Annotated in this window: 52 protein-coding genes (1 of these 52 only partly in view); 25 read left to right on the forward strand and 27 right to left on the reverse strand. The window is 46.5% G+C overall.

What is annotated here, in order from left to right:
* Positions 1-129 carry the 3' end of an OspG family effector kinase gene (locus M2387_RS25920; RefSeq protein WP_409040063.1) on the forward strand. It extends 393 nt beyond the left edge of the window, so only the last 129 of its 522 coding nucleotides appear in the window; the start codon falls outside the window, past its left edge; the stop codon is at positions 127-129.
* A gap of 62 nt (positions 130-191) precedes the next feature.
* On the opposite strand, the gene queA is transcribed toward M2387_RS25920, so the two are convergent.
* Entirely contained in the window at positions 192-1,265 is a 1,074-nt protein-coding gene (gene queA, locus M2387_RS14500) for a tRNA preQ1(34) S-adenosylmethionine ribosyltransferase-isomerase QueA (RefSeq protein ID WP_259050374.1), read from the reverse strand.
* A gap of 161 nt (positions 1,266-1,426) precedes the next feature.
* On the opposite strand from queA, the gene M2387_RS14505 reads away from it, so the two are divergent.
* The 3 genes from M2387_RS14505 to M2387_RS14515 all read left to right on the forward strand — a co-directional run bounded on the left by M2387_RS14505 (position 1,427) and on the right by M2387_RS14515 (position 4,142).
* Complete coding sequence (locus M2387_RS14505; RefSeq protein WP_259050375.1) at positions 1,427-2,008, forward strand: ACP phosphodiesterase; 582 nt, start codon at positions 1,427-1,429, stop codon at positions 2,006-2,008.
* Between the two features lie 196 nt (positions 2,009-2,204).
* Positions 2,205-2,807, forward strand: a complete 603-nt coding sequence (locus tag M2387_RS14510) for a peroxiredoxin C (protein WP_259050376.1) — start codon at positions 2,205-2,207, stop codon at positions 2,805-2,807.
* A gap of 121 nt (positions 2,808-2,928) precedes the next feature.
* Positions 2,929-4,142, forward strand: a protein-coding gene (locus M2387_RS14515) for an IS3 family transposase (protein WP_409040001.1) whose coding sequence is annotated in 2 segments (ribosomal slippage) — positions 2,929-3,310 and positions 3,310-4,142 — 1,215 coding nt in all. Because the reading frame shifts where the segments join, the coding sequence is not laid out codon by codon here.
* Between the two features lie 36 nt (positions 4,143-4,178).
* Here the strand turns inward: M2387_RS14515 and proY are convergent.
* From proY to phoB, 4 genes are all read right to left on the reverse strand, one after another.
* On the reverse strand, positions 4,179-5,540 hold the full coding sequence (proY, locus tag M2387_RS14520; protein WP_259050377.1) for a proline-specific permease ProY: 1,362 nt from the start codon (positions 5,538-5,540) through the stop codon (positions 4,179-4,181).
* 69 nt (positions 5,541-5,609) lie between these two features.
* Positions 5,610-6,929: a branched-chain amino acid transporter carrier protein BrnQ gene (gene brnQ / locus M2387_RS14525; RefSeq protein WP_259050378.1), complete on the reverse strand. Its 1,320-nt coding sequence runs from the start codon at positions 6,927-6,929 to the stop codon at positions 5,610-5,612.
* Between the two features lie 501 nt (positions 6,930-7,430).
* Positions 7,431-8,735 (reverse strand): phosphate regulon sensor histidine kinase PhoR, encoded by a 1,305-nt coding sequence (phoR, locus tag M2387_RS14530; RefSeq protein ID WP_259050379.1) that lies wholly within the window; start codon positions 8,733-8,735, stop codon positions 7,431-7,433.
* A gap of 22 nt (positions 8,736-8,757) precedes the next feature.
* Positions 8,758-9,447, reverse strand: coding sequence for a phosphate response regulator transcription factor PhoB (gene phoB, locus M2387_RS14535; RefSeq protein WP_259050380.1), 690 nt, complete (start codon positions 9,445-9,447; stop codon positions 8,758-8,760).
* Between the two features lie 224 nt (positions 9,448-9,671).
* On the opposite strand from phoB, the gene sbcD reads away from it, so the two are divergent.
* Positions 9,672-10,889, forward strand: a complete 1,218-nt coding sequence (gene sbcD, locus M2387_RS14540; protein WP_259050381.1) for an exonuclease subunit SbcD — start codon at positions 9,672-9,674, stop codon at positions 10,887-10,889.
* Positions 10,886-14,041, forward strand: coding sequence for an exonuclease subunit SbcC (sbcC, locus tag M2387_RS14545; RefSeq protein WP_259050382.1), 3,156 nt, complete (start codon positions 10,886-10,888; stop codon positions 14,039-14,041). The genes sbcD and sbcC overlap by 4 nt, the downstream gene beginning before the upstream one ends.
* 48 nt (positions 14,042-14,089) lie before the next feature.
* On the opposite strand, the gene mak is transcribed toward sbcC, so the two are convergent.
* On the reverse strand, positions 14,090-15,001 hold the full coding sequence (mak, locus tag M2387_RS14550) for a fructokinase (RefSeq protein WP_259050383.1): 912 nt from the start codon (positions 14,999-15,001) through the stop codon (positions 14,090-14,092).
* A gap of 94 nt (positions 15,002-15,095) precedes the next feature.
* Between mak and rdgC the strand changes: the two genes are divergently transcribed.
* The gene (gene rdgC, locus M2387_RS14555; RefSeq protein WP_259050384.1) at positions 15,096-16,007 is read left to right on the forward strand and encodes a recombination-associated protein RdgC; all 912 of its coding nucleotides are present in this window, start codon (positions 15,096-15,098) and stop codon (positions 16,005-16,007) included.
* 57 nt (positions 16,008-16,064) lie between these two features.
* Here the strand turns inward: rdgC and ppnP are convergent, their stop codons facing one another.
* The 4 genes from ppnP to M2387_RS14575 form a co-directional block, all read right to left on the reverse strand.
* Entirely contained in the window at positions 16,065-16,349 is a 285-nt protein-coding gene (gene ppnP / locus M2387_RS14560) for a pyrimidine/purine nucleoside phosphorylase (protein WP_259050385.1), read from the reverse strand.
* Positions 16,350-16,479: 130 nt separating this feature from the next.
* Positions 16,480-17,157, reverse strand: coding sequence for an AroM family protein (locus tag M2387_RS14565; RefSeq protein ID WP_259050386.1), 678 nt, complete (start codon positions 17,155-17,157; stop codon positions 16,480-16,482).
* Between the two features lie 357 nt (positions 17,158-17,514).
* On the reverse strand, positions 17,515-18,048 hold the full coding sequence (aroL, locus tag M2387_RS14570) for a shikimate kinase AroL (protein WP_259050387.1): 534 nt from the start codon (positions 18,046-18,048) through the stop codon (positions 17,515-17,517).
* 315 nt (positions 18,049-18,363) lie between these two features.
* The gene (locus tag M2387_RS14575; protein ID WP_259050388.1) at positions 18,364-18,822 is read right to left on the reverse strand and encodes a YaiI/YqxD family protein; all 459 of its coding nucleotides are present in this window, start codon (positions 18,820-18,822) and stop codon (positions 18,364-18,366) included.
* 185 nt (positions 18,823-19,007) lie between these two features.
* Between M2387_RS14575 and proC the strand changes: the two genes are divergently transcribed.
* Entirely contained in the window at positions 19,008-19,817 is an 810-nt protein-coding gene (gene proC / locus M2387_RS14580) for a pyrroline-5-carboxylate reductase (RefSeq protein ID WP_259050595.1), read from the forward strand.
* 292 nt (positions 19,818-20,109) lie between these two features.
* Here the strand turns inward: proC and M2387_RS25925 are convergent, their stop codons facing one another.
* Complete coding sequence (locus M2387_RS25925) at positions 20,110-20,568, reverse strand: sigma-S stabilization anti-adapter protein IraP (protein WP_259050389.1); 459 nt, start codon at positions 20,566-20,568, stop codon at positions 20,110-20,112.
* A 411-nt stretch (positions 20,569-20,979) separates the two neighbouring features.
* On the opposite strand from M2387_RS25925, the gene ddlA reads away from it, so the two are divergent.
* A complete protein-coding gene (gene ddlA / locus M2387_RS14590; protein WP_259050390.1) occupies positions 20,980-22,077 on the forward strand; it encodes a D-alanine--D-alanine ligase in 1,098 nt (365 codons plus the stop codon).
* A gap of 11 nt (positions 22,078-22,088) precedes the next feature.
* On the opposite strand, the gene M2387_RS14595 is transcribed toward ddlA, so the two are convergent.
* The 3 genes from M2387_RS14595 to lpxP form a co-directional block, all read right to left on the reverse strand.
* Positions 22,089-22,304: a DUF2754 domain-containing protein gene (locus M2387_RS14595; protein WP_259050391.1), complete on the reverse strand. Its 216-nt coding sequence runs from the start codon at positions 22,302-22,304 to the stop codon at positions 22,089-22,091.
* A 209-nt stretch (positions 22,305-22,513) separates the two neighbouring features.
* Complete coding sequence (gene sbmA, locus M2387_RS14600; RefSeq protein ID WP_259050392.1) at positions 22,514-23,725, reverse strand: peptide antibiotic transporter SbmA; 1,212 nt, start codon at positions 23,723-23,725, stop codon at positions 22,514-22,516.
* Between the two features lie 489 nt (positions 23,726-24,214).
* Positions 24,215-25,144 carry a kdo(2)-lipid IV(A) palmitoleoyltransferase gene (gene lpxP / locus M2387_RS14605; RefSeq protein ID WP_259050393.1) on the reverse strand — a complete coding sequence of 310 codons (930 nt, stop codon included), beginning with the start codon at positions 25,142-25,144 and terminating at the stop codon, positions 24,215-24,217.
* Between the two features lie 450 nt (positions 25,145-25,594).
* Between lpxP and ampH the strand changes: the two genes are divergently transcribed.
* The gene (gene ampH / locus M2387_RS14610) at positions 25,595-26,725 is read left to right on the forward strand and encodes a D-alanyl-D-alanine-carboxypeptidase/endopeptidase AmpH (protein WP_409040065.1); all 1,131 of its coding nucleotides are present in this window, start codon (positions 25,595-25,597) and stop codon (positions 26,723-26,725) included.
* A gap of 19 nt (positions 26,726-26,744) precedes the next feature.
* Here the strand turns inward: ampH and M2387_RS14615 are convergent, their stop codons facing one another.
* The 3 genes from M2387_RS14615 to pheP all read right to left on the reverse strand — a co-directional run bounded on the left by M2387_RS14615 (position 26,745) and on the right by pheP (position 30,347).
* Entirely contained in the window at positions 26,745-27,773 is a 1,029-nt protein-coding gene (locus M2387_RS14615) for a sensor domain-containing diguanylate cyclase (RefSeq protein WP_259050395.1), read from the reverse strand.
* A 179-nt stretch (positions 27,774-27,952) separates the two neighbouring features.
* Positions 27,953-28,861, reverse strand: coding sequence for an EamA family transporter (locus M2387_RS14620; protein WP_259050396.1), 909 nt, complete (start codon positions 28,859-28,861; stop codon positions 27,953-27,955).
* A 112-nt stretch (positions 28,862-28,973) separates the two neighbouring features.
* The gene (gene pheP / locus M2387_RS14625) at positions 28,974-30,347 is read right to left on the reverse strand and encodes a phenylalanine transporter (RefSeq protein WP_259050397.1); all 1,374 of its coding nucleotides are present in this window, start codon (positions 30,345-30,347) and stop codon (positions 28,974-28,976) included.
* A gap of 162 nt (positions 30,348-30,509) precedes the next feature.
* On the opposite strand from pheP, the gene M2387_RS14630 reads away from it, so the two are divergent.
* Complete coding sequence (locus tag M2387_RS14630) at positions 30,510-32,126, forward strand: sensor histidine kinase (protein ID WP_259050398.1); 1,617 nt, start codon at positions 30,510-30,512, stop codon at positions 32,124-32,126.
* Entirely contained in the window at positions 32,123-32,842 is a 720-nt protein-coding gene (gene dcuR / locus M2387_RS14635) for a two-component system response regulator DcuR (protein ID WP_259050399.1), read from the forward strand. The genes M2387_RS14630 and dcuR overlap by 4 nt, the downstream gene beginning before the upstream one ends.
* 68 nt (positions 32,843-32,910) lie before the next feature.
* On the opposite strand, the gene zinT is transcribed toward dcuR, so the two are convergent.
* Together zinT and M2387_RS14645 are read right to left on the reverse strand one after the other, a co-directional pair.
* Entirely contained in the window at positions 32,911-33,546 is a 636-nt protein-coding gene (gene zinT / locus M2387_RS14640) for a metal-binding protein ZinT (protein WP_259050400.1), read from the reverse strand.
* 112 nt (positions 33,547-33,658) lie between these two features.
* On the reverse strand, positions 33,659-34,111 hold the full coding sequence (locus M2387_RS14645; protein ID WP_259050401.1) for a GNAT family N-acetyltransferase: 453 nt from the start codon (positions 34,109-34,111) through the stop codon (positions 33,659-33,661).
* 345 nt (positions 34,112-34,456) lie between these two features.
* Here M2387_RS14645 and M2387_RS14650 point away from each other — a divergent pair, with 345 nt between their 5' ends.
* Entirely contained in the window at positions 34,457-34,771 is a 315-nt protein-coding gene (locus M2387_RS14650) for a hypothetical protein (protein ID WP_259050402.1), read from the forward strand.
* Between the two features lie 195 nt (positions 34,772-34,966).
* On the opposite strand, the gene M2387_RS14655 is transcribed toward M2387_RS14650, so the two are convergent.
* The 6 genes from M2387_RS14655 to M2387_RS14680 all read right to left on the reverse strand — a co-directional run bounded on the left by M2387_RS14655 (position 34,967) and on the right by M2387_RS14680 (position 41,551).
* Positions 34,967-35,941, reverse strand: coding sequence for an Rpn family recombination-promoting nuclease/putative transposase (locus M2387_RS14655; RefSeq protein WP_259050403.1), 975 nt, complete (start codon positions 35,939-35,941; stop codon positions 34,967-34,969).
* 200 nt (positions 35,942-36,141) lie between these two features.
* The gene (locus M2387_RS14660) at positions 36,142-36,702 is read right to left on the reverse strand and encodes a histidine phosphatase family protein (RefSeq protein WP_259050404.1); all 561 of its coding nucleotides are present in this window, start codon (positions 36,700-36,702) and stop codon (positions 36,142-36,144) included.
* Complete coding sequence (locus M2387_RS14665) at positions 36,693-37,751, reverse strand: MBL fold metallo-hydrolase (RefSeq protein ID WP_259050405.1); 1,059 nt, start codon at positions 37,749-37,751, stop codon at positions 36,693-36,695. The genes M2387_RS14660 and M2387_RS14665 overlap by 10 nt, the downstream gene beginning before the upstream one ends.
* The gene (locus M2387_RS14670; RefSeq protein WP_259050406.1) at positions 37,748-38,776 is read right to left on the reverse strand and encodes an ABC transporter ATP-binding protein; all 1,029 of its coding nucleotides are present in this window, start codon (positions 38,774-38,776) and stop codon (positions 37,748-37,750) included. Before M2387_RS14670 ends, M2387_RS14665 begins: the two co-directional genes overlap by 4 nt.
* Positions 38,764-40,476 carry an ABC transporter permease gene (locus M2387_RS14675; protein ID WP_259050407.1) on the reverse strand — a complete coding sequence of 571 codons (1,713 nt, stop codon included), beginning with the start codon at positions 40,474-40,476 and terminating at the stop codon, positions 38,764-38,766. The genes M2387_RS14670 and M2387_RS14675 overlap by 13 nt, the downstream gene beginning before the upstream one ends.
* Before the next feature lie 97 nt (positions 40,477-40,573).
* Positions 40,574-41,551 (reverse strand): ABC transporter substrate-binding protein, encoded by a 978-nt coding sequence (locus M2387_RS14680; RefSeq protein WP_259050408.1) that lies wholly within the window; start codon positions 41,549-41,551, stop codon positions 40,574-40,576.
* Between the two features lie 537 nt (positions 41,552-42,088).
* On the opposite strand from M2387_RS14680, the gene M2387_RS14685 reads away from it, so the two are divergent.
* The 3 genes from M2387_RS14685 to M2387_RS14695 all read left to right on the forward strand — a co-directional run bounded on the left by M2387_RS14685 (position 42,089) and on the right by M2387_RS14695 (position 47,605).
* The gene (locus M2387_RS14685) at positions 42,089-43,558 is read left to right on the forward strand and encodes a basic amino acid/polyamine antiporter (protein ID WP_259050409.1); all 1,470 of its coding nucleotides are present in this window, start codon (positions 42,089-42,091) and stop codon (positions 43,556-43,558) included.
* A gap of 88 nt (positions 43,559-43,646) precedes the next feature.
* Positions 43,647-46,022 (forward strand): Orn/Lys/Arg family decarboxylase, encoded by a 2,376-nt coding sequence (locus M2387_RS14690; RefSeq protein ID WP_259050410.1) that lies wholly within the window; start codon positions 43,647-43,649, stop codon positions 46,020-46,022.
* 77 nt (positions 46,023-46,099) lie between these two features.
* Positions 46,100-47,605, forward strand: coding sequence for a basic amino acid/polyamine antiporter (locus M2387_RS14695; protein ID WP_259050411.1), 1,506 nt, complete (start codon positions 46,100-46,102; stop codon positions 47,603-47,605).
* 88 nt (positions 47,606-47,693) lie between these two features.
* On the opposite strand, the gene M2387_RS14700 is transcribed toward M2387_RS14695, so the two are convergent.
* Entirely contained in the window at positions 47,694-48,596 is a 903-nt protein-coding gene (locus tag M2387_RS14700; protein ID WP_409040014.1) for a LysR substrate-binding domain-containing protein, read from the reverse strand.
* Positions 48,597-48,690: 94 nt separating this feature from the next.
* Between M2387_RS14700 and M2387_RS14705 the strand changes: the two genes are divergently transcribed.
* The 4 genes from M2387_RS14705 to M2387_RS14720 all read left to right on the forward strand — a co-directional run bounded on the left by M2387_RS14705 (position 48,691) and on the right by M2387_RS14720 (position 50,512).
* The gene (locus M2387_RS14705; RefSeq protein WP_259050413.1) at positions 48,691-48,999 is read left to right on the forward strand and encodes a carboxymuconolactone decarboxylase family protein; all 309 of its coding nucleotides are present in this window, start codon (positions 48,691-48,693) and stop codon (positions 48,997-48,999) included.
* The gene (locus M2387_RS14710) at positions 48,999-49,388 is read left to right on the forward strand and encodes a tautomerase family protein (RefSeq protein WP_259050414.1); all 390 of its coding nucleotides are present in this window, start codon (positions 48,999-49,001) and stop codon (positions 49,386-49,388) included. The genes M2387_RS14705 and M2387_RS14710 overlap by 1 nt, the downstream gene beginning before the upstream one ends.
* On the forward strand, positions 49,385-49,915 hold the full coding sequence (locus M2387_RS14715; RefSeq protein ID WP_259050415.1) for a DUF4865 family protein: 531 nt from the start codon (positions 49,385-49,387) through the stop codon (positions 49,913-49,915). Before M2387_RS14710 ends, M2387_RS14715 begins: the two co-directional genes overlap by 4 nt.
* Before the next feature lie 72 nt (positions 49,916-49,987).
* Positions 49,988-50,512: a rhodanese family protein gene (locus M2387_RS14720; protein ID WP_259050416.1), complete on the forward strand. Its 525-nt coding sequence runs from the start codon at positions 49,988-49,990 to the stop codon at positions 50,510-50,512.
* An 8-nt stretch (positions 50,513-50,520) separates the two neighbouring features.
* Here the strand turns inward: M2387_RS14720 and pdxR are convergent, their stop codons facing one another.
* Complete coding sequence (pdxR, locus tag M2387_RS14725; protein ID WP_259050417.1) at positions 50,521-51,906, reverse strand: MocR-like pyridoxine biosynthesis transcription factor PdxR; 1,386 nt, start codon at positions 51,904-51,906, stop codon at positions 50,521-50,523.
* 90 nt (positions 51,907-51,996) lie between these two features.
* Between pdxR and M2387_RS14730 the strand changes: the two genes are divergently transcribed.
* From M2387_RS14730 to M2387_RS14750, 5 genes are all read left to right on the forward strand, one after another.
* Entirely contained in the window at positions 51,997-52,428 is a 432-nt protein-coding gene (locus M2387_RS14730) for a carboxymuconolactone decarboxylase family protein (RefSeq protein WP_259050418.1), read from the forward strand.
* Positions 52,429-52,860: 432 nt separating this feature from the next.
* Positions 52,861-54,063, forward strand: coding sequence for a glycine betaine/L-proline ABC transporter ATP-binding protein ProV (proV, locus tag M2387_RS14735; protein ID WP_259050419.1), 1,203 nt, complete (start codon positions 52,861-52,863; stop codon positions 54,061-54,063).
* Positions 54,056-55,147 carry a glycine betaine/L-proline ABC transporter permease ProW gene (proW, locus tag M2387_RS14740; RefSeq protein WP_259050420.1) on the forward strand — a complete coding sequence of 364 codons (1,092 nt, stop codon included), beginning with the start codon at positions 54,056-54,058 and terminating at the stop codon, positions 55,145-55,147. The genes proV and proW overlap by 8 nt, the downstream gene beginning before the upstream one ends.
* Positions 55,148-55,206: 59 nt before the next feature.
* Positions 55,207-56,205, forward strand: coding sequence for a glycine betaine/L-proline ABC transporter substrate-binding protein ProX (proX, locus tag M2387_RS14745; RefSeq protein WP_259050421.1), 999 nt, complete (start codon positions 55,207-55,209; stop codon positions 56,203-56,205).
* A 228-nt stretch (positions 56,206-56,433) separates the two neighbouring features.
* Complete coding sequence (locus tag M2387_RS14750; RefSeq protein ID WP_259050422.1) at positions 56,434-57,612, forward strand: MFS transporter; 1,179 nt, start codon at positions 56,434-56,436, stop codon at positions 57,610-57,612.
* The last annotated feature ends 59 nt before the right edge of the window (positions 57,613-57,671 follow it).

Below are 57,671 nucleotides of genomic sequence, written 5' to 3' on the forward strand. Positions count from 1 at the left end.
TTCTTTATCATAGATTTTGATTCTGCTAATTTTTTATCTAACGGAAAAAAAGTTAGCGAATCACAAACGGAAAGTATGAAAAAAAAACTACAAATTGTCTTCAATGAAGTGTTAAGAGAGATCAAATAACTGAGCAAAAATAACAAACCTGTCGTCACCAGAAAAATCTGCTGACGACAGTAATATATTACTTATTCCTGCCCCGGACGCTCATTAATCGCCTGCGGATTATATGTAATATACATAGCATCCCCATAACTAAAGAAGCGATATTCAGCCTTAACAGCTTCATGGTAAGCATGCATGGTATTCTGATAACCAGCAAAAGCAGACACTAACATGATAAGCGTTGATTCTGGCAGGTGAAAATTAGTGACCAGAGCATCAATAACCTGGTACTTATAGCCTGGATAGATGAAAATTCGGGTATCACCAAAGAATGGGGCAATAAGCTCATCTTTCGCCGCCTGTGCTGCGCTCTCCAGCGAACGAACCGAAGTAGTACCTACCGCTATCACCTTATTACCGCGTGCTTTACAGGCCAGAACCGCATCGACAACCGGCTGTGGCACTTCTGCATACTCAGCATGCATGATATGGTCTTCAATGCTGTCAACGCGCACTGGCTGGAAAGTTCCGGCTCCCACATGTAGGGTGACAAACGCCATTTCGACGCCTTTTAAGCGCAGTTTTTCCAGCAACGGCTCATCAAAATGTAGACCTGCGGTAGGTGCTGCGACGGCACCTGGTTTTTCGCTATATACCGTCTGATACAGTTCACGATCGGACTCCTCATCCGGCCTGTCAATATAAGGCGGTAATGGCATATGGCCGATATTGTTTAAGATATCCAGCACCGTCCGGTCATCATTAAACTCGACTTCAAACAGCGCATCGTGACGGGCAACCATGGTAGCATGCACGTTTTCATCATCGCCCAGCAGGAGTTCTGCACCCGGTTTTGGTGCTTTTGAGGCGCGAATATGTGCAAGGATGCGCTTATCATCCAGCATACGCTCAACCAACACTTCAATTTTTCCGCCACTAGCCTTACGTCCGAACAGACGTGCCGGAATAACACGGGTATTATTAAATACCAGAAGGTCACCAGCATTAAGTTTATCAAGTAGATCGGTGAAAGTACCATGCGCGAGCGCACCTGTAGGCCCGTCAAGCGAGAGTAAACGACAGCCGCTACGCTCAGCTTGCGGATAGTGGGCAATCAGGGATTCAGGTAATTCAAAAGAGAAGTCAGCAACGCGCATGATAGTAGAAAACTCAGACTTAAAAACAAGCGGACTAGTCTAGTGCCAGGGGGACTTCCTTGCAACTCGCTTACCGACTATTTATGTACGAAATGCTTCAAACTGCTCCTGAACATAGAGCGAAAAGACCGTTTAAAAAAGATTGATGAGACAATAAAACGATGAATTTTCTTGCCCACCTGCACCTTGCCCATTTAGCCCAGAGTTCACTGTCAGGTAATATTCTGGCAGATTTTATTCGTGGTAACCCTGCCGACAGCTTTGCACCTGAAATTGTCGCGGGTATTTATATGCATCGCCGGATAGATGCCCTGACTGATGGATTACCTGAGGTCGCTATCGCCCGGCAATGGTTTCGGCCAGAAACTCGCCGCGTCTCCCCTATTTCACTTGATATAATGTGGGATCATTTTCTGTCACTTCACTGGCAGCGCATCAACCCCACACAGCCACTGACCGAGTTTGTCGATTATGCTCGTGGTCAGATAGAGCCTCAGTTACCAAATATGCCCGCCGCATTTGTCGACTTGAATCAGCATTTATGGAATGAACGCTGGCTGGAGCGCTACCGTGATATGCACTTTATTGCCAGTGTTCTGGGAGCAATGGCCAAAAGAAGGCCTAAACTCGCTCAACTTCGCGAGTCATGGCACGATCTTGAAACACATTATCATGCGCTGGAAGACTTATTCTGGTCATTTTACCCACGTATGATGGCCCTGGCTCAACAGAGGAGTCTGTAATCGGCTAAGCTTATCAATATCGGCTTGCCCTTTTATCAAAAAGGTCTATCTTAGTTGAAGCTATCGAATAATAGTTCATTTGATAGGTAAAACCTATCTTATTAATCGGTGCTTTAGCCTTGAGCTATATCGAACCGAGCTTTATACTCCTTCGGTTACGTTAACATTCACTTTAACTACATTTACAGGAGTTTATATGGTCCTGGTTACTCGTCCAGCCCCTGACTTTACCGCTGCAGCAGTTCTTGGAAACGGCGAAATCGTTGAAAACTTCAACTTCAAAAAACACACCAATGGTAAAGCTACCGTTGTTTTCTTCTGGCCAATGGACTTCACTTTCGTTTGCCCGTCAGAGCTGATTGCTTTCGACAAGCGTTATGCAGAATTCCAGAAACGTGGTGTAGAAGTCGTTGGTGTCTCTTTTGACTCTGAGTTTGTTCACAACGCATGGCGTAAGACTCCAGTCGAGAACGGCGGTATTGGCGAAGTTAAATATGCAATGGTTGCCGACGTAAAACGTGAAATCCAAAAAGCATACGGCATTGAACACCCGGAAGCAGGCGTTGCTCTGCGTGGTTCATTCCTGATCGACAAAGCAGGTATTGTACGTCACCAGGTTGTTAACGATCTGCCACTGGGCCGTAATGTTGACGAAATGCTGCGTATGGTTGACGCCCTGCAATTCCACGAAGAGCACGGTGAAGTTTGCCCGGCTCAATGGGAAAAAGGACAAGAAGGTATGGATGCATCTCCGGACGGCGTTGCAAAATACCTGAGTCAAAACGCAGGCAAACTGTAATAACGCCTGAGTTTGCTTAAGATAACGAAAAGGGGAAAACCACTGGTTTTCCCCTTTTTTGTTCGTTTGACCCGTCCTAAATAGCGTTGACACATTTAACCCGGCTTCTGAGGAAAATGTGATGAACCAATATGTTAAACGCACGCAACGCGATTACTCTCTATCCTTTAAATTGGCCGTTGTCGAACAGGTCGAAAAGGGTGAAATGACCTATCAACAAGCCCAGAATCGTTACGGTATTCAAGGTAATTCCACTGTGATGAGGTGGTTACGCAAACATGGTCAACCCGACTGGATTAGCTCCTCTTCGGCAAGAAAATCTGGAGTCAATATGCCCCAAATGCCTCTTACTCCTGAACAACGTATTAAAGAACTTGAACAGCAACTCGCTGAATCTGAAGTGAAAGCCCAATTTTTTGAAGCCGTTGTGAAGGTTATGAATACTGAGTTCGGAGCCACACTGACAAAAAAGCAGTTGGCCTCCTTATCGCACAAACATAAACGAAAGGGCTCACAGTAACGCGTGCATGTCAGTTCATGAAAATGAGTCGTCAGGCGTGGTATCAGTCTTTGCAGCGTCAGCGTATAAGAGAAACGCAGGCTAAAAATATTATTGAACGGGTGACCGTCATCAGGTTGCAGCAGCCCCGGCTGGGTACACGCAAATTACATCACGTATTACAACAAAGCGCAGAGCCGACATTACAGGTAGGCCGCGATCGCTTGTTCCAGATACTGCGTTGCTCGCGCTTACTGGTCTTACCTAAACGGGCGTATCACAAAACAACGAACAGTCATCATCGCTTTCACCGTCATCCTAATTTATTAAAACCAGGCCAAAATCAGGTTATTGCCCGTCAGCCAGAACAAGTATGGGTAGCAGATATCACCTGGCTGCCACTGAGAAATGGAACGGCTTATCTCAGTCTGGTCACAGATGCCTGGTCAAGAAAAATAGTGGGATATCATGTACATGAGAGCTTACATACGACTCATGTAGCCAATGCCTTCAGGATGGCCCTTGCGGGTAGAGAAAGAGTATCTCAGCTGGTACATCATTCAGACCGGGGGATTCAGTACTGTGCAACAGAATATCAGGAACTGCATAAACGTCATGGTGTTATCTGCTCGATGACAGATGGATATGACTGTTATCAGAATGCACTGGCAGAGCGAATAAACGGGATATTAAAAATGGAATATCTTCTGGTTAAGCCAGAAAATATAGAGCAGGCAAGAAAGATGGTTAAAGAATCAGTAGAAATCTACAATACACGGCGGCCACATCTGTCGTTAGAATACAAAACGCCCGATGAAGTGCATCGGGCGTTTTAAAGCAAACTAGTGTCAACCTATACCAGGACTAGCCAGTTACGACGCGCGAGTGCGGCGAAGAATCATAAACCAGGTCAACAATAATAAAGCTATCCAACCACAGCCAACATAAAGCGAAATACGCGTCTCTGGATAGTAACCAATCAGACCAATAATAAAGATTAAAAAGACCAGTCCTACGGAGGTCGTTGCCACCCCACCCGGCATACGAAACTTCAGACCATTCACCTCTTCAGCTGATAGCTGGCGGCGAAATGCTATCTGTGACAGCAGAATCATAATCCAGACCCAAACCGTGGCGAAAGTTGCCAGGGAAGCAACGACTAAAAATACATTTTTTGGAATAATATAGTTCAGATAAGCCGCGACCAATAAGGCTCCAGTCATTATCACGACCGTGACCCAGGGGATTCCTTTACGCGACAGTTTAGCGAAAGCTTTCGGCGCATTCCCCTGCTCAGCCATACCAAACAACATACGACCAACGCCAAACACATCGCTGTTAATTGCGGAAATCGATGCGGTGATAACCACAAAATTCAAAATACCTGCAGCAACGGTAATGCCCATATGCTGGAATGTCATCACAAAGGGGCTGCCTTCGGTTCCCACCATATTCCAGGGATAGATAGACATAATGACAAACAGTGTCCCGACATAGAACACCAGAATACGTAGCGGAACGGAATTAATCGCACGCGGAATCGACTTCTCCGGATCTTTAGCTTCGCCTGCGGTAATGCCGATAATTTCAATACCGCCGTAGGCAAACATCACCATGTGTAGCGCCAGTACCGTGCCTATCCAGCCATTACTAAAGAAGCCCCCGTAGGTCCACAGGTTACTGATGCCCGTTGGCTGGCCACCATTACCGATCCCCCAGACAATAATTCCGATACCCGCGATAATCATAATGATGATAGTCGCCACTTTAACAAACGAAAACCAGAACTCCAGCTCACCGAAGACCTTGACGCTCATCAGGTTAATAGCACAGATAATCAGGACGACACTCAGAACCCAGATCCAATTTGGCACCGTCGGAAACCAAATACTCATATAGATACCAAATGCTGTCACATCAGCGATGGCCACTAATAGCATTTCAAAACAGTAAGTCCAGCCGGTAATGAACCCTGCCAGAGGTCCAAGATAATCATGTGCATAGCGAGAGAATGAACCGGTCACCGGATGATGTAGCGACATCTCACCCAGTGCACGCATAATGATATAGGCCGCAACACCACCAATAATATAGGCGATTAATACGCTGGGACCTGCAATCTTAATCGCATCAGCAGAGCCATAAAACAGCCCGGTTCCAATTGCAGAACCCAGCGCCATAAAACGAATATGCCGGGTGCTCAAACCACGTTTGAGCTTATTGGTCGTTTCCATCAATTCTGTACCACTCAGACAATAAAAAACCACGGGAGACGACACCGTGGTTTATAAAAAAAGAATAACTTAGTGACTTACTGAAGTAACCGGTTCTCCAGCAGCCTTATCCCAGATAACCGTAACAGCAACCATTGCCATAGTCGGTAATAGCCAGGCCAGCCCTTGATCGGATAGCCATAGACGTTCAGTCCAGGCCGGCAATATTGAGCTAATTGCCGATGCTTTGATCCCATCTATGATACCAAATAATAGGCTTACCAGCATCGCCGGAGCAATGATTCGGGAAGAGTTATGCCACCAGGGACGGGTAAAACTTAACAGGACTAATACGATACAAGGTGGATAGATAGTTGTCAGTACCGGAATCGAGAACTGAATCAGATGGTCAAGACCCAGGTTTGATACCACCATCGAAAACAGGCCAAGAATAAAGACCAGCGTGCGATAAGAGAACGGCAGATACTGACTAAAGAACTCCGCGCAGGCACAAGTCAGGCCTACCGCCGTAACCAGGCAGGCAAGGAAAATCAGTACCGCCAGGAATATGCTACCGCCACCACCAAAGGTATGAGCCACGTAGGCATGCAGAATCGCTGCACCGTTGGCATTTTGAGAGACCAGGTTGGCACTATCTGAACCCAGGTGGAACAGCGCAAGGTAAATAATGGTCAAGCCCACGCCGGCGATAACGCCCGCACCAATAGTATAACGCGTCAGTAAGCTGGAAGACGTCACGCCACGGGATCGAGCGGCATTGACGATAACAATACCGAATACCAGTGAGGCCAGAGTATCCATCGTCAGATAACCATTGACGAAACCATTAGAAAACGCCGCATTCTGATAAGCCTCTGTGGCGGTACTGATGCCACCCGCTGGCCAGAACACAGCTCCGGCCGCCAGAATTAATAGCGCAATGATTTTTAACGGGGCCAGTACATGTCCGACAGAGTCCAGCAGTTTGCCAGGCTCAAGAGAAATAAAGATAACTAAGGCAAAATAAACCAGGCTGTAAATAAGCAGCGCTAAATCACTCGATCCGGTCAGTGGTGCAATGCCGATTTCAAACGAAACCGTGGTAGTACGCGGTGTCGCGAATAGCGGACCAACAGCAAGATAACAGACTGTAGCCAGGACAATACCTGCACCGCGGCCTATTGGTGAGCTGAGACTATCAATCCCGCCACCCACACGTGCAATTGCCACAATCGTTAAGACGGGTAAACCGACCGCAGTGACCAGAAAGCCCAGAGCTGCAGTCCAGACAAACTCACCTGCTTGTAGCCCCACCATAGGAGGAAAAATAATATTGCCCGCGCCGACAAACAACGCAAAGGTCATAAATCCCAGTGCAATGATGTCGCGAGATGATAAACGATGAGTCATAAGATAAAGCAGCCTGTGGATGTGTTGTGTTGAAAGTATTCTTTTTGTTAGTCAAATATTGTCATTGCTAACATTTCTAAAACACCGCCATTAACCAAAAAAGTAGCGATAAATGCTTATTATTTTGAGTGAATAAGAATAGTACGTCGATTTATCACTCAATAACAGCTTGCCTGGTAATGGCAGGGGGGCAATTAAAACGCTTATAGCGTTTGAAGACAAGAAGAGATCGGGAAAGCAGATGAATATAACGTATTAATAGTGTTAACCAGCGAATAAATTCATATATGCGAATATTGCCCGGCTTATCATTCGGATAAAAAATCACCAGACATGTATTTTCAAACAACATCAGTTGCTCAAAAAATGTCAGAGGGGAGAAATTAGTGTACGTGTAATATTTTCTTTACAGAAAATGAGATAAATATTTTCCTTTATCAGAGAATCAAAAACATTTTTTAAGTATCCCCCGAATAACCTGAGCCATCAGGGGGATGACAGCTATGTCACAGCCGGTTTTTCGGCAACAATTAAACGCTCAGGCAAGATAAACGAGAAGGTCGTGCCTTTGCCAACGGTACTTTCGATATCAAGCTTAGTGTCGTGATGGCTCAAAGCATGTTTAACAATTGCCAGACCTAAACCACTGCCTCCTGTCTGCCTTGAACGTGCTTTATCAACGCGATAAAAACGCTCGGTCAGCCGCGGCAAATGTTCTGCGCTGATCCCCGCTCCATTATCTTTAACGCTAAAAATAACGCCCTGAGGTAATCGATGCCAGCCAACGGTAATATGCGTGCCTGCCGGAGTATGATTGACCGCATTGTAGACCAGATTGGAAATGGCGCTGCGAAGCTGTTCTTCATTACCATGCACTTTGAGGTTAGGTTCCACTTCAAACGTCAGAGTATGTTTTCCATTACTGAGCGTCTGCGCCTCACGCTCGACGACTCGCAGCATTAAGGGGACGTCAATTTTTTCATTCATTGCAATAGCGGGAGCCGCTTCAATGCGCGATAACGTCAGCAACTGCCGCACCAGACCTTCCATCCTGGAGGTTTGCTCTCGCATGGTACTCAGGGCCTTATCCCGTAACGGACCTTCGAGACTTTGATCCTGCATCATCTCCAGATAGCCTTGAAGCACCGTCAATGGGGTACGTAACTCATGACTTACGTTAGCAAAAAAGTGACGTCTTGCGCCTTCCAGCTGGTGCATTTGAGTGACATCACGCGCCACCATCAACCACTGTCCCTCGGCATAGGGCACAACTCGAAATTCCAGATGACGACCATTATTGAGAACCAATGTCAGAGGCTTGGTAAAATTTTTATCACCCAGATAGCGGGTGAATTCAGGATAACGCAGTAGGTTAAGAATGTTCTGGCCATTATCATCGGGCCAGCGCAGACCTAACAACTGCTGAGCAAGACCATTACACCAAAAAATAGCCCCCTCTTCCGTCGTCATAACCAGGGCGTCGGGCAGTGACTCTGCTCCGCTACGAAAGCGTTTAATCAGACTGCCTAACTCGTTACGGCGCTTTCTATTACGAAGCTGCATTTGATTCAGCCCGTATAACAGAGGTTCCCAGCTGCCTTGTCCGGGGGGGGGAGTCATACTACGGTCTACCCATAACCACCAGGAAAGACGGAGCAGATTACGAAAATGCCAGCCCAGAAGAATGGTGACCGCGGCCAGTAAAAACCAGGGTAGATGACCATAAACTAATCCGAGAATGACTGCTGGCAGACAACAGAGCAGTAGCTCAAGTGCCAGCCGTTTCCATGATAATCGTTCCAGCACGTATCACGCTCCGGTAAACATCTTAAAATCGGGTTGAAAAACGATATCCCGTGCCGCGCACTGTCTGTACCATTTTATCATGGCCACTCAGTTCCAGTGCTTTACGCAGACGACGGATATGAACATCTACCGTTCTGTCTTCAACATAGACGTTAGTGCCCCATACGTTATTAAGCAATTGTTCACGGCTGTAGACACGTTCTGGATGTGTCATAAAGAAGTGTAATAATTTAAATTCCGTCGGCCCCATATCAAGCGGGTCAGTACCTGTCATCACGCGATGTGAAGAAGGATCGAGACTTAGTCCACGCATCTCAATGACATCTTCTACTGCCATCGGTGAAATACGACGAATCACCGCTTTGATACGTGCCACCAGCTCTTTAGGAGAAAAGGGTTTGGTAATGTAATCGTCTGCACCGACTTCCAGACCCCGCACCCTGTCTTCTTCTTCTCCACGAGCCGTGAGCATCATGACCGGGATCTCGCGAGTAATAGCATCGCGCTTCAGATACTTAATCAGCTGAATTCCAGAGCCACCAGGTAGCATCCAGTCCAGTAAAATTAAATCCGGATAGGGTTCAATCAGCAAGTTCACTGCACTGTCATAATCTTCCGCTTCCACAGGCAGGAAACCATTCTGTTCAAGTACAAAACACACCATTTCACGAATCGGTGCTTCATCTTCTACTACTAAAATGCGTCTTGCCATGATTTACCCTGTTGAAAAAAGGCCATATCTTATTAATTGCGTGCCAGTATGCGTCAGTTTTATGACATTTTTATGAACGCAATTTGCATCAGTTACAACCGTTATTTATTCGCTATCAGCTGACTAAAGTCAGTGATTCGAGTGAACGAATGCAGACAACGCACATGCAACTTGAAGTATGACGGGTATAATCAGCCATCGCGACTTTGCCACAGAGACAGGTTATGCGCATTATCCATACATCAGACTGGCATCTCGGTCAGAATTTCTATACTAAAACGCGCGGCCCTGAGCATCGTGCTTTTCTGAACTGGCTCCTTGAAGCCGTAATCGAACATCAGGTCGATGCCGTTATTGTTGCAGGTGATATTTTTGACACGGGTTCACCGCCGAGTTATGCCCGTGAAATCTATAACCATTTTATCGTACAACTACAATCTACCGGATGTCAGCTGATTATTCTGGCCGGTAACCATGATGCGGTTTCAACGCTGAATGAATCCCGTGAATTACTGGCCTGCCTGAATACACAAGTTATCGCCCGTGCTGCGCAGGAAACAGACCAGCAAGCCTGGTTGATTAATAAAAAAAACGGTCAACCCGGAGCAATACTTTGCCCTATTCCGTTCCTGCGACCGCGAGATATTCAGCGTAGTCAGTCAGGGCTGGATGGTTATGAGAAACAACAATCACTGATGACAGCCATTAGCGAACATTATCAGCAATGCTATCAGGCTGCAGTACAGCTGCGTGGAACCCAGAGTCTGCCGATTATTGCCACCGGACATCTGACTACCGTTGGAGCAACAACCTCTGATGCAGTAAGGGATATTTATATCGGCTCGCTGGATGCTTTCCCGGCTGATGCTTTCCCCCCTGCTGATTATATTGCACTCGGACATATTCATCGGCCGCAAAAAGTCGCAGGCTGCGAACATATTCGTTACAGCGGCTCGCCTGTTGCACTCAGTTTTGATGAAACTAACCGAGCCAAAAGCGTCTTCCTGGTCACTTTTTCGGACGGTAAACTAGCCAGTGTCGAGCCACTTGAAGTCCCCGTGACACAAAAGTTAGTGACATTAAAAGGCTCATTAACTGAAATTAACCAGCAATTAGAACAATTTCGGGATATCTCACCTGATAACAAAATCTGGCTGGATATTGAAGTGAGTACAGACGAATATCTGAATGATATGCAAAGACAAATTCAAGATTTAGCGGCCAGTCTTCCGGTTGAAATATTACTGATCCGCAGAAGTCGTGCCCAGCGTGAACGTTTCATGGCAAATCCACATAAGGAAACATTAAGTGAGTTAAGTCCGGAAGATGTCTTTGAACGGCGATTAGACCAGGAATCACTTGATGAAGAAAATGCTACACGCCTGAGGACACTGTTTACCCAAACACTTTCCTCGTTACATGAGGAGCAAGAATTACCGTGAAAATTCTTAGCCTACGCTTCAAGAATCTTAACTCTTTGAAAGGCGAGTGGAAAATCGATTTTACTCAGGAGCCTTTTGCCAGTAACGGTCTGTTCGCTATCACCGGCCCAACGGGAGCCGGCAAAACAACGCTCCTGGACGCTATCTGTCTTGCGCTTTACCACCAGACACCACGCCTGAATACCCTGACTCAGTCACAGAACGATTTAATGACGCGAGATACTGCCGAATGCCTGGCTGAGGTTGAATTTGAAGTAAAAGACGTTGCCTGGCGTGCCTTCTGGAGCCAGAACCGTGCACGTAACGCTATCAATGGTAATCTGCAAGCTCCGAGAGTGGAGCTTGCACGCGTCAGTGACGGGAAAATCATTGCTGACAAAGTGAAAGATAAACTGGAAGCTACCGCCTCATTAACCGGGCTGGATTACGGCCGTTTTACTCGTTCAATGATGTTATCTCAGGGGCAGTTTGCTGCTTTTTTAAATGCCAGTGCGAATGATAGAGCTTCATTACTGGAAGAACTGACCGGAACAGAGATTTACGGCTTCCTGTCGAGTGCTGTTTTTGAAAACTATAAGCAGATGAAAAACCAGCTCGATATTCTGCTCGCACAAGCCGATGGAATTGCCCTGTTGAGCGAAGCTCAGCAACAGCAACTGGCTGAACAATTACAAGATCTGGCGACGAGTGAAAAGGCCTGGCTTGAAGAGTTACGGCAACGTCAGTTCTACCACCAGTGGTTAACTCAGCGCGCGCGGCTAACACTTCAGAGCCAGCAACAGCAACAGGTCGTCAATAATATCCAGCAGACATCACTGGATTTCGCTCCTCAACAAAACAGACTGACCCGTGCATTACTGGCTGAAACATTGCGCCCTGATGCCTTACGGCTTGAAGATCGTCTGAAAACTCATCAGCAGAAAGTGCAATACAGTGCAGAGGTAAACACTCGCTTACAGAATATCGCCCTCTATCGCCAGCAAACCCGCTTACTGGCCGCCAGACGAACCAGTGAATGGCAAAATACCCTGGCAGAAAAACAAAACTGGCTTAAAGCGCATGACCAGTATCGCCTGTGGGGCAGTGAACTCGCTGGCTGGCGAGGTGCTTTTGAACGTCTAAGACGTGACGAGCAACAGCTCGCCGAGTGGCAGCAAAGTATTGAAGTCAGCCAGAGAAAATTACAGGCTCTGCCAGTTAGCACTCTGTCATTAACGGCCGAAGAGGTAAGTATTTACTTACCAAAACAGATAGCCGCCCGGCCTTTGCATCAAAAACTGGCCTTGCTTCATCAGCAGTTTCACACCCTGAGTAAACGTAAGACAGAACAGAATGCAGAGCAGAAGCTGCTTGATAAACAGATAACGGAACGGGAAGTTCAGCTTGAGGCAACCCGCCAGCGCTATAAAGACAGACGTCAGCAAGAAATTGCTCAGGCCAAAATCGTCGATTTAGAAAAACGTATTCAGAGTCTTGAAGCTGAACGTGACCGTCTGGAGTCCGGGCAGCCTTGCCCACTTTGTGGGTCAACTGAACATCCAGCCGTCACCGAATATCAACAGCTCCAGCCTGCTGAAAGTCAGCAGAAACTGGCTGCTCTGACCTTCGAGGTGGAAGCACTTGCTAACCAGGGTGCGGCGATCAAAGGTCAGCTAGAAACACAACGCCAGCAACGTGAAAAAATAGGTCTGGCACAGGTACAGATCCTGGAAGAAGAAGGTGAGCTTACTGCACAGTGGCAACAGTGCTGTGCGCGCTTAGAAATCACCTTGTCATTGGAGGAGGATCTCAACCAGTGGCTCGGTCAGCAAGAGCAGTTTGAGCACAGTCTGCGACAGCTGAATGAACGTCAGGTACTGGAAGTGCAGCATCAGCAGCTCAATATGCAATATCAGCAGCTGAAAACAGCGATTGGTGCTCAGCATAACGCCTTGATGTTAAGCCTTGAGCAAGCCGGACTCACTGTTCCTGAAAGAGGCGAGGAAGCACAATGGCTTGATGCCCGCTTGAAAGAGTCGCGCCACTGGCAAGAAGAGCAAGCCCTGATCCCCCAGCTACAGCTGCAACTTGCCGCGCTGGAACCTATTCTTTCGACTCTGCCTGATGATGGTAGTACACCGCCATCGCTCGACGAAAGTGAGCAGCCTGCTGCGCTGCAAAACTGGCAGCATCTCTACAGCGAAAGCACACGTCTGGACGGTGAGCGTCATTCCTTGCAACAACAGTTGCAACAGAGTGAAGCTGAACTGTCTTCAGCTCAGGTTCAGTTTAATACCGCTCTGACGCAGAGCCCATTCATTGACGCAGATGACTTCTATAACGCGTTACTTGATGAAACCCAGCGTCAGATATTAATCGAACGTAAAGAAGAACTTGAACGTCAGCAACAGCAACAAACGGCTCTGTTACTGCAGGCAAAACAGACTCTAACAGAGCATCAGTCGACTCGTCCGCTAACGCTGAGCGATGAAATCGATACAGCGATACTGGAAATACAGATAGAGCAACAAACACAGCAATTGCGAGAAAATACCACCCAGCAGGGACAAATTCAGCAACAGCTTCAGCATGATGCGGCTAACCAGCAACGCCAGGCAACCTTAATTCAGTCGATAAAAGAGAAGGAAAAACAGCTACAAGATTGGAGCGTTCTCAATGCACTTATCGGTTCAAAAGAGGGAGATAAGTTTCGTAAATTTGCTCAGGGACTGACGCTGGATAACCTGGTCTGGCTTGCCAATAACCAGCTGAATCGTCTGCACGGGCGTTATCTGCTTCAGCGTAAAGACAGCGAGGCGCTGGAGCTACAGGTGGTGGATACCTGGCAGGCAGATGCCTTGCGTGATACCAGAACTCTTTCGGGCGGAGAAAGCTTTCTGGTGAGTTTAGCTCTGGCCCTGGCACTGTCTGATCTCGTCAGTCATAAGACCCGTATTGACTCGCTATTCCTGGACGAAGGGTTTGGTACTCTGGATGCCGAGACGCTGGATATTGCACTTGATGCCCTGGATGCACTGAATGCCAGCGGGAAAACTATCGGAGTGATAAGCCATGTCGAAGCAATGAAAGACCGCATCCCGGTACAAGTGAAAGTAAAAAAAATAAACGGATTGGGTATCAGCAAACTGGACAAAGCGTTTGCCGTCGACTGACGGCAAACTTATACCCGGGCAGCTTGAAATATGACGGGTATATGGCCGCTACTTTTCCAGCGGCCACAACCACGCAGCGCCACGAACCCCGCTGGAATCCCCGTGTAGTGCTTTCAGAATGGGGGTTTCACACTCGCCGCCAAACACCCAGGGCTTGATAAGTTGAGGAAGTGTTTGATAGAGACGGTCGACATTACTCATTCCGCCTCCCAGCACAATCACATCAGGATCAAGTATATTAACAATATGGGCCAGAGACTTGGCAAGGCGAGTTTCATAACGCCTGAGGGCCTGCTCAGCCAGAGCATCATGCTGTACGGCACGGGCTATAATGTCCTGACCACTCAGACTTTCACCGCTCAGGCGCTGGTAGTCAGCGTTAAAGCCGCTACCAGAAACAAAGGTTTCAATACATCCCTGTTTACCGCAGTAACAGGGGAGTTGCCGACGAAGATGCAGCTCCTCATCATCCATCCAGGGAAGTGGATTATGCCCCCACTCTCCTGCAGTACCATTGCCGCCGATAAGACTACGTCCTTGAATAGCTATCCCGGAACCGCAGCCAGTACCAATAATCACGGCAAAGACAATTTCTGCACCGCTTGCAGCTCCGTCAATGGCTTCTGATACTGCCAGGCAGTTCGCATCGTTTGCCAGCCGAACGTCACGCCCTAGCGCCAGCTGTAAATCCCGGTCAAAGGGCTGGCCATTGAGCCAGGTCGAATTGGCATTCTTTACCACCCGAGTGTAGGGGGAGATAGAGCCAGGGATCCCGATCCCCACACTACCGCGCGCTCCTGTCGCCGCCTCAGCTTTAGTAACCAGTTCAACAATGGTACGGATCGTTGCCTGATAATCATTTTTAGGTGTCGGTAAACGATGCCGAAAGAGCTCAGCTCCATCATCAGCGAGGGCAATAACTTCGGTTTTAGTGCCACCCAAATCAATTCCTATACGCACGATATTCTCCTCAAAAATACAAGACGGGTATAAAGACCATCACCAATTCGCTATCATACAGTCTGCGTTTAACTGACCAATCCGGGACTGAGTCATGCTGTGGTTTAAAAATTTAATGGTGTACCGTTTAAGTCGTGATATCACACTGACAGCGGACGCAATGGAAAGACAGTTAGCCGAGTTTTCCTTTACGCCTTGTGGCAGTCAGGATATGGCAAAAACTGGCTGGGTCTCTCCTATGGGACAGCACAGTGATACGCTTACCCATATCGCGAATGGCCAGATTATCATTTGTGCCCGCAAAGAAGAGAAGATGCTACCTGCATCCGTTATTAAGCAAACGCTTGAAGCAAAAATCAATAAACTGGAAGCAGAACAAGCTCGGAAACTGAAAAAAACCGAGAAAGACTCGCTAAAAGATGAAGTGCTTCATAGTTTGCTCCCACGCGCCTTCAGCCGATTTAATCAGACTATGGTCTGGATCGATACGGTCAATAATATCATCATGCTGGACTGCGCCAGTGCGAAAAAAGCCGAAGACACGCTAGCCTTGCTACGTAAAAGCCTCGGGTCATTACCAGTAGTTCCTTTAACCTTTGAAAAACCACTTGAATTAACCCTCACTGAATGGGTTCGCTCGGGAGAAACTCCTGCTGGTTTTGCTCTGATGGATGAAGCAGAGCTGAAGGCAATGCTGGAAGGTGGCGGAGTGATCCGTTGTAAGCAACAAGACTTGGTCTGTGATGAAATAGCTAATCATATTGAATCAGGAAAAGTGGTCACTAAACTGGCGCTGGACTATCAGGAAAGAGTACAGTTTGTGATTGCTGATGATGCTTCGATTAAGCGTCTGAAGTTTGCTGATATTCTGCGTGAACAAAACGATGATATTGACAGGGAAGATGTGGGGCAGCGTTTTGATGCTGACTTTATTCTGATGACAGCAGAGTTAACCGCTCTGATAACAAACCTGATTGATGCTTTAGGCGGGGAAGCACAGCATTAATTATCGCCGCAAAAAACAACAGAGCGCGAGTCGCGCTCTGTATCATGCCAATTAATCTTACAGGTAACGACACAGATAAGAAGTTGACTCTGCTACCTGAAGATTAAATTCACTGTTGCCGGGAACGTGAAAAACGTCGCCTGCCCCATAGACTTTCCACTCAGTTTCACCTGGCAATAAAACATTCAGGGAGCCGCTTATCACGGTCATCTCTTCAGGTTGGGCAGTTCCGAACGTATACTCTCCCTCAGCCATCACACCTACACTTGCGTGGCCAGTACTGCTGCTATCGAAACCAATGGATTTTACTTTACCGGAAAAGTACTCGTTACTCTGAAGCATGGACAAACCCTTTATAGAGATAAGAAATTTAAAAAAATAATATAGAGGGTAATACTCTGTCCTGTCACGATAATTATACCTGTCATACTTCAAGTGACTCGAGTATTGCTTTCATGACGTCTGGATATATTTAGTCAAGCAACTCTGATGCCAGCCTGGCGACCAGCATATTGGTAAGGATCACTGGAATATCAAAATGTTGCTCTAATAACTGCTGATGCCGCTTCATAAAGACCAAATAATCCAGCACAAAGACCGTCACTCCACGTTCAATCAATTGTCGGGCAGCCTGGAGTAACTCCTCATCAGAACCATCAACTGGATTAGCCACATCATAAAGCGGTGTTTTTTCGAGTAAGCGCCATTTATCTTGCTGGTACTTTATCAGTTCCGGAAAAGGCAAAATCACTCCCATTTGGTGGCTTTCAACAATAGAAGCAACAAGCGGTGGGAGGATGCGATCGGGTTCTAAAAGAATTGCACTCTGTGCCTTGAGCCCACTCAGTGGCATCGTATTCATTAACAGAATAACTTCATAACCCAATTTATCGAGCAATGAAACTAAGTTTTGCATAGCCAGAGAGACTTTATTGCTGCCTACATTAACGAGCTGATTATCACTCAGCAAGGCGAGATGCTGCTCTTCACCGATATCCGGGGCGAACTCCAGGCTAACTTCTTCACGTGACATGTTTCCCAATAAACTAATATGGGTTATTTTTTCATCTACCACATGTTCTGTTAAAACCGTTCTGATTTCGTCCACTGGAACCGTGCCAATGGAGAGAATCGCTACAGTGGGTTTCATACTTTGCGTCGCCTCTGCTTCGTATCAGTTCAATGTCCAGTATTGATCCGTCATGAGCTACTACACAGTGCCTTCGCTATATCATATAAAAATAGCATAAAAACACGCTGTAAGGCGGAGCTTCACATCAATTCTAAACAATATTTCAACAACATTAAAACAACATATCGGTAACAATCTATTGCTTTTTATAACACTATTTTATTAACTAGTGGGACAGGTTTTATTTAGAAATAAGCACTTAAAATAAAAAATATCACCCGATGGGGTGGTTACCGTAATAATAACTTTTTTTGCGGGGTTGTAGCCTACCTATAAAGGAGTACTCATCATTATTATCGGCAGACTAACGGATAACTAGATAGCTGAGCGAACATCAGACATCTGTAATACACTAATAATAGAATTAACAACGCTGTCCGGAGAATGCGTGGCATCAATGATATGACGAGCAGTCTGACGATAAAGTTCCTCACGAGCAGCCAAAACATCTACTATTTCGTCTACCACACTTTTTCCCGTTAAAGTAGGACGCTGAGCCTCTTCCGGAGAAGCATCGAGGCGCGAGGCTAAAATATCAGCCGGAACATTAAGCCAGATAGCAATTCCACGCTCAGCCATAAACTGACGATTACTTTCTGAAAGGATCATTCCCCCTCCAGTCGCGACAACAGTCGAGGCTGCAGTGACTTGTTTTAATGCCAGAGACTCACGAGCTCGAAACCCCGGCCAGCCCTCTGCAGAAACAATTTCAGTAACGCTTTGACCTGTACTGGTAAGTAAGTAGCTATCAGTATCGGCAAAAGAATAACCCAGGGTTTCCGCTAAAGCACGACCAATCGTTGTCTTACCACAGCCGCGAGCGCCGACCAGGAATACGGGTTGAATCATCAGGGCAAATCCTCAGAAGTACAAACTTCAGGTCAGAAATAACAAAAGCAAGATAAGGGCACGGATAGTACCACTGAATTAAGAAAGAGAAAAACGTAAAAATAACGTTACATAAACTAGTGGATTCATATTATTACCAGTAATCACGTAGTAATAAGCAATTAAAGGTGTAAACTAAATATACCACACCAAAGGTTTGCCCTGTATATAGTCTTATTCTGTAATGATAAAGTCATCTGACTACACATTAAAGACAGAGTAATATCGGGGTAGTCATTCCCGATAATATTCTGTATCGCTCAATAACAGATAAGATTACTTTCGCCCCCTGGCGACCATCAGTAACCACTTTTCTAGTTCATTGGCAAACTGCTGTCTGTCCCGCTGACTCAGGCTATCCGGCCCTCCGGTTTGCACCCCACTGGCGCGTAAAGTATCCATAAAATCACGCATAGTGAGGCGTTCACGGATGGTGGCGGGAGTATAGCGTTCTCCCCGAGGATTAAGAGCGATAGCTTCTTTATTCAACACATCCGCAGCCAGGGGGATATCAGCAGTTACTACTAAATCATCTTTTTCGCAACGACGAACTATTTCATTATCGGCAACATCAAACCCTGATGCTACTTGCAGGCTGCGAATAAAGCGTGATGGTGGGGTTCGAATTAACTGATTCGCCACCAGTGTCACATGTACCTGAGATCTTTCCGCTGCACGGAACAGAATTTCTTTGATGACATTAGGACAGGCATCAGCATCCACCCAAATTTGCATTACAACTCCAGATTGTTAACGTCAGTGAGGGGCATTTTGCCATTTTTTTCACTTTCTGACAGATAAACCGGGTAATCTTTCCATAGATCCTTGTTTGATTGTATAGGGTTAAACTTAAGCATAATCATTAAAAAACCATTAAACTTTAATAAAAGCTCATGAATGCATCACCATGGAGTCAAATGATGGATAAGAAAATTGGATTTATTGGTTGCGGCAATATGGGGCAGGCGATTCTGCAAGGTATGATAGCCAGTGGTCAGGTCGCTCCCGGTAATATCTGGGTTTATACTCCCTCTCCCGATAAGGTTGAAGCCTTACGCGAAAAATTTGCTATCAATGCGGCCGAAAGCGCTCAGCAAGTAGCTCAGGTTGCAGATATTGTCTTCGGCGCAGTTAAACCTAATATTATGCTAAAGGTGATGAGTGAAGTTAACTCCAGCCTGAACAAAGATACCGTAGTTATCTCTATTGCGGCAGGTATTACTTTAGAGACACTGGCAAAAGTATTAGGCCATGACCGGAAAATCATCCGTGCGATGCCGAATACTCCGGCACTGGTCAATGCGGGAATGACCTCGGTCACACCAAACTCCTTAGTCACACCAGAAGATGTATCGGATGCAGTCAATATTTTCCGCACCTTTGGCCATGCTGAAGTAGTCAGTGAGTCGCTGATTAATTCAGTAGTAGGTGTCAGTGGTTCAGCCCCTGCCTATGTATTTATGTTTATCGAGGCTATGGCAGATGCCGCCGTATTAGGTGGAATGCCTCGTCAGCAGGCCTATCGTTTTGCTGCACAGACGCTAATAGGTTCAGCTAAAATGGTGTTAGAGACCGATACCCATCCCGGCGAGCTGAAAGACAATGTCTGTTCACCAGGCGGTACCACCATTGAAGCCGTCAGAGTTCTGGAAGAGAAAGGGTTCCGTTCAGCGGTTATTGAAGCTATGGTGAAGTGTATGGCAAAATCAGAACAATTAAGTAAAAGTTAACCCTTTGTTCTGTCAAATGAAAGCGTGGTCATGTTCTGTGGTCACGCTTTTTTATCAATGATTAGACTTGCTGATAAAAATAGTTCTGCCGAAGCCCCAGTATATCCCTTTAAATCACAAGGCTTATTAAACAGGGAAAGTATTTTATGCGTAAAACGAAAAGGGAGAGGTAAAAGAAAGAGAATATAGCGGCAAAGATGGCATGATATTTTAATTTTTTATCTGCAAATATTTTTCAGGAATAATCAAATGGTAGAAAGAGTAGATGACAGTGCAATGACACCGGGCTGAGCTAATCATTATGAATTAAAAGTAATCTGGCTAAATTTTTATTTAGTTCGTAGCTATCATAGCCATCAATCGCCGTACCATTCGACAATGATTTCAGAGAGTTCTCAACGCTGCTAATGAACCTTAGCTTTTGATCTTGATCCAGATTCTGAAGTAATCCAGTGACAATAATTTCCAGTGATTTAATCTGAACCGCCAATTCTTTCGTTTCCTCTTCCTTTTCTGCGAGTTTAATTAGTAACTCTGCAATGAAATTTTTCATAGACCGAATTCCGATGGTTAAGAAACGATGTTTATCCTGAGATAAACTAAACTTGTTCGGTAATATATTATCAATTGAAAAATCAGTAAATAACCTGAACATCAATAAAACACTACTTATTGATAATGACTTTCCAATTATTATTAAAAATAAGATTATCGTACCGGAAATGAAGTTCTTTTGAACAGAAACCGCCATCGCACCAGATAACAGGCCTGAAATAACTCAGTAAACAGAATAAAAAACTAAAAGAAAATAATTAATTATTATTCGTTTCCAATGCCTGATGCCATAAACCATGCTGCTTAAAGCACCACTTTCATTTTCCTTTCAGACGAAATAACCCTCAATTGTCTATTATCACCTTAGGTTATCAATTCACTACACAGTCATTTATTATTCTGCTGCTGGTCTGCTTGCTACATACACTATCTGATTCAGCCAGTGGAACCCAAGCCTCATTCGGGCAACCCGAAGCGAGAATGGTAAAAAACGCATCAATAGTAACCTTTTAGTCAATTATCCCCCTGACAGTGACAGAAGCACATGAATCCCGGTTTGGCGCATGCTATGTTGTCCCCTTTGGTATTCATGAAGGTGGGAACAAGCATGACAAAGCTGCGAGTTGGTATCGTGTTTGGTGGAAAATCAGCAGAACATGAAGTGTCGCTGCAGTCGGCAAAAAATATCGTTGATGCCATTGATAAGTCTAAATTTGATGTGGTGCTACTGGGTATAGATAAGCAGGGACAATGGCATATTAATGATGCAACCAGTTATCTACACAATGCGGATGACCCAGCACTTATCGCTCTTAATCATTCAGGGAATAATATTGCGCTTGTCCCTGGACAGGCAAATCATCAGCTGATCGAAGCCAGTAACTCACATCCCCTCTCACAACTGGATGTTATTTTTCCTATCGTTCATGGAACCCTGGGCGAAGATGGTTGCTTACAGGGTCTATTGAAGGTTGCGAACCTGCCATTTGTCGGTTCAGGTGTTCTGAGCTCTGCTGTCAGCATGGACAAAGATGTCGCCAAACGACTGTTGCGTGATGCGGGTTTAAATGTCGCTCCCTTTATCACCCTGACCCGTGCTAATCGCACACAGGCCAATTTTACCGAGATTGAGCAACAGCTCGGACTTCCGCTATTTGTTAAACCGGCTAATCAGGGATCCTCGGTAGGCGTCAGCAAAGTTAACTCTGAGCAACAGTTTCATGATGCCGTTGCTTTAGCCTTTACTTTCGATCATAAAGTCGTGATTGAGCGTGGAATTATTGGCCGTGAAATAGAATGTGCAGTACTGGGCAACGACAATCCTGAAGCCAGTACCTGCGGTGAAATAGTGATTAATAGTGGCTTCTACTCGTACGATACAAAATATATCGACGAAGAGAGCGCCAAGGTTGTTGTTCCCGCGGCGCTATCAGCAGAGATTAACGATAAAATTCGTGCGATTGCTATCCAAGCCTATCAAACTCTGGAATGCAGTGGTATGGCGCGAGTTGATGTCTTTCTGACTCCAGACAACGACATTATCATTAATGAGATAAATACCTTGCCAGGTTTTACCAATATCAGTATGTATCCTAAGCTGTGGGAGGCAAGTGGTATTAACTACTCTGAGTTAATTACGCGTCTTATTACTCTGGCATTGGAACGCCACCAGCAAGATAACGCGTTAAAAAGTTCAATGAATTAACGGTTCCGACCCTACTCTTCCGCTGTCTTCTCTGTTTCTTCGCGGGGACGGCGGATAAAAAACCCGGCCAGCCAGAAACTGATAATCCAGGTCACAAGACCCACCGCATAGCTTTTCCAGCCACTGGCTTCTAACCCCATGATGCCTACAACGCCATTCAGAATAAAGATGAATCCCACAGCCACTGCATAATAATGCCAGTCACGACGCATTTTCAGGGTTAGCATAAATCGCCTCATTCGTTCATAAAAAACTCTTTCGGCATTGTTGCATAACTTCAGCAATTAAGTCGTCTTTAACCTTAATACTGCAGATAACTTTACATTGAATTTAAATTTAGCGGGGGAGCTAATGGCGATGAACTTATCAGACTCAGGGTGGCGTTAATTTTTCTAACGCCGCCCTGATATCATGTTGAGTGGCTAATCCAGGCCGATTATACTTTAACCTCATCATGGGGGATATCTTGCAAAGTATGCTCAAAACTACGCAAACGCTTATAAATAGACATCAATTCCACCAGCGTGGTCCAGGAGTTGATCAGATACTGGAAAGCACTTCGTACCTGGCTAAAGACATTACTTATCTGCGTCATCAGTCCCAGCGTAATGGTTCCGGCAACAATCGAAGGGAACATCAGGAATAAACCAAAAATGTTATCCACTTGCAGATAAAGAATACGGGCAATATTAAAATAAGTGTAGTGGAAATAAAGTCTGAAATAGTTATTCCGGACGGCACTAAATAGCTCTTTTACCGTCGGCGGAGTTGCACGATTAACATCATCTTCACCATAAACCAGCTCTTTACGGTACGCGGCTTCAACTTTCTGGTTGTTGAACTGTAATCCCGGCAGTTTAATTCCCACCATAGCGAGTAAACCTGTTCCTACCAGAGACCAGACAATAGCGGCTACCACTAAACCATAAGGCATTTCACCCAGAATCGGGATGCTTTTCACATGAGGTGACAGTGCAACCAGTACCGGTAAGAAAGCGATCAAAGTCATGACTGATTGCAATAACTTAACGCCCATATCCTCAAGAGTTGCAGCAAAGCGCATAGTATCTTCCTGCACACGCTGAGCAGCACCTTCGATATTACGCAGCATTTGCCAGTGCTGCATATAGTATTCATTCATCGCTGTACGCCAGCGAAAAACATAGTGACTGATAAAGAAGTTGTTCAGTACTGATACGGTAACGGCAATTAACGCAATACCAAGAAACACTCCAGTCTCATTGTAGAACTGTGTGAGCGTGACCGAATTCGGTGAACTTAGGGCCTTTTGAATAAGATCGTAGAACGGGGCATACCACGCATTGATTGCTACGCCGACCTCAACCAAAAACCATGTCACAAAAATAATCAGTGATGACCCCAGAATCGACCAGAGCTGCCAGCGGTGGGGCCGATAAAGACACCAGAACCCGGCAAATAAACCAACACTCGCTGCATAGTAGCCATAAAAAACCAGCGCTTTAAGTGACCAGAAACGCGTGGCATTGATAGGTTCTTGCTGGCTGGCTCCGACCGCATTCTCAAGCCAGAGATCGAGACCGACTTGCCAGCTAATGACGACCAAAAGTCCCCAGATAGCCGCCGAAATGAAGAACATCTTCGGTGACGGGAAAAAAGATTTAAACATTGACTCACTCCTGGACACATATTTTGTTTTTATATCAAATCATCAAATAAAAAAAACAAGCACGAGCAGGCTTAATAGTCTGATTCAAAAAGAAAAGACTCGCGTGTGCTATTACCTACAGGTGGAAATTTATCAATCAACTAAAGCTGTAATTGGTTACCAGAAATCATACGATCAAAAGGCTGCGCCACTTTCTCTAACAACAGCGGCCATGCCTGTAGTATTGACCGTACAGAAACAATCGGGCCCAATGAAAAACATAACATTATCGCAACATATACCACTACGAACATAATAACCCATTTATTGATATCATTTTTCAATAAAAGTTCATCATGAATACATAGCCAGAGCAGTCATATCAGGTTGACTACCTGGCAGCAACAAAAAAGGAGAGAAACTATATTCTCTCCTTCGTCACATTGGTTTTTTCTGGCTGCCTGACTACCCATATTGCCTGTGGGATAAAAAATCTAGCTTATCGGATTATCATGAGTAGAGCTTACTTTTCCCGTCAGGCCGTGTTTTAAAACGCCGATGCAGCCATAAATACTGTTCGGGTGCCCGCATAATTTCCTGCTCAATTTTACGGTTGATGTAGGCCGCCGCCGCTTGTTCGTCATTATCTGCCAGTGGGTAGTCGTCAAGCTCTGGCCCAATGATTAACTGGTAACCTTTCCCGTCAGCTCTGCGAATCAATACTGTCGTGAGAATGGCTGGTTTCGCTAGTCGAGCAATAGTAAATGTCCCGTTAGTTGTCGCTGCTTGCTCAACGGCAAAAAACGGTGCAAAAGAGCTACCATTAGGGCCGTAGTCCTGATCGGGGGCAAACCACACTGCCTCACCCGATTTTAAGGCCTTAACGATTCCTCTGAGATTACGGCGATCGAGCATAGCTTTATTCGACCGGGAGCGTCCACGGGTCTGAATAAACTCCATAACTTGATTATTATGGGGTCGATACACGGCCATCATCGGGTGATTCACACCCATGACACGGCCTCCCAGCTCAAGGGTCATAAAATGCACGCCAATCACCAGTACGCCCTTACCTTTGGTACCCGCGGCAACAAGATGTTCAAGGCCACTCACAGTACACCACTTATGAATTCTGGCATCCGACCAGAACCATCCCATTCCGGTTTCAATCAGTGCCCGGCCCAAAGAACTGAAGTTCTGGGTCACTATCCTGTCTATTTGTGTTTGAGTATAGTGAGGAAAACATAGCTGAAGATTCTGCCTGGTAATCGACACGCGGCGCTTAAGAAAACGCATTGAAAGTCGCCCCAGCCAGTCTCCCATTTTCATCAGTAAGGGATAAGGTAGCTGAACCCAAAGCCAAAGTACGCCGACGCTAAACCACGTCAGCCAGTAGCGAGGATGCAACAATCCCTTTTTAAACAAGTGATTATTGGACATATATTTTACTTTACTCTTTTACGCGATAAATATTTGTATCGCATAAAGAATTCAATCATTAGCGGTACACCTAAGCTTTCTGCAATTCGCTACAGCATTCAAATTTTTAATGGCATAAGAACTTACACAAATAGTACCCTTTTATGGTCAAAAACCAACGTAAGTATTTTGTTAATAATAATTATTTTCGCCGCTGATTATAGCGTACTTCTCCTCAGAAATAAGTCCAAAAATGTATCTGAAAAGTAAATAATTATCAGGTGGTTATCGAATTATTAACCTTATGTGAGTGATGTAAGGTAAAGTTATCTTTTTCTTCTATATATCATCATATTTCTGCTTTTCATAAGCACGCTAAGCAGGTTAAATAGCGACTATAGATTAAATTTGTTAATTGGATTCTGTGCCTTGAAAACTCGCCTCCCACAACTTCTTTTGCTCGCCAGCGTTTTGTTTTCTGGAACGAGCCTGGCGCAATCGTCACCTACGGAAGAATATGCAGTTGAAGTCGTTGATCGATATGCAAATCATATCTTTTACGGTAGTGGAGCCACCGGCATGGCTTTGGTGGTCATTGACGGTAACCAGCGCGTTTTTCGTAGTTTCGGAGAAACCAGACCGGGCAATAATCAGCTTCCCCAACTTGATTCAGTGATTCGTATTGCTTCTATTACGAAACTGATGACCAGCGAAATGCTGGTAAAACTGTTCGATCAAGGCACAGTAAAACTTAACGATCCTCTGAGCAAATATGCGCCACCCGGTGCACGTATTCCCACCTTTAACGGCCAGCCAATTACTTTGGTTAATCTGGCCACGCATACCAGTGCCTTGCCCAGAGAGCAGCCTGGTGGTGTGGCAAATCGTCCGGTATTTACCTGGCCGACTTATAAGCAGCGCTGGAACTGGTTATCGCAAGCGAAGTTATCTGCCACACCAGGCACAGTGGCTGCTTACTCTAATCTGGCTTTCGATTTGCTCGCTGACGCCCTTTCCCGGGCATCAGGCAAACCTTATCCTGAACTATTCCGTGAAAATATCGCTCGCCCACTCGGTATGAAAGACACTACCTATACGCCCTCACCCGATCAATGTAAGCGTTTAATGGTAGCGGAAAAAGGCGCAAGTCCCTGCAATAATGCGCTGGCAGCAATTGGTAGTGGTGGTGTCTATTCAACACCCAGCGATATGATGCGCTGGATGCAGCAGTATCTATCATCTGATTTGTATCAGCGCTCACCGCAAGCCGACAGAATGCAATCTCTTATCTATCAGCGCACTCAGCTGACTAAAGTGATTGGTATGGATGTTCCTGGCAAAGCCGATGCATTAGGCTTAGGTTGGGTCTATATGCAGCCACAGGGCGGACGGCCGGGTATTATTCAAAAAACCGGCGGAGCTGGCGGGTTCATTACTTATATGGCCATGGTGCCACAAAGTAACGTCGGCGTTTTTGTCGTCATCACCCGTTCACCTTTAACTCGTTTCGTCAACATGAGCGATGGTGTCAACGACTTAGTGTCTGAATTGAGCGGCCATCCAATTGAAATACCGCTCGCCCAGAATATCCCCGCATCATAGATCTACAGACTTGTCGGAATTATTGCTTTAACGCCGCTTCTCTTTTGCGGCGTTTTTTATCGATATACATCACGGCATCAGCTTCACGTAATGCACTGTCTGGCGTATCAAGAGCTGGATTCACAGCTATAGCACCAATACTCGGCCCTGCGTAATCAATGACACAAGAAGAGAGCTGATAACTCCCTGCCAGTAAGGTTGCCAGCCTGGCTCGCAAAGCATCAGCCGCTTTTATGGCGGCTTCATTTTCTTCAGGCCCGGCTCCTGCAATGACAAACTCATCGCCGCCCATCCGCCCCAGTAATTCCCCGTTACGCATATGCTCTTGTAAACGTCGGGCGATGGCACAGAGGAACTCATCTCCGGCATCGTGTCCATAAGCGTCATTAATAGCTTTGAAGCCATCCAGGTCAGCAAAAACCAGTAAGATATAGTGCGAGTCATCCCGCGCATTCACAAACAAGCGCCCTAATTTATCAAAAATAGCGCGGCGATTAGCCAGCCCCGTTAGCTCATCAGTATAACTGGCGGTAGTTAATGCCCGGTTAGCGGCCTTAAGTTCAATGAGTAACTGTTCACTCTGGATCTGCTGAGCGATCAATTGTGAAAAAAGCTGCAAAACTTGTTCACTCTGCCCGGTCAAAGGACGTTTTGATGAACTAGCTGCACACAGGGTTCCATAAAGCGAACCATCGGAAAGGATGACCGGAGTACTGGCATAAGTCATAATCCCTAATGCTTTAGCCGCCGCTGAGTCTCCCCATAAGCTCGCTACATCGCAGGTATAACGTCGCTTTTCATCTAATGCACGTTTACACAGGGTGTCGCCCCATGGAACAGAGAGTCCCTCGGGAATTTGCATACTCTTAGTATTACGCGCAAACAGTACATGTTGCAGGCTACCATCAGACTCAATACGCGTAAGATAGGTAGACTCCATGTTAGTGACCAGCTCAAGCATTCCCAGTAAATGCCGCACCAGGCCTTCAAGAGTATATTCTGCGTCTAAAACCGTTGAAATACGCTCAATCAGATTATCAATTGCCACGATGAAATACCTTTATTAAGAATGCTTGTCTGGATGTAATGTTTTGCCGATGAGTAAATACTAAAATAGGGTTCGGCTAGCTGAACATAAATGGCGTACCGGCAGCCTAAAGTATGACAGGTAAATTCTATTCTAGCCGTTAATTTGATTCCTTGAATCAGCCGGAGAAATTTAAAAAATCAGTGCTGATGGCTATGCAACCGCCCCCGGGAATCCAGCGCAATTAACAATACTGAAGAGATAATAAATAGCGATCCCAGCCAGTCTGGTAATGTGAAAGTAATACCCAGCAACAGAACGGATAGCAGCGCACTGCTTAGCGGCTCTGCACAGCTAAGAATACTGGCTTTCTGCCCGCCAATCATCTGAGCACCGGTCAGATAGAGACTAAATGTCATCGCTGTACCCACCACCACCAGATAGAAAAATGCCACTAATGTGGTTCCGCTGGCGGTAAAGCTGCCTATCTGTGTTGCATAAAAAGGCGCCAGCATTATGCCACCCAGTAGCATGCTCCAGCCTACAATGGGTAAGGTACCGAAGCGGCCAATAAGTTTGGAAGGATAGGTGGTATAAAACGCAGCGGCAAAAGCAGAGGCGACACCCCAGAATAGTGCGCTACCAGAGATGCTCAGCGAGAGCGGATTACCGTGCGTCACCAACAGAAACGTCCCTAACAGCGAAGTGCCAATCGCTGCGAAGACCAGTTTTCCGGTACGTTTCTTTTTTACCAGCGCATACCAGGCGACAATGATTGTCGGCGAGAGAAACTGCAATACCGTTGCCGTTGCCGCATTCGATTTTTCAATGGTCAGTAAAAAAGTCAGCTGAACGGCCATCGCCCCGAACAGGGTGAACAATAGCAGTGAGAGAATACTTTCGCGTTCTTTAAAAACCGCAAAAATTTTATCGCCATGTGTGATTGATAACGTCAGTATAATCAAACCGGAAAACAGCAAGCGTAGCATCGTCAGTGAAGAGGAGGAGATATGGCTGGCCTCCATGATATATTGGGCACAGACACCAGAACTGCCCCACATCACAGCAGACAGTAATACATACAACATACCTTTCCGGCTTCCGCTCATCCTTTTTTCCTTTCAATCCACCTGCCATCATCGACAGATTAAAACAGTTAGCACGACATATCTTACCGAATACGATAAAAATAGAACCCGGTAAGAATGTCAGTGAGTTAACTTAACGACGAAATAATTTAAACGCACCGTATAAAAAGACTATCCACACTGGCAGTAACATCGCGGATGTTCGCATCCCATCCATGGTACACATCAGGCCAAGGATCATGACCATAAATGCGATACACAGATAATTACCAAAAGGATACAGCAAAGCCTTAAAGCGCGTCTCTTTGCCCTGCTGGCGCATCGATTTGCGAAATTTCAGATGAGCCAGAGAGATCATTATCCAGTTGAGCAGCAAGGTAGCGACCACTAATGCCATTAACAGCCCGAATGCATCATGAGGCAGCAAGTAGTTAAGTAATACCACCAATGAGGTTATTGCGGCTGATAAGAATAATGAGTGTACCGGTACACCACGACGGTTAACGGTAGCCAGAAACTTCGGCGCATTACGCTGGACTGATAAACCAAATAACATACGACTATTGGAATAGACACCGCTGTTATAAACCGACAGTGAAGCCACCAGAATGACAAAGTTCAGCGATGAAGCGACAATATTGCTGTCCATTTCATGGAAAATCATCACAAATGGGCTGCTGTTCGACTTAATCTCCAGCCACGGATAAAGTGACAGTAATACCACCAGAGAACCGATATAAAATAATAAGATACGGTATACAACTTGGTTTACTGCTTTAGGAATTGTAGTTTCTGGCGAACGTGCCTCTGCGGCGGTAATACCAATCAGCTCAAGGCCGCCAAAAGAGAACATAATCACCGCCAGCGACAGAATCAGTCCCTGCCAGCCGGTGGCGAAAAAGCCTCCGTATTGCCAGAGGTTTGCCACCCCGGTACGCTCACCGCCGCGACCTGAAGTCAGCAGCCAGATCCCGAAACCTATCATGCCAATGATAGCCAGCACTTTGATTAGCGCAAACCAAAACTCCATTTCACCGTACATACGCACGTTGACCAGATTGGCGGCATTAATAATGATGAAAAAGAGCGCAACCCAGCACCAGGTCGGAACATCAGGGAACCAGTACTGCATATAAATGCCGCCGGCGGTCAGCTCTGCCATACCAACCAGCACAAACATCACCCAATAGTTCCAGCCAGACAAAAATCCGGCAAAAGGCCCCCAGTACTTATAGGCAAAATGGGCAAATGAGCCTGACACTGGCTCTTCAACCACCATTTCACCGAGCTGGCGCATAATCAGGAAAGCAATAATCCCCGCAATGCCGTACCCCAAAATAACGGCCGGTCCAGCCATCTGTATTGCCGGGCCAATTCCGAGGAATAATCCCGTGCCAATGGCTCCACCCAATGCAATAAGTTGAATATGGCGATTCAGCAGACCGCGCTTTAGTACCGGGGCATCTGCTGCAGCCAGTTCACCCGATGGACTTGACGTATTTTTCAACGTCCTTCTCCTTTGTCTTTTATATAATGCGCACCTTTTAACACTTGCAGCAAAGCGTGGCAAGCAGGGGTTAAATCGAGGTCGCCCGGGCAAATGAGGATGTCGCTTTAATCGAAAAAGTACTTAGGTGATAATGGCTCTTTGTTTTACCTCAGGATATCCATGACAGACTTCAGGAAACCCAAAGAGAAACCCCCTCTGAAATTAAGCAGTTCCGTTATCCTGATGCTCTGCGGCGTTATCGGCTCAGTGCTGTTTGTGGTTTATCTACTCTACGCCCTTCAAATCAGTCATTTCACTCGTAGTAGTGTCAAAGATACGGGCCTGGCGGTTGCCAGAACGCTGGCAGAGATGCCGGTGATTAAACAGGGACTCGTTTCTCCCGAAGGAAGTAAGATTATTGCTCCTCTCGCGGAACAGATAAAAGAACGGAATCATTTGCTGTTTGTCGTCGTCACCGACATGAACGGCATCCGTTACTCACATCCAAACGCGCGTCATATTGGTGCCCATTTTATTGGCAACGATCTTGAACCGGCATTACAAGGAAAAGAGTCTGTTGGCATCAACCGCGGTAATCTGGTCACCTCGTTACGTGTTTTTACCCCTGTTTATAATGCTGACTCTCAGCAAATTGGCGTGGTCATTGTGGGTATGCCACTCAGTAAAGTGGATGAACAGATCAGCCATAGCCGCTGGAATATGCTCTGGGGTGTATTATTTAGTGCGCTGGTTGGAACTATCGGCTGTGCGTTGCTGATCTATACCCTGAAGCGAATCCTGTTTGGTTTTGAACCTTATGAAATATCGACACTTTTCGAACAAAATCAGGCAATGCTGCAATCGGTGAAAGAAGGCATTATCGCTATTGATAGCCAGGGTAATATCACCTTGATGAACCAGACGGCACGTAAAGTCTTACTCTCACCTGATGATTTTAGTGCCAATAATAATGTCGTGCCCTTGCCAGTAATATCGATTCTTAATGAAGTACTGGAAAGCGGTAACGCCATCGAAGACCGTGAAATCATCATCTCCGGGCGACAAATTCTGTGCAATGTCATGCCCATTTATACGCGCAGACGGAAAATCGGTGCCATTTGTACCTTTCGCGATAAAACAGAAATTAACCAGTTAACTCAACAAGTTAATGGCATGGTAAGTTACGTTGATGCGTTACGCGAACGCTCCCATGAATTTATGAATAAACTCCATGTTATTCTGGGCCTGCTACAGCTTAAACGTTATGACAAGCTAGAAGCCTATATTTTGCAAACCGCTAATAACTATCAAACAGAAATCGGTGCCCTGCAAAGTAAAATCAGACAACCAGTCGTTGCCGGTTTTTTAATCGGAAAAATCAGCAGGGTGCTGGAAGCGGGTCATCAGTTAACCCTGGATGACGAATGCTTTTTGCCCGATAACCCCAATGAACATCAGGTAACGGTTCTTATAACCGTCCTTGGAAACCTGATGGAAAATGCGGTTGATGCTTTACAAGGCCAGCCAGAAGGCGAAATAGAGGTCTTTCTTCACTATCATCACGGCATGCTAACCGCTGTAGTCAGTGATAATGGTCCGGGTATAGCGCCTGAACTTCTCTCGTTAATTTTTGAGAAAGGTTTCTCTACTAAGGGTGAACAGCGTGGTGTCGGGCTCTATCTGGTTAAACAACAAATTGAACACTGTCAGGGTAATATTCAGGTAGAATCAGCTCCAGGTCATCTCACCCAATTTACGCTCACGCTTCCCTGGGACACAGAAAGGAAAAACAGATGATTAATGTCTTAGTGGTTGATGATGATGCCATGGTGGCAGAGTTAAACCGCGCTTATATCAGCCAGATACCGGGGTTTACCTGCTGTGGAACGGCCTCCACACTTAAGCAGGCACAAGAATACATCTGTGTGCCTGACCAAAAAATAGATTTGATTTTACTGGATGTCTATATGCAGCAAGATAATGGCTTATCTTTGCTTCCGATATTACGTGAAAACAATCAAACTATTGATGTAATTGTGATTTCTTCGGCATCTGATTTTGGTACGATTCAGAAAGCGCTGCACTATGGTGTCGTGGATTATCTGATTAAACCCTTTCAGTTTGCACGCTTTGAAGAAGCACTGACTCTCTGGCGTGATAAACGTGCATTGATAGGCGGCCAGAAGCATTACCAGCAAGCCGACGTTGACCGACTATTACATGGAAGCTATCCCGCGGCAGTCGATCCCGATCGTCTGCCAAAAGGTCTTACATCACAAACATTGCGTACTATTTGTCGATGGATTGATGAGAATCAGCATGAGGAGTTCTCGACCGATGAGCTGGCTGCCTCGGTAAATATCTCGCGCGTTTCCTGTCGCAAATACCTTATCTGGCTTGATAAAGTTGATATTCTTTATACCCGAATTCATTACGGTGTCGCCGGGCGCCCGGTCTATCGTTATCGTCTTCAATTTGAGCATGCAGGTTTACTGAAACAATTTTGTCAGTAAACGCTACCCTCAACATTGTCTGAGTGAAAATCACACTCAGACAACCTAAGAGAGAACTCGGCTAATGATTAATGATGCAGCATTTCATCGACAATCTGTTCTTTCGTCAGATTGTAAGGATAGAATGTTGGCCAGTTATCCATTTCTTTTAACAGGGCTTCCTGAGACTTATTCCCCATATAAATATGGTAGTGCTGTGACTGACGCGGGGCAATAGTATGATCGCTAAACTGTACATACTTTGGTGCAGCTGATTGCTTATCCGTACATTCGAAAAGGTAGCGAACGCCTTTCTTTCCTGATGGGTAATGTAATATTTTATAGCCCTGGTAATCATATTTGCATGAACTGCTTTCTTTGCCGATATGAAACTCCATTACATTATTTTCAATACCAATCATATCGATATTGCTGGCATAACCTTTCTTATAGTAAGCACGATACTCATCAACGCTTTTCTCGCCGTGTTTCGCTTTTTTCTCCAGTACAGGATCTAAACTGCCATCTTGCAAATAACCATACACAGACTGCCAGACGCCATCCCAGTCAGAAAGTTTACGATCCTGCACGGATTTATCATCAAATATGCCTTCACTGGCTTGACGTTCAGCTTCAGTAAGTGGTTTACCGTGGTCACCATGAGCCAGAGCCTGCACAGATGACAACAAAAGTGAAATTCCCAGAGCCAGTACTGTTTTCTTCATTCTTTACGATCCTTTTCTGTTGATTGTTACGTTATAACATATTGAGAGTAATGTTATCAAATAACAATTGCTAACAAAAGAACAGGAAAGCAGCAAAGGGCACTGGCTACCGTCAGGCTTTTGGTGAAGGAATATAGCCCGCACTTATCAGACCAGGCAGAGCCTGCTCATCGACATGGACCATTGCCGTCAATAATGGATGAAAATTCAGACGCTGATAGAAATCCATTTTCTCAGGTACTGAATAAATAAACACTTTTCCCAGCGGGGCAAGATCATGCATCACCTGCTCCATCAAGACCTTACCCCATCCACGTCCCTGGTAGTTCGGATGAACGGCCACGTCACACAAATAAGATGCATAAGTCAGGTCGCTGATAGCCCGGGCGGTTGCAACCAGCTCCCCATCATAATACCCAAGATAGCGAAACTGGCTCTGTTCAAACGCACGCTGCAAGATCTCTGGCGGACGTTTATTTAAACCGCATAACTCTAACAGCTCTGACAGTTCCTGCCCGTCTACGCGGGTTATCTCATCATTACTGATAAGGATGAATCTCTCCATGGCCTGTTCCTGTAAGTAGATTGATCGGTCATACATCCAATCGTTTGATAGTACTTCAAACATTATACTCATGCTCAATCAAAGTACCGATGATGCTATCGAGCGCGGATTTAAAATAAAAAACATAAACCTGTTTATATATCCCTTTGCATCGAGAAATTATTTTTATTTTAACCCCTTAACCTAAATTGAAAGAACAATTCACCAAATCAATGAATATGATGATTTTTATCGTTATCCAGCATCGATTACAAAGAATCAGCCATGATACAACCTATGACATAAAACTGACGTTCATTTATAAAAACCTTGTCAATTACGGTACTGCAACAGCTGGAGAAAATAATGTTTAAAGTTATTATTAACATATTATTCTTTACTTCTTTTTTCATTAGCAGCGTGGGAATGGCAAATTCAAATGGGATGATTACGTTTTCTGGCGCAATTGTTGAAGGGGGTTGCGAGGTAACACAGTCAGGAAATAAATTAACAGGTAATTGTAGCGGAACTGACAACCCTGAGAAGTTAGTTAATTACAAAAATATTAATAAAATGGGTATCAGGAAGCCTCACCCACTCCCTGAAGATAAGGGGTATATGTACATAGACTCTATTGATAAAAAAAATAAAATTGCTTTTTTGCATGTAATATACAAATAAGTATATTTACATCATTGATCAGCCTGGATGTTATATACCAAAAATAATTCGCATTGCCTGTAGCCGACAAGTTCATCCCGCAGATGAGCATAGATAAACTATGTGATTCGACGAACGGGATGCAAACAACTCCCCGGGCAACTTTATAGGTTAGGTTCAGAAGGCCGAGGCTTTACGACACACCGGATAAAAGAATCAGTGGCTGATCTGCGCCAAGTCGCCAGCAGTCAGACCGGTTAATTTTATGATGGTGTCGTGCTCAAGACCGTTGTCTAGCATGATTCTGGCAACTTCAAGCTTGCCTTTCTCTATACCACGCTGTTCACCGATCTGAATGCCTTTTTCGATGCCTTTTTCGATACCTTTCTCGATGCCTTTCTCGATACCCTTCTGTTCAAGTTGTTGAGCGATGGTCATCAATTTATCCTCATGCTGTGGCACACGCTGTGCCAGTTCACGTACAAAGGCTTCTGCATCTGACGTTTCGCCAGCCTGTATGAGATAGTTTATCAGTGAACCCAACTGCTGTCCTGTCATCTGTTCTGTTAACAGCAGAGTAGTCAGGTTATCCAGTAAGCCTGCCAGCTCCCGCCTATAAATATGTTTCTGCAACAAAGTAAGTGCTGCCATACTACGGTGGCGCATGATCTCGTCATCAGATATGACTGTAACGTCGACCAGCGGAAAATCACCACGGTAGAGTTTTGCAGCTACTTCAGGCTCGTTAAACTCATCCAGCCATCGGGTCGAATACGGATATGGACTCCGTTTACCGGTATAAAATAGAACCGGTATTACCAGGGGCAATTTTTTGTGCCCGGCATCCAGATGACGCTGCATCGCTGCCACAGCATAACGAAGCAATCGGAACGCCATGTGCTTATCAGGTGAAGACTGATGTTCGATGAGGACATGGATATAGGCATTATTGTCGGTAACAGTTTGCAAGCTATAAAGCACGTCGCTGAAATAGGGACGCAGATCTTCCTCAACAAAGTTTCCAGATTCCAGTTTCAGCGTATTGAAGTCACAGATGGCCTGTAGTTCTGCTGGCAGATGCAGTTGCATAAAATCCCGGGCTGTAGTGGGATGGGTCAGAAACTGTTTAAAAACGAGGTCATGCGGTGTTGGGGTACCCTTTGCTCCGCCCTTTGATTTCCTGGTGGACATATCCTTCTCCATAGCTACAGCAGTCCTGCCTTAGAATCACTGTATTAATGCCCGCGAGTAGGGTTTCCGGTTGCGGCCATCTCTTTATCAGGTAATAAATTATCTGTCGTCTAAAGAATGGAATATATCAAAAAACCAGTTTTTGACTCTCAATTAAAATAAACAGCCCATCTATTACGGACTGTTTATAATAATAAATATCAGAGCAGGTTATCTCGCTGCTCCAGCGGCATAATACGCCACTCCTCTGGAATTTTTCCGGGTAAAATCCACATCGGCTCAACATTACCAATACGGTTACCATAAGGGGTTCCAAAGGCATAATAGTTTAGTACGCGGAATACGCCGGAATGAGCGACAATTAACGGGCATTCGAATTCAGTTAATAGCGTATTCACCGCAGCCGTGACTCTACTCTGAAAAATATCCCAGCTTTCTCCTCCCGGAGGCGTCGTTTCATAGGGCGTAATCGCCTCCCCTGGCAGACCTTCCAGGTCACCCCAGTCACGTTCACGTAATCCATCGAAAATGGTGTAACTACCGCCGGGCACGGCAAGCTCTGCGGTCTGCCGGGCACGTAATAATGAACTAACCCCAATGCCACTCCAGTCAAAACGTGCCAGTAAGGGTTGCGCCAGCTCTGCCTGCCGCCTGCCGGTATCCGTTAGCGGAACATCGGTACTACCGCCGATTAGCTTGTCACGATTCAAGGGGGTTTCACCGTGGCGAACAAAAACAAAAGGCTTACAAATTATTGACATAGTTCCATTTCGATCAAAGGGTGAGTGATAATTTCACATTGTAATTCCTGCTGCCATTGCGCCGGGCTATCGAGTGGCGTAAACAGCGGAGCGAAGTACTGGCATGACAGCATGGCCGCCAGCTTTTTTAAACAGCTCAGCGTGGGATGTACATTCCAGCGACAAAAATCGACCTCTCCTGCCTGCCACTGTTGATAAGAGAGCCGGGTAAGGTGACCGGTAAATACAGTACGATGATGGAAATCATTCCGTTCCCGTAATATCCCCGCCATTCCCGTCAGACCATCAGGATCGGACGCTAAAACGAGAGGCGCCTCGGTAGAAAATAACGGTAGTACTTGTATCAGAGATTGCAGCTCAGCCGCCACGCTCGCCCGCAAGCTTCCGTCATTTGCCTGTGACATTTGCTCCATCATTGTCCGGCAGCTCTCATCCATCGCGATATCAGGCTGATTACCCCGCGCCATCAATAAAGCCAGTTCAACCGCACGGCCTGATGGTGGAACCGGGCATAAGCTCGGTTGCAATAAATGGTGACGCAGCTTGTCCAGTTGCTGCTGCTGAGGAATATCATATAAACCATAAGAGGCATCGACCAGGGCAATCCGGGCTGGTGGCGGAGGGTCAAAGTGAAACAAGGCTGACTCCATACTGATATCGCCGCTATAAAATACGCCACCATCAATATCAAGATGAAACCAGACGCCACCATAAGCATGACCGCAGCTTCCGGTAGTGACCGTTATCTCACCAATCCGAAAGCGGCCTCTGACATTAATGTAGCGCACATTGTGACCCGCGGGTAATGCTTGCGCAGTCACTTTGCTACAATAGACGGGTACATCGCGAGGTAAACGGTTAAGTCCGGCAATATGATCGGCGTGATCGTGACTGAGCAGTACGGCATCGATATCCGCAGGAACCTGCCATAAAGCTTCATCCGGCTCCAGGGCACCTCCTGCATCCAGCAAAATACGCTGCCCTCTGGCACTCAATAAAATAGCCGCCGGAGCTTTACGATTCAGGCCGCTGATAATCTCTATTTTCATGCCGCCTCCAGGCGCCAGCCCTGATGTAAGCGCACGCAAACATTTTGCTGTTGTTGCAAAGAAGAATGATGAAAAGCGGTGAGTTGCTGACCATCATGCAAGCGTAAATCCACCAGATAGCGCTCCCCCTGATAAATACAACTTTCCACTCTGGCACTCAGTCCGGTGTCCGCTACCTGAACATGTTCAGGACGCACTAATACGGACTGTACCCCATAGCCAATCTGGCTGCTAAAGCTGCCATGTAGTGCCTGGCAGTCCAGGTGTTGCATATCGGCGGGTGCTGCTAATGACAAAATGCTCCCCTTACCAATAAAACTCGCTACCCAGGCATTTTGTGGACGCAGATATAAATCCTGGGGCGATCCCCACTGCTTTAACTCGCCTTTGTGCATCACGGCAATATGACTTGCCAGCGCCATCGCTTCAGCCTGATCGTGCGTCACATAGACAAAAGTCGCCCCGGTGCGACGATGGAAATCACGGAAGGTTTGTTCCATGGTGGCTCGCAGGTGCCTGTCGAGGTTAGCCAGCGGTTCGTCCAGTAATACCACTTTCGGTTCAGAAACCAGGCAGCGCGCTAAGGCAACACGCTGACGCTGCCCGCCGCTGAGTTCCTGGGGAGAGCGGCAGGCGTAAGCGCCCAGTTCGACAAGTTCCAGCGCATCCATCACTTGCTTCTGCCGCGCGGCGCCATTCACTTTGCGTAACTTTAACGGATAACCGATATTTTCTGCGACCGTCATATGAGGCCACAGGGCGTAAGACTGAAACACCATCCCCATATCACGCAACTCCGGTGGGGTGTGGGTTATTTTATCTGCCAGCAGCCTGTCACCCAGCAGTAAACGCCCCTCGCTCAGCTCTTCAAGCCCTGCCAGAATACGTAACGTTGTTGTTTTACCGCAGCCACTCGGCCCCAGTAGCGCAGTAAAGGCGCCCTGAGGGATAGTCAGATTGATATCCCGGACAACAGTCTGGTCGCCAAATACTTTGCTAAGCTGTTCCAGTTTTAGCTCTGCCATGGGATAACTCCTTTAGGTAAATACTTACTCAGCGCGCTCAGAAGCAACATCACTAATGCGACCAATACGACAACGAATACCGAAATAGCGGATGCCAGCACCTTATTACCGCTTTCATCCAGACTGAATATCACCACCCCAAGGGTTTCTTTTCCGGCACTCCAGAGCAAAGCCGAAACGGTCAGTTCATTCACCGCGGTCAGAAAAACCAGCAGAGCACCCGCAAAGGCTGCCGGAGCCAGCAGGGGTAATACGATATGAATTAAACGCTGGGAGAAATTCGCCCCTGCCAGGCTTGCCGCCTCTTCCATCGCCGGATCCAGCTGCATCATGCTGCTATGAACCGGTTTTAAACAGACGGTGAGGAAACGCGCAAGATAGGCAATAAAGATAATAGTGAGCGTGCCGCTCAGGCTTATCTCCAGAATCGGTAATGGACGCGAGAACAACAGAATACAGGCGATTGCCAGCACGACACCCGGCAGCGTGTAAGGGATATCTATCATGCTATGCAACCAGCGCAGCGGACGGCTGGAGTAGCGCACCAGCAGCCAGGCCAGAGGTAGACTGAGAATAAGCAAGACCATCGCCGCGGATACAGACAGCACCATACTGTTAGTGAGTGCTCGCCATGCTGAACTTTGAACATCAAAAACACTGCGCCAGGCGGCGAAGGTGATGGTATCGCTATTCAGTGGCACTCCCATGGTTGGCACCAATGAAGTCGCAATCAGCGCCAGTAATGGCGCAACCAGAATGGCAAATAGCACCAGCCCCATAACGACTTCCACACCCAGACGCCATTTACCTAAAGTGAATGCTAACGAACGTCCCGCCATGCCAATTAATGGCAATGCATAGCGGCGCTGCATTTTCGCCTGCAAAGTCACAATTGCAATCGCCAGAATCCCCATCAGTACTGACAGAGCGGCGACTTCATTAATCATCGACGGGCCAAAACTGGATAACGCCTGGTAGATATAAATAGGCAAAACAAAATAAGAAATAGGAATACCGAGCATCGCCGGAATACCAAAATTGCCTAGCGCAGAAACAAAAGCAATCGTCGCCCCACCCCACAGTGCGGTACGGCAAAGTGGCAGCACGATATCGAAAAAGACCCGCCACAGCGAGGCCCCGTTTAAACGTGCCGCTTCAATATGCTCTTTCGGTAAACATTGCAGCTGCGTGCGTAACGCCAGGAAAACCAAAGGCGCATGCTGAATACCCAGCAACAGAGCGATACCTTCAGGGGAATAAAGCGGATTAACGCTGCCAAACTCAGGGGCAAGGCCAATACTGTTAAGCAGGATGCTATTGGAGCCAAACAGCTGTAGCCAGCTTAATGCGGTGACCTGCGGAGGGATCATCATCGGCAGCATAAATAAAAAGACCCATATCTGTTTCATTCGGATATTGGTCAGTGCCAGGCAAAAAGCAAACAAACTGCCGAGAAGTAAGGAAATGAGCGTACCTAAACCACTGGTATAAACACTGTGGTATAGCGCCACCCAGGTTGCCCGGTTATTCAATACTCGCCACAGGCTACTGTCGCTGCCCAGTCTCCAGTCTACTAAAGCAGAAATGAGCAGACGCAAACTGGGTAATAAACTCAGTAATGCGACGAGGCACAATAATAACCAGAGTAGCCCTTTCATAGAGTGATTACTGGCATTCTGATGCATTGTCATACTTGTCATGACTAAACAACTTCCAAAACGAGATACGATAAAAACCAGTAATAGCCTGTTATCCGCTATTACTGGTTATCTGATTTTCAGTGACACCGAAAATGAATTAACGGTTACCGAATAAATCAGAAAAACGTTTTTTGTTGGCTTCGGTATCAGCCAGTGCTTTAGCTGCATTCAGTGGCATCAGCTTAATGCTGTCACGAGGCGGGAAGCCTTGCGGAACGGGTAAACTGGCATCAGCCGGTAAAAATCCTTGCTCAAGAACCAGCTGCTGGCCTGCAGGTGAGAGCACAAAATCCACAAAAGCCTTGGCTGCTTCCGGATTTTTGCTATTGCTCATAATGGCAACCGGCTCGGTGACCACGCTGACCCCCTCTTTCGGGAACACGAACTCAATCGGTGCCCCCTTGGCTTTTTCACGGATAGCCATGTAATCGACCAGCACGCCGTAAGCTTTGCTGCCAGAGGCAATCGCGCTCATCACTGCGCCATTACCACTTTGTGGCATGGCACCATTCGCTTTCAATTTTTCGTAATACGCCCAGCCCAGCTGAGGGTCATCCATGATTGCAGCCTGGTGAATTTGTGCTGCTCCTGAATACAGCGGACTTGGCAGTGTGGCCATATTCTTAACTTCTGGCTTGAGCAAATCATTCCATGACTCAGGTTTTACCGGGGCTTTGCTATGATAAGCAATCCCGGTGGTAATGAGCTTCGTCCCGGCGTAATAGCCGTCTTTATCGTACAGCGCACTATCAAAGCGTGCCGTTTGCGGTGATTTATAAGGGGACAATAACTTTTGATTCTTCAGGGATTCCATAGTCACACTGTCTGCCAGCAACAGTACGTCCGGAGTGGCTGCACCCGCGGCCAGTTCAGCCTGCAAACGTGCAGTCAGCTTGGTGGTTCCATCGCGGATCCATTTCACTTCAATGTCCGGGTGCGCTTTTTCAAATGCGTTTACCGTCATCTGTGCATCATCATTAAGCTGGCTGGTATAGAGATTCAATGTGGATTTGGCAGTAGCCGATGCGCTCATAATAGTGAGCAGCAGTGCTGCAAGCGCATTTTTCTTACTCATGGTCAATCCCCTTTTGTTTTGTTGCGCATATCAGAACAAGGAAATTTGACAGAAGTATGACAAAAAAATATTGCGTGATAAAAATCACGTTTTGATAAAAATAACCTTCAATAAGTAAGGCTTTAAGCATTTTTCGTCAAAATAAAAAGCGTTTTAATATTCAGACATTGATTGTTAATCTGTCAGAAAAAGGATTAGAATCTTATAAGATATTTTAGTGAGACCTGAAAGGTAAGCTAATAAAAATTGTTAAATTATTCTCTAATTAATAAAACATAATCTCTCATAGTTTAACCCCTTGCCAATAATCAATTAACTCCGCAAACATCATGGAATTAAAATTATTTTCATTATCATTTATGATATTTAAAAAATCACTGTTAAATTAAACAGTTAAAAAAATAAAATAATATCCGAAGAAAAAATGAATGTTCTACCTTTACGTCATATCATTCTTAACCTATACCTATAGCAAGTAATAATTATATAAAAAAGCAATCACTCCTTATATTCATTCTAAAATATGGCTAATTAACTATGTCCAGTGATACCCCACAAAAAGATAATGCACAAAAATTAGGTCTTATTGCGCTGATATCGATAGTAGTTAGTTCCATGATTGGTAGTGGTGTCGATGGATTGCCCCAAAATATGGCTGAAAATTCAGCCGTAGGGCCTGTTGCTATTGCCTGGATCGTATGTGGATTTGGCATGTTCTTTATTTCACGAGCATTCATCATATTATCTAACCTTCGCCCTGACTTACAGTCGGGTATTTATATGTACTCCCGAGAGGGCTTTGGCGCATTTACTGCGTTTATTGTCGCCTGGGGCTACTGGCTTATGACAATATTCAGTAATGTTGCCTTTGCGATTATGGTCATGGACACCTTAAATTACTTTCTGCCGGGTGATTTTAAAGGTGGGAATAATATTCCCTCGGTTATTGGCGCATCGATATTAGTCTGGGGATTTAACTTCCTTGTCCTTTCTGGAACCCGTGTAGCCGGAACAATTAATATTATCGGTACCCTCGCCAAACTGATCCCCTTAGTGGTATTTGTATTTTTGCTCGTTTACTTTATGAAATACAGCCATATTACCAGCAATCCCTGGGGCCACAGTGCAGCGCTGCCTGACCAGCAATTGGGTTCAGTATTTTCACAAGTGACCTCCCCGCTTAATGTCGCGCTCTGGTGCTTTATTGGCGTTGAGGGTGCTGTGGCTCTTTCAGGGCGAGCAAAAAATAAAAAAGATATTGGTAAAGCCACATTTATCGGTTTTTTAATTTCCCTGATTGTTTGTGTTCTGATTTCGGTACTTCCCTTTGGCGTCATGTCGCAAAAAGAACTCAGTGTTATCGCCACACCTTCAACTGCCGGAATATTAAAAATCATCGTCGGAGACTGGGGCGAGATAATGATAACCGTTGGCGTACTGGTTTCAGTTCTCACAAGCTGGCTGGCCTGGACAATGATTTGTGCTGAAATCCCTATGGTTGCAGCGGAGAACGGAACCTTCCCGAAACCCTTTGCCCAAAAAAATAAAAATGGCTCGGCCTCTGTTTCTTTATGGATCAGCAGTGCTTTTATGCAGGCAGTCATTTTTATGGTTTATTTTTCAAACCATGCCTGGTTAGCTATGCTGGCAATATCAGCCTTAACCGTTCTGCCTGCCTATCTTATGTCCACGGCTTATCTGTTTAAACTCTGTCTGACCGATGAATATGATAAGTACCCGACAGAACATAGCCGCGCTTCCGCGTTGATCTGTAGCATTATTGGTATGATATTTTGCCTGTTTATGTTTTATGCCAGTGAAGCCATGTATCTGGCGATGGTGCCTCTCTTATTAACTATTGGATTGCCGCTATTCGCCTGGACCAGAATTAAAGATGATGGTGCAAAAAAAATATTTACTAATATTGAGCGGCTGTTTTTTATCATTCTTATAGCCATCGATATTTTAGTGTTAGTTCTTTATCTGAATGGAACAATTAGTTTCTAATCAGATAAAACATTTCGTCTTAATAAATATAAGTTCCGGAGTTGCTCTCCGGCTCTGTATCGGCTTTAAAAAATAAAAATGGAGAATCATGATGAAGTTTAATCATAATATATTATTTATATCCTCGGCAGGGCTACATAATGATGCGCCTGCTATTCAGGTACTGAATAATTTACAAGCTGCCATCACAGAACGTGGTTTCCATGCTCATATCGCCCATCAAATAAGCGATGGAATTAAGTTAATTAAAGAAAGCCCAAAGTACAGCGCAATTGGTCTCTACTGGGATACTAAAAACCCGCATATGAGCAGTGAAGCACTCTCTTTTATTGAGATTCTGCGCAGCAGAAATGCCTCGACTCCAGTACTGTTACTCTCTGAAGACAATATTACCGATAACGTCCCTCTTGGTATTTTAAAAGAAGTCAGCGAGTATATTTATCTGTTCTCTGAAACTACCAATTTTACCGCGAATCGAATTTATACCCTGGTCCGTCGCTATGCCGATAACCTGTTGCCACCTTACTTCAAAACACTGAAAAACTTTACTGAAGATGGTGATTACTACTGGGACTGCCCCGGACATATGGGCGGTATGGCTTATCAGAAACACCCGGTCGGAATTGAGTTCATTAATTTCTTCGGTGAAAATATGATGCGTGCCGATATCGGTGTCGCTACCGCTGAAATGGGCGATTATCTTATCCACGCCGGGCCGTCAAAAAAATCAGAAGAAGTTGCCGCTGAGTTATTTGGTGCTGACTGGACCTTCTATGGAGTTTCTGGTTCATCAGGTTCAAACCGTATCGTCGCCCAAGGTGCAGTGGCTGCGGATGAAATTGCGATTGTTGACAGAAACTGCCATAAGTCACTGAACCATGGCTTAACGCTTTCTCAGGCACGTCCGGTCTATCTCAAACCCACACGTAATGCCTATGGTTTGATAGGTCCTATCCCGACAGAACGTTTAAAAAAAGCCAGTATTAGTGCCTTAATTTCCCAAAGTAAACTGGCTGCCGATGCCGTTAGCCCGGAGCCGAGTTATGCCGTTGTCACTAACTGTACCTATGACGGCTTCTGCTATAACGTCAATGATGTGGTTAAACACTTAGGGGGCAGCGTCCCGCGTATTCACTTTGATGAAGCCTGGTATGCCTATGCCCGTTTCCATCCGCTGTATAAAGGCCGTTTTGCGATGGATGCGGATGATACCCCGGATCGGCCGACTATTTTTGCCGTTCAGTCGACGCATAAAATGCTGCCTTCACTGTCAATGGCGTCAATGATCCATGTGAAAAAAAGCGACCGTGCGCCGCTGAATTTCGATGACTTCAACGATTCATTTATGATGCATGGCACCACTTCTCCTTACTACCCTATTATCGCCTCTATAGACGTTGCAGTTAGCATGATGCAAGGCGAATCTGGTTACTCTTTAGTCCAGGAGTCAATCGAGGAAGCTATTGGCTTCCGTAAAGCTGTCGTTTCTGTCAAACGTCAGATTCGTGAGCAAGAAGGCGAGTCAGCCTGGTTCTTTGACGTCTTACAACCCACAGAAGTCCATGATAGCAATAGCGGCGAACGCTATAGCTTTGAAGAAGCGCCGCTCTCATTGCTCAGCCATGACCCAGAGTGCTGGGCGCTACGTGCGGGTGAAACCTGGCACGGATTTGCTGATGCTGACCTTGCTGATACCAACAGCATGCTTGACCCAGTGAAAGTGACTATCACCTGCCCGGGGATTAATACCCTGGGTGGATATGAAGAACAGGGGATCCCGGGCTATCTGTTAACCAAGTTTTTAGATGACAGACGGATTGAGATTGCCCGTACCGGCGATTATACCGTGCTTATCCTGTTCTCAGTGGGGATAACCAAAGGGAAATGGGGCACGCTGATTGAAAGTATGCTGGCATTTAAAAAGCTTTATGACACTGATGCCCTGGCGATTGATGCGATCCCGTCTCTGAAAGGACAGTCTCCACATTATGATCATCTGACCCTCAAACAGCTTTGCCAGTCCATGCATGAAAAAATGCAGGAGCTGGATCTGATGAAGCATATCAATGACGCGGTCAATACCGATCCTGAGCCGGTTATGACGCCAGCCGCTGCTTATCAGAAAGTGGTCCGTTATAAAGCCGAACATATTCGCCTCGATGATTTTAGTGGCCGAATTGCCGCCAGTATGCTGGTTCCTTATCCCCCGGGTATCCCGGTTCTGATGCCCGGAGAACGTATGCCTGAGGGAGATAAAGGCATTATCGGCTATCTGCGTGCACTACAAGATTTCGATAAGCATTTCCCAGGTTTTGAACATGAAATTCAAGGCGTTAATGTCGATGACAAGGGGGATTTCTGGGTCAGAGCAATCATCGAGGACGACAGACAAGCAGTCGAATTACCTGAACATAAAACATTTAAACGTCGTGTATCACCAACGATTAAGAAAGGTCGCCAATAACAGATTTTGATTAGAAATGTCCGGCACTCCACTCCAGTGCCGGACTCAATATTGGCCAGACTCAGAGGATTTTATTTATGGCAGAAAACACTCCGGCCCCGGCTGCGGATAAAACAGCAGGCTCATCGGACGGGCATAAACTCGGGCTTATTGCGTTAATCGCCATTGTGGTTGGCTCTATGCTTGGTGGTGGCGTATTCAGCCTTCCACAAAATACCGCTGCAACCTCAGCGGTTGGACCGGTTATCATCGCGTGGATTATCGCCGGGATCGGTATTTACTTTATTGCTAACTCCTTTCGCGTGCTGTCTGACATACGCCCGGATCTCCAGGCGGGCGTCTATATGTATGCCCAGGAAGGATTTGGTTCGTTTATTGGCTTTAACGTTGCCTGGGGCTACTGGTTAATGACCGCATTTGGCAACGTTGCCTTTGCCGTTATTTTAATGGATGCCCTTAATGAATTCTTTCCGGGTGTATTCACGGATGGTAATAACTTAAACTCGATTATCTGCGGCTCTGTTTTAATCTGGGGATATAATTCCCTGGTATTATCCGGGACCAAAGTCGCCGGCTTTATTAATACTATTGGTACTATTGCTAAATTAGTTCCCCTGGTACTGTTTGTTGTCCTGCTAGGCTTTTTAATTAACTACTCGCAGCTGTTAACTAACTTCTGGGGTGATGCCCCGCAAATTGTCTCAAGCGTAAATAATCATGCCGAACCGGTATCATTAATGTCGCAAATTCTGGCCCCTATGACCGTGACACTCTGGGCATTTATCGGGGTTGAAGGCGCGGTGGTGTTATCCGGAAGGGCAAAAAACAAAAAAGATGTCGGTAAAGCAACGCTACTGGGATTTATCATCGCGCTGGTTATCTACATTCTGATGTCAGTTTTACCTTTTGGCGCAATGACACAGCCTGAACTGGCTCAGGTCAGTAACCCTTCTACTGCCGGTGTGCTGGCAAAAGTCGTCGGTTCCTGGGGTAGCTGGTTAATGAATGTCGGTTTAATTATTTCTGTCCTGGCAGGCTGGTTAGCCTGGACCATGCTGTGCGCTGAGATCCCCATGGTTGCAGGTCAAAAAGGCGCATTTCCCAAAGCCTTTGCCCGTACGAATAGCAAACAAGCCGCCAATGTTTCGCTCTGGGTCAGTAGCTTTGTGATGCAGGCTGCGATGTTATTAGTCTATTTTTCAAATAATGCATGGACAACCATGTATAACATCAGCGCTTTAATGGTGGTGCCAGCCTATATTACGACCACACTGTATATGACAAAAATCTGTCTGAATCGTGAATACGACACTTTGGCTAAAAAAGGCCGCGCACTGGCTCTGACCAGCGGTATTCTGGGAGCACTCTTCTGTCTGTTTATTCTTTATGCCAGTGAAATTCAGTATGTTGCTTTGGTGCCGTTATTACTGACATGTGGCTTACCGGTATTTATCTGGTCCAGGAAAGAGAAAAAGGATAACAAACCCTTATTCTCTGCTACCGAGTATATTTATTTAGGCATATTGTTACTGCTGGATATTATTATCATTGCATTACTGATAAAAGGTATTATCAGTCTCTGATACTACCTTTTATGGCAGAGTCGGGAATGAATAACATCATTTCCGGCTCTGAATGCTAATCAAATTACCGTCTTACCTTACTGCTCAACTAAGTTCCCAGTCCTTTTAGTAATACCTCTTCCATCAATTGCGCCAGCATCACTTGTGCCTGATGAGCAGGATTCTCTGCGGTTAGCTGTTTAAGAGAGATATCCAGGGCCCCCGGAGAAGGTAGCAACCCGGTTGCCTTACACAGGCTTGCTGGCATACCTATCTGTGTCCGTACAGTAATACCCAACCCCGCCTGAACAGCGGCCCAGATACCGCTCAGACTCTGGCTAACAAACACCACACGCCAGGGAATTCCTGCCCTATCAAGACATGCTGTAGCACGTGATCGCATCAGACAAGGATTATCAAACATGACCAGTGGCAAGGGTTCTCCCTGAGCCAGGAGTGTAGCAATATCGAGGCCGGGGTGATAAATCCACTCCAGCGCGCACTCACCGAGTCGCTTTCCTTGATGCGATTGCACTTCCTCTTTGGGCTGCCACACCAGCACCATATCCAGCTGATTATTATCCAGAGCCATATGCAGCGCCTGATTACGATCCACCCTGGCGACTAAGCGTAATTCCGGATAATGACGTTTGAACTGGCCCAAAATGCCAGGCATCAGCGACTCACCAAAATCTTCCTGCATACCAATACGTACTTCACCGGTTAACAACTCACCTTTAATCGCGCGCAGTGTTTCATCGTTAAGCGCCAGCATTCGACGGGCATAACCCAGCAGTATTTCGCCCTGGTTGGTGAGCTGCAGGTGGCGGCCTTTTTTCACGACTAAATCGGTACCACATTGCATCTCCAGTTTTTTTAGCTGGGCGCTGACAGCAGAAGTGGAACGGGCCAGCCGGGAAGCCGCCAGGGTAAAACTACCGGACTCAATACCTTCGACAAAACTACGTAATGCATCTAAATCCAGCGCAGGAGTAAGTTTGCTCACAATCATCCTTATTATCGGGACTGTTTGTTTCAAATAAATTGATTTTCAGGATGAAACTATTGCGCGAGTATCACAGTGATGTCAATAAGGAGCAAACGTCATGGTAAAAATTCTCGATAAAGAAACCCTCGCCCGGGTGGCCCCTAAACTTGCCGAACTGAGTAATGATGTGCTGTTTAAGGATATCTGGGCACGTAAAGCCCTTTCACCCCGTGACCGCAGCCTGATAACCCTGTCAGCACTGGTGGCGATGGGACGATTACAGCAGATTCCCTGGCATCTCGACTTTGCCCGTCAGAATGGCGTCAGTGACGAAGAAATTACCGAACTCTTCACCCATCTGGCGTTTTATGCAGGCTGGCCCGCGGCGGTATCGGCATTCGGTTGCCTGCATTTGGAGGAGAACTAATGCCTGTCACCCGAATCACCGTCGGTGAACATTATACCGATACTCAATTGGGGGAAATTTCCTCCGCCCTGCATCAAAGCCTGACAGAAGAGTTTTCCGTGCCACTAAATGACTGCTTTCAGATATTTGAAAGACTTCCGGCGTGTCAGCGCGTTTTTGACCGGCACTATCAGAGCGGTAAGCGTAGCGATAACTTTGTTCTCTTTCAGATAACCGCAGGAAAGCCACGAACGGTCGCTCAGAAGCAAAATTTCTACCGTGCTCTGAGCCAGCGCCTTTTCTCAGCGCTAGCTATTCATCCCGATGACGTGATGGTGATTATTCAGTTTAATACTGCTGAGGACTGGAGCTTCAGCAATGGCGAAATATATTGCCCGGAGGCGCTATGATTATTATGCAGTATTGTTTTACGCTCCCCGCCGATTACGATATGTCGATAATCGAGCAACGCATTCAGGGTAATGGTAATAAGCTCGATGGTTTCCCGGGCTTATTGCTGAAAGCATTTTTGTTTTCTCGCACGGATGATATTTCTCTGGGTACAAAAGAAAATCGTTATGCTCCGCTGTACGTCTGGAAAAATACTGAAGCAATGACCCGGTTTTTACAAAGTCCGGGCTTTGTTCGACTGACGCAAGATTTTGGCTGGCCACAGATTAAGACCTGGCAGGCGCTGCGAACTCCTCAGGTTGAAGAGATACGTAATAAACCCTTTTTAGCTATCACCAGGCGGCAGATTTTGCCGCACAGTTCACTCACTGCGCTAAATCTGAACGGGCAACTATGTGGCTGGGATGTCTGCCTGTGGCAGCTATTAGATGTCACATTCCTTGAAGCTCCCCGGCAAGGCGAGGATAATTACCGTATTGGTAATCTCGCAGCAGAAGAAAATTTGCATCCTGGAAGTAAAATTTGATTTGTCACATCCGGGTAACCCTACCTTTACCCGGTTACCTCAACCTTAAATCGCCCTGATCCTGAGGCCACAATGAATATAATCTCAATCCCTCCCTCTGAAGCACAGCAGCGACAGGCTAAGGGTGCTCTGTTAGTCGATATCCGTGAGGCAGATGAATATGTCCGTGAAAAGATTCCCGCGTCTCGTCTTCTGTCCCTTTCGGCGATTGAACAAGGTGCCCGACTGGAAAATTTAACGGCTGATGATGTGGTGATATTTCACTGTCAGTCCGGGGTGCGTTCAGCCAAAAATGCGGCAAAATTGGCGGCGATTGCGGCGCCTGCTCAGGTATTACTGCTTGAAGGCGGGCTGAATAGCTGGAAAAAAGCCGGATTAGCCGTGGTCACTGATAAGTCCCAGCCACTACCTATTACGCGCCAGGTACAAATCATCGCCGGAGCGTTAGTCTTAGCAGGTGTTATTCTCGGATACAGTATTAACCCGGCCTTTTTCCTACTTTCCGGCGCAGTCGGAGCGGGTTTATTATTTGCCGGAGTCAGTGGTTTTTGTGGGCTGGCGCGGTTACTGAATATCATGCCCTGGAACCGACGCTAACCCGGGTATCAAGTCGTCTCTTCGATTGCTTTACGCAGTAAAGCCACATAATCCTGAGCCATCTTAAAAGAAGAAATATTAGTAAAGCCTAGTAATAATCCTCCGGAGCCGGGATGCTGTAAACGCCAGCCGCTTAATGCGTCAACCGCAAGGCCTGCCTTATTAGCCCGGGCGACCAAGGCGCGGTCATCAGAGCGGATATCTATCACCATCTGAATCCCCCCCTGCTGTTTTTTCACCAAAAAACCTTGCTCATGGAGTGCCGTTTCCAGCCATACACGGCGCTTTGCATAAGACTGACGCATTTTTTTTAAATGCCGCCAAAAATGCCCGCCTTGCAGAAAATCCGTCAACGTTTGCTGGATCAATGTCGGTACCGTGCAAGGAAAGTAACGTGATTGCTGAGTAAAACGTTCAATCGTCTGCGCAGGCACCACCAGCCATGCGGTACGCAAAGCCGGAAATAGCGTTTTACTGAAGGTACCGGCATAAATAACCCGCTGTAAACTATCCAGACTTTTCAATGCCGGAAGCGGTTTTCCGTGGTAGCGAAACTCACTGTCGTAATCATCTTCAATCACCCAGCTTTGTTGTTCTGAAGCCCACTCCAGCAAAGCATGACGGCGTGGCATAGACAAAGCGACACCCAGCGGGCTCTGGTGAGCCGGTGTTACCAGCGCAAACCGCGCCTCAGGGTGATGGGCTCTGGCATAGTCAATCTGCATTCCGTCCTCATCTATCGGGACGGGTAACAGATTCATGCCAGCCCGTGAAAATACGGGGTGGATAATCGGGTAGCTTGGATCTTCAAGCCAGACGCCATCGCCAGGCTTGCCCAGTGTGGCCAGTACCAGGTTTATTGCCGCCTGATACCCCGCAGTAATAAAAACCTGTTCTGGCTGGCAGTCTATTCCGCGTGAAAAACGCAGATACTCGGTTATCGCCTGTTTCAGTCCCTGCTCACCCGTCGTTTCGGGAAGCGCAAGACAGAATTGTGTTTGCTGGCGCAGACGCCTACCCATGAGTCTCGCCCAGATAGCCCGAGGAAAAAGATCCAATGCCGGAAGCCCCATCTGAAAAGGCTGTGGCCCGCTCTGGTTCTTTTGCGGCACCATTTTCTGTTGCTTTAGCGCCACTTTTGCCGCAGCGCTGACAAAGGTTCCTGCCTGCCCTCTACGCTCCAGTAACCCCAGTGTCACCAGTTCACTATAAGCATTCTCGATAGTGGCACGTGATAGCCCGAGTTCATGTGCCAGAGTGCGACTGGAAGGTAACCGGCTACCGGCGGTCAATTCTCCGCTATCAATGGCCTGTTTAAACTGAGTAATAATTTGCTGATAACGCGGCTGCGATGCCTGCTGGAGGCCAGGAGATAGAGTCGGCAATATAAACATTATGGTCTGCTTTTTTAAAAAGTTTATGGCTCTCTTAACCAGTCCATACTAGTGCTAAAGTTTCGTCATACCAACTGAAAGAGCACAATCATGACGACATTACGTTTACCTTATTACGAACTTTCTCCTGCTGTATACACGCCGATGACACAAGCGTTAAAGGGATTAGAAAAAGGCCCTCTGGCTAATGAATTGATTGAGCTAGTGTTCTTACGCGTTTCACAGATTAATGGCTGCGCATATTGCCTGGTGTTACATACCAAAGCATTACGCAAGTCAGGAACGGAACAAATTAAGCTGGATGCGCTGGCTGGCTGGAAAGTGAGCGAATATTTTTCCGATAAAGAGCGCGCAGCGCTGGCCTGGGCAGAATCGCTGACATTGATTGCCGACAGCCAGGCTGGCGATGATGTTTATCAGCCATTGCTGAAGCTATTCAGTGATGAAGAGATTGCTGATTTAACCTTCGCTGCAAGCTTAATGAATGCCTTTAATCGACTTGCTATCAGCATGCGTCAATAGCCAAATTTTTCCTCTCAGTAGAAAAAGCAGGCCTGAACAGAACCTCAAAATCAGGTCTGTTTTTTTCATGTCATATTATGGTCATATTTATCGTTGTACTGATAATTAGCATTTCCATATCGATTATAAATTGGGTAAATATCAGCAGCCGATCACAGAAAGATTATTGCTAATCATATCGTCCCTATCTGCTCTCATATCGCCAAATATCACTTCTCATATTCAGCAATATCAAAAAAATATTCATAGCCTATGATGCCCGCTCAGCCCTTTGATACCGGGGAATGACGTTCCATATCATAAGTGTGGTTATTGGATAATATCAAAATTGAGGGTTGTCTCAGATTTTCGATATGTTAGGGTAGATAGCGTCCACTATTTCTTGTCAGGAATAATTATAGATAAATCAAAACACAGGATGATGTTTATTGCATGGCAATTAAATTAGAAGTGAAGAATTTATATAAGATATTTGGCGAACATCCACAGCGCGCATTTAAATATATTGATAAAGGAATATCAAAGAGCGAACTGCTGGAAAAAACAGGTCTGTCACTGGGCGTTAAAGACGCCAGTCTGGCCATTGAAGAAGGCGAGATTTTTGTCATCATGGGGCTTTCCGGTTCAGGAAAATCCACCATGGTTCGCCTTCTCAATCGCCTGATTGAACCGACCCGAGGTCAAGTGATGATAGACGGCGTTGATATTGCGAAAATATCTGACGCTGAGCTTCGTGAAGTCCGCAAAAATAAGATTGCAATGGTCTTCCAGTCATTTGCCCTGATGCCACATATGACGGTGCTGAATAATGCCGCATTCGGAATGGAGCTGGCCGGTATTCCGGTAGCTGAACGCCAGGAAAAAGCATTGGATGCTCTCCGTCAGGTAGGGCTGGAAAATTATGCCCATGCTTATCCGGATGAGCTTTCTGGTGGTATGCGACAGCGTGTCGGCCTGGCCCGAGCATTGGCGATTAATCCAGATATATTATTAATGGATGAAGCCTTCTCAGCACTCGACCCATTAATTAGAACGGAAATGCAGGATGAATTAATTAATCTGCAATCCAGACATCAACGTACTATTGTCTTTATATCTCATGACCTCGATGAAGCTATGCGAATTGGTGACAGAATTGCCATTATGCAAGGTGGAGAAGTTATTCAGATAGGTACTCCGGATGAAATTCTTAATAATCCGGCCAACGATTATGTCCGCACCTTTTTCCGTGGCGTGGATATTAGTCAGGTATTTAGTGCCAAGGATATTGCCCGTCGTAATCCGACTGGTCTGCTACGTAAAACTGCCGGTTTTGGTCCGCGCTCTGCACTGAAATTATTGCAGGATGCAGACCGTGAATATGGTTATGTTGTCGAACGTGACCAAAAGTTCCTCGGTATTGTTTCCACCGATTCGCTTAAAGCTGCTCTTGCCGCAGGACAGGGCCTGGATTCTGCTTTCCTGGAGAACCCGGCTCCCGTTTCTGCGGATACGTCACTCAGTGAGTTACTCTCCCATGTTGGTCAGTCTGCATGTGCAGTGCCCGTCATCGGAGAAAATAAACAGTATGTCGGCGTTATCTCGAAAGGGGTGTTATTGCAGGCTTTAGATCGTGAGGGAACCAATAATGAGTGATACAGCAAATCCGTGGGATACCGGTAGTAGCGAAGCGGTACAAAGTACTGCGGGTGCAGAGGATGCGTGGGGAAGTCCTGCCACCGATGCCGCGACGGGAACAGGGGCTGATACCGCCAGTAGCTCGAGTGACTGGCTGGCCTCAACTACCAGCGCACCAGCAGAACATTTTAATATCCTTGATCCCTTTCATAAAACGCTGATCCCGCTGGATAGCTGGGTTACCGAAGGGATCGACTGGGTAGTGACCCACTTCCGTCCACTGTTTCAGGGAATACGGGTTCCGGTGGATTATATTCTGAGTGGTTTTCAGCAAGCGCTGCTGGGTATGCCCTCAGTCGTCGCTATCATCGTTTTCGCACTCATTGCCTGGCAGATGTCAACCTTTGGCATGGGCGTCGCAACGCTGATATCGCTGATTGCTATCGGGGCTATTGGTGCCTGGTCACAGGCTATGGTAACCCTGGCTCTGGTGCTTACTGCATTATTCTTCTGCGCCGTGATAGGCCTGCCAATGGGGATCTGGCTGGCACGCAGTGACCGGGCTGCCAGAATGATCCGCCCGCTGCTCGATGCGATGCAAACGACGCCTGCCTTCGTATACCTGGTACCGATTGTCATGCTGTTTGGTATCGGTAATGTTCCGGGGGTTGTGGTAACCATTATCTTTGCCCTGCCACCGATTATACGTTTGACCATACTCGGTATTAAGCAAGTACCGGCAGATTTAATTGAGGCTGCACGTTCATTTGGTGCCAGCCCGCGTCAGATGCTGTTTAAAGTTCAGCTACCACTGGCCATGCCAACCATTATGGCAGGTGTCAACCAGACACTGATGCTTGCTCTGTCAATGGTGGTTATTGCGTCAATGATTGCTGTCGGTGGGTTAGGTCAGATGGTACTGCGCGGTATTGGTCGCCTTGATATGGGACTGGCTACCGTCGGCGGTGTCGGGATTGTTATCCTGGCCATCATTCTTGACCGCTTAACTCAGTCTATTGGTCGTGATGCACGCTCCAAAGGCAACCGTCGCTGGTATACCACCGGCCCACTGGGTTTATTAACCCGCCCTTTCATGAAATAAGCCAGAGGGGTGGCCTTGCGCCACCCCTCACGCCCATCACAACATAAAAAGGAATAACGATGCGACATACCGCGATTTTAGCTACGGCCTTTGCGACACTCGTTACCACAAGCTCCCTCACTTTTGCAGCCGAGCTGCCGGGTAAAGGCATCACCGTGCAACCGGTACAAAGTACTATTGCCGAAGAAACTTTCCAGACATTACTGGTGAGCCGCGCGCTTGAAAAACTGGGTTATACCGTCAGTAAACCGAGTGAAGTCGATTACAACGTCGGGTATACCTCAATCGCTTCTGGCGATGCCACCTTTACTGCCGTTAACTGGCAATCGTTGCATGATGATATGTATGCCGCAGCCGGCGGTGACAAAACATTTTATCGTCAAGGTGTACTGGTTTCCGGAGCTGCCCAAGGCTATCTGATCGATAAAAAAACCGCTGATAAGTATAAAATTACTAATATAGAACAGTTGAAAGACCCGGAAATTGCCAAGTTATTCTCAAGAAATGGTGAAGGCAAGGCTGAACTCACTGGCTGTGCGCCGGGCTGGGGCTGTGAAGCGGTAATCAATCATCAGAATACCGCCTTTGGTCTTGAAAATACCGTGAATGTTAACCACGGTAACTACTCGGCGATGATGGCTGATACCATCGCGCGCTTTAAAGAAGGTAAGCCAGTACTTTATTATACCTGGACACCTTACTGGGTCAGTGACGTGCTGAAACCAGGTAAAGATGTGGTCTGGTTACAGGTTCCATTCTCTTCCTTACCTGGCGTGCAGAAAGATATCGACACCAAACTGCCTAACGGTGCCAACTATGGCTTCCCGGTCAGCACCATGCATATTGTGGCCAACAAACAGTGGGCTGAGAAAAATCCTCAGGCTGCAAAACTGTTTTCAATCATGAAACTTCCCCTGGCGGATATTAATGCTCAGAATGCCATGATGCATAGCGGTAAATCTTCAGAAGCCGATATCAATAACCATGTCGATGGCTGGATAAAAGCCCACCAGGCAGAATTTGATGGCTGGGTGAATGAAGCTCTGGCGGCTAAATAACGTAGTCTGAGTTAAAAGCACGAGAATTTCTTTACTCGATATATCAGACAGGGCGATAGCGCCCTGTCTTTTTTATCACCACTGTGATTTCTGAATGTTTCCAACCACTTCCGTATGTGTCATTCGACGATAACCGCACAAACTAACACTCTTCTTATTTTTTTCTGGTCCGCTTATTGGTTATGATCCCCCTCTCTCTCTGGCAAGTCGGCGTTAATCACCTTAATAATGAAAAATAATCAATCCGGACTCAGCACCCCACTTATCATCCTGATGTCTATCGCAACCGGCCTGGCAGTCGCCAGTAATTACTATGTGCAGCCGCTACTCGACACCATCGCCAATGCTTTTTCGCTCTCCATCAACCAGGCGGGATTTATCGTTACCGCCGCGCAGCTGGGCTATGCAGCAGGCTTATTCTTCCTGGTCCCACTGGGAGATATGTTTGAGCGTCGCCGTTTGATTGTCACCATGACATTACTGGCCGCAGGCGGCATGCTGATTACTGCCACCAGCCAGTCCCTGTGGGTGATGATCCTCGGTACCGCACTGACCGGGCTCTTTTCCGTTGTCGCACAAATTCTCGTTCCTCTGGCCGCAACGCTGGCCGCACCGGAAAAACGCGGGAAAGTAGTTGGCACCATTATGAGCGGCCTGCTGCTGGGTATTCTTCTGGCACGTACTGTTGCAGGTTTGCTTGCCAGTCTCGGGGGATGGCGTACCGTTTACTGGGTTGCCAGTATCCTGATGATCCTGATGGCGCTCGCTTTATGGCGTGGTTTACCGCGGGTTAAGAATGAAAACCATCTGAATTACCCGCAACTTCTGGGATCTGTATTCAGTCTTTTTACCCGACATCCTTTATTACGGACGCGTGCCTTATTAGGCTGTCTGACCTTCGCTAACTTCAGCATTCTCTGGACCTCAATGGCCTTTCTGCTCGCCTCACCGCCCTTTAACTACTCAGATGCCATGATAGGTCTGTTTGGTTTGGTCGGGGCCGCAGGAGCGCTTGGTGCCCGTCCAGCAGGCAGTCTGTCAGATAAAGGCAAAGCACATCTCACTACCAGCATCGGACTGTTACTGTTACTGCTGTCCTGGGGAGCAACAGCGGCAGGCCAGTACTCTGTTATCGCCCTGATTGTCGGCATACTGATCCTCGACTTGACTGTACAGGGTGTCCATATCACCAACCAAAGTGTGATTTACCATATGATGCCCGAGGCGCGTAACCGTCTGACCGCCGGATATATGACCAGTTACTTTATTGGTGGCGCTGCGGGGTCATTAATTTCAGCGAGCGCTTATCAGCATGCGGGCTGGACCGGAGTCTGTATTGCCGGTGCTACCGTATCGACACTGGGGCTGCTGGTCTGGTGGCTTGGCTATCATAAACAGCCTGCTTAGCCTGTTGATTTACCCCGGTCTGGATGACCGGATGTTTACCAGGGGAACTGAACACTTTT

It is taken from the genome of Klebsiella sp. BIGb0407 (assembly GCF_024807845.1).
In the GTDB taxonomy this organism is placed as follows: domain Bacteria; phylum Pseudomonadota; class Gammaproteobacteria; order Enterobacterales; family Enterobacteriaceae; genus JGM124.

Coding starts and splice junctions, on each gene's coding strand:
- queA (WP_259050374.1), bottom strand. CDS start 1,265: ATGCGCGTTGCTGACTTCTCTTTTGAATTACCTGAATCCCTGATTGCC.
- M2387_RS14505 (WP_259050375.1), top strand. CDS start 1,427: ATGAATTTTCTTGCCCACCTGCACCTTGCCCATTTAGCCCAGAGTTCA.
- M2387_RS14510 (WP_259050376.1), top strand. CDS start 2,205: ATGGTCCTGGTTACTCGTCCAGCCCCTGACTTTACCGCTGCAGCAGTT.
- proY (WP_259050377.1), bottom strand. CDS start 5,540: ATGGAAACGACCAATAAGCTCAAACGTGGTTTGAGCACCCGGCATATT.
- brnQ (WP_259050378.1), bottom strand. CDS start 6,929: ATGACTCATCGTTTATCATCTCGCGACATCATTGCACTGGGATTTATG.
- phoB (WP_259050380.1), bottom strand. CDS start 9,447: ATGGCAAGACGCATTTTAGTAGTAGAAGATGAAGCACCGATTCGTGAA.
- sbcD (WP_259050381.1), top strand. CDS start 9,672: ATGCGCATTATCCATACATCAGACTGGCATCTCGGTCAGAATTTCTAT.
- rdgC (WP_259050384.1), top strand. CDS start 15,096: ATGCTGTGGTTTAAAAATTTAATGGTGTACCGTTTAAGTCGTGATATC.
- ppnP (WP_259050385.1), bottom strand. CDS start 16,349: ATGCTTCAGAGTAACGAGTACTTTTCCGGTAAAGTAAAATCCATTGGT.
- M2387_RS14565 (WP_259050386.1), bottom strand. CDS start 17,157: ATGAAACCCACTGTAGCGATTCTCTCCATTGGCACGGTTCCAGTGGAC.
- aroL (WP_259050387.1), bottom strand. CDS start 18,048: ATGATTCAACCCGTATTCCTGGTCGGCGCTCGCGGCTGTGGTAAGACA.
- M2387_RS14575 (WP_259050388.1), bottom strand. CDS start 18,822: ATGCAAATTTGGGTGGATGCTGATGCCTGTCCTAATGTCATCAAAGAA.
- proC (WP_259050595.1), top strand. CDS start 19,008: ATGGATAAGAAAATTGGATTTATTGGTTGCGGCAATATGGGGCAGGCG.
- M2387_RS25925 (WP_259050389.1), bottom strand. CDS start 20,568: ATGGCGGTTTCTGTTCAAAAGAACTTCATTTCCGGTACGATAATCTTA.
- ddlA (WP_259050390.1), top strand. CDS start 20,980: ATGACAAAGCTGCGAGTTGGTATCGTGTTTGGTGGAAAATCAGCAGAA.
- M2387_RS14595 (WP_259050391.1), bottom strand. CDS start 22,304: ATGCTAACCCTGAAAATGCGTCGTGACTGGCATTATTATGCAGTGGCT.
- sbmA (WP_259050392.1), bottom strand. CDS start 23,725: ATGTTTAAATCTTTTTTCCCGTCACCGAAGATGTTCTTCATTTCGGCG.
- lpxP (WP_259050393.1), bottom strand. CDS start 25,144: ATGTCCAATAATCACTTGTTTAAAAAGGGATTGTTGCATCCTCGCTAC.
- M2387_RS14620 (WP_259050396.1), bottom strand. CDS start 28,861: ATGAGCGGAAGCCGGAAAGGTATGTTGTATGTATTACTGTCTGCTGTG.
- M2387_RS14630 (WP_259050398.1), top strand. CDS start 30,510: ATGACAGACTTCAGGAAACCCAAAGAGAAACCCCCTCTGAAATTAAGC.
- dcuR (WP_259050399.1), top strand. CDS start 32,123: ATGATTAATGTCTTAGTGGTTGATGATGATGCCATGGTGGCAGAGTTA.
- zinT (WP_259050400.1), bottom strand. CDS start 33,546: ATGAAGAAAACAGTACTGGCTCTGGGAATTTCACTTTTGTTGTCATCT.
- M2387_RS14645 (WP_259050401.1), bottom strand. CDS start 34,111: ATGGAGAGATTCATCCTTATCAGTAATGATGAGATAACCCGCGTAGAC.
- M2387_RS14650 (WP_259050402.1), top strand. CDS start 34,457: ATGTTTAAAGTTATTATTAACATATTATTCTTTACTTCTTTTTTCATT.
- M2387_RS14655 (WP_259050403.1), bottom strand. CDS start 35,941: ATGTCCACCAGGAAATCAAAGGGCGGAGCAAAGGGTACCCCAACACCG.
- M2387_RS14660 (WP_259050404.1), bottom strand. CDS start 36,702: ATGTCAATAATTTGTAAGCCTTTTGTTTTTGTTCGCCACGGTGAAACC.
- M2387_RS14665 (WP_259050405.1), bottom strand. CDS start 37,751: ATGAAAATAGAGATTATCAGCGGCCTGAATCGTAAAGCTCCGGCGGCT.
- M2387_RS14670 (WP_259050406.1), bottom strand. CDS start 38,776: ATGGCAGAGCTAAAACTGGAACAGCTTAGCAAAGTATTTGGCGACCAG.
- M2387_RS14675 (WP_259050407.1), bottom strand. CDS start 40,476: ATGACAAGTATGACAATGCATCAGAATGCCAGTAATCACTCTATGAAA.
- M2387_RS14680 (WP_259050408.1), bottom strand. CDS start 41,551: ATGAGTAAGAAAAATGCGCTTGCAGCACTGCTGCTCACTATTATGAGC.
- M2387_RS14685 (WP_259050409.1), top strand. CDS start 42,089: ATGTCCAGTGATACCCCACAAAAAGATAATGCACAAAAATTAGGTCTT.
- M2387_RS14690 (WP_259050410.1), top strand. CDS start 43,647: ATGATGAAGTTTAATCATAATATATTATTTATATCCTCGGCAGGGCTA.
- M2387_RS14695 (WP_259050411.1), top strand. CDS start 46,100: ATGGCAGAAAACACTCCGGCCCCGGCTGCGGATAAAACAGCAGGCTCA.
- M2387_RS14700 (WP_409040014.1), bottom strand. CDS start 48,596: ATGATTGTGAGCAAACTTACTCCTGCGCTGGATTTAGATGCATTACGT.
- M2387_RS14705 (WP_259050413.1), top strand. CDS start 48,691: ATGGTAAAAATTCTCGATAAAGAAACCCTCGCCCGGGTGGCCCCTAAA.
- M2387_RS14710 (WP_259050414.1), top strand. CDS start 48,999: ATGCCTGTCACCCGAATCACCGTCGGTGAACATTATACCGATACTCAA.
- M2387_RS14715 (WP_259050415.1), top strand. CDS start 49,385: ATGATTATTATGCAGTATTGTTTTACGCTCCCCGCCGATTACGATATG.
- M2387_RS14720 (WP_259050416.1), top strand. CDS start 49,988: ATGAATATAATCTCAATCCCTCCCTCTGAAGCACAGCAGCGACAGGCT.
- pdxR (WP_259050417.1), bottom strand. CDS start 51,906: ATGTTTATATTGCCGACTCTATCTCCTGGCCTCCAGCAGGCATCGCAG.
- M2387_RS14730 (WP_259050418.1), top strand. CDS start 51,997: ATGACGACATTACGTTTACCTTATTACGAACTTTCTCCTGCTGTATAC.
- proV (WP_259050419.1), top strand. CDS start 52,861: ATGGCAATTAAATTAGAAGTGAAGAATTTATATAAGATATTTGGCGAA.
- proW (WP_259050420.1), top strand. CDS start 54,056: ATGAGTGATACAGCAAATCCGTGGGATACCGGTAGTAGCGAAGCGGTA.
- proX (WP_259050421.1), top strand. CDS start 55,207: ATGCGACATACCGCGATTTTAGCTACGGCCTTTGCGACACTCGTTACC.
- M2387_RS14750 (WP_259050422.1), top strand. CDS start 56,434: ATGAAAAATAATCAATCCGGACTCAGCACCCCACTTATCATCCTGATG.